This is a genomic window from Marinobacter sp. R17, assembly GCF_003789045.1.
Taxonomy (GTDB): Bacteria; Pseudomonadota; Gammaproteobacteria; order Pseudomonadales; family Oleiphilaceae; genus Marinobacter_A; species Marinobacter_A mangrovi.
The window spans coordinates 57672-114851 of record NZ_RHGZ01000002.1 but is presented as its reverse complement, the minus strand read 5'-3'; the positions used below and the strand labels follow the sequence as shown (position 1 = coordinate 114851).

Here is a 57180-nt window from a genome sequence, read left to right as displayed (position 1 = left end):
GAAACGCGGCAAACTCCATTGGCCGCAATGCGTACACACACACCAGCAGGATGACGATGGACAGGGTGATGTTGAACGTGAACAGCACGTCCAGCAGGAACACCGGCATGGGCAGGATCATCATGCCCAGCAGTGCCATCAGCAGGACCGGGATGCCCAGGTTGCCGTTTGTCAGCGATTTGACGTTATTGAGGACCAGCGCTCTGTCCACGACCCGATGTTCTCCAGTAAACAGGGTATCTCACGTGCCGAGATGTCGTTTTTTTGACGGCACGACTGTATCTGGAGGGTATTCCGCAATAAGCGTACCAACCGACGCTCAACCCGCCCGACAAGGGGATTGCGGCCTACCCGGACTGACTGAATCGGGGAAGTAAGGTATCCTTGGTGAGATTTTATGTCCCTATTTTAGAAAAGAAGGTGAGCCATGCCCGTCCTCGAGGTAAAGCACCCCCTGATCCGCCACAAACTCGGCCTGATGCGCCGGGCGGACATCAGCACCAAGAACTTCCGTGAGTTGGCGCAAGAGATCACGGCCCTGCTGACTTACGAAGCCACCAAGGACTTCCAGCTGGAAAAACAGACCATCCAGGGCTGGGCCGGGCCGGTGGAAGTGGATCGCGTGAGCGGCAAGAAAGTGACGATTGTCCCCATCCTGCGTGCCGGCATGGGCATGCTGGAAGGCGTCCTGACCCTGATCCCCGGCGCCCGCGTCAGCGTCGTCGGCCAGGTCCGTAACGAAGAAACCCTGGAAGCCAGCACCTACCTGGAAAAGCTGGTCGGCGAACTGGACCAGCGTATGGCGATGATCGTCGATCCCATGCTGGCCACCGGCGGCTCGCTGATCTCCACCATTGACCTGCTCAAGAAGGCCGGCAGCACGGAAATTCGTGCCCTGGTCCTGGTGGCGGCGCCGGAAGGCATCGACAAGGTCCAGAAGGCCCATCCGGATGTCTCCATCTACACCGCGTCCATCGACGAGCGGCTGAACGAGAAAGGTTACATCCTGCCCGGGCTCGGTGATGCCGGCGACAAGATCTTCGGCACCAAACAGAAGGAAAACTAAACATGCAGACGAGTCCGAACGAGCCGGTATGGCGCCAGGCCCTCGCCGGCGCGCAGATGTTGCTGGTCGCCTTCGGCGCCCTGGTCCTGATGCCGCTGATCACCGGTATGGACCCCAACGTTGCCCTGTTCACCGCCGGTATCGGCACCCTGATCTTCCAGATCATCACCGGCGGCCAGATCCCCATTTTCCTGGCCTCCTCCTTTGCCTTCATTGCGCCGATCATCGCCTCCAAGGCCAAATTCGGCATGGAAGAAACCCTGGGCGGCCTGGTGGCCGCGGGTGTCCTCTACATGATCCTCAGTGGCGCCGTGAAACTGCGGGGCACCGGCTTCCTGAACCGCCTGCTCCCCCCGGTCGTCATCGGTCCGGTCATCATGGTCATCGGGCTGGGTCTGGCTTCCACGGCGGTCAACATGGCGATGGGCAAGGCCGGCGACGGCAGTGCGCAGCTCATCCCCTACAACACCGCGATCTGGATCTCGATGATTTCCCTGCTGACCACGATTCTCTTCGCGGTCTTGGGCAAGGGCATGTTCCGGCTGATCCCCATCATGTTCGGCGTGATCGTGGGCTACATCGCCTCTGCCATCATGGGCATCGTCGACCTGTCACCGGTCAGTGAGGCGGCTTGGCTGCGCATCCCGGATTTCGTCGCACCGGAATTCGGTTGGGGCGCCATTCTGTTCATGGTTCCTGTCGCCATTGCGCCGGCGGTTGAGCACATCGGCGATGTACTGGCGATCGGCACGGTCACGGGCAAGAACTACATCCAGAAGCCGGGTCTGCACCGCACCCTGCTGGGTGACGGCGTGGCCACCAGCGCTGCGGCGATGCTGGGCGGTCCGCCCAACACCACCTATTCCGAAGTCACCGGCGCGGTCATGCTGACCCGCAACTTCAACCCGCGGGTGATGATCTGGGCGGCCATCGTGGCAATCCTGCTGGCCTTCATCGGCAAGTTTGGCGCCGCGCTGCAGACCATTCCGGTACCGGTCATGGGCGGCATCCTGTGCCTGCTGTTCGGCTCCATTGCCGTCGTCGGTCTGAACACGCTGATCCGTCACCACGTCGACCTGTCCGAAGCCCGCAATCTGGTGATTGCCGGTGTCACGCTGGTCTTCGGTATTGGCGGCATGGCCCTGGGTCACGTGGAGGGCATCGCTCTGTGCGCGGTGGTGGCCATCGGGTTGAACCTGATCTTGCCCGGCAGCCAGGCTGCGTGGGGCGATTCGACCATTCCCAACGGCGATTCCCCGGCGGCAGAATAGGTCGGGCCTTGAGCAGGCGCTCCTCTTAGCGGAGCGCCTGTTGTCAGGGCTCGTCCCTGACAACAACAAGGATCGCCCATGCCCCGCCCGATCGACAGCACCGGCATCAGCTTTACCGCCCTCTACACCGGCGCCGTCTGGCAGCACAATGGCCTGTCGGAAGACGGCCTCACTCCACCCGCCGGCCACGCCCTGTACAACCTGATGACGCCTTTTGAGGGGCTCAGTCGCCTGGTTACCGGCGGCAATATCCGCACTTTTCTTCTGCAACGCCACCTGATCATCGACCAGCTGATTCACGAAGCCATCGAACAGCGCGGCATCAGCCAGATACTGGAAATCGCGTGCGGCCTGTCGCCCCGCGGCATCCGCCTGCGCCAGCGCTTCCCTCACCTGCAGATGCTGGAAACCGACCTGCCGGCCATGGCTACCCGCAAGGCAGCGTATCTCGCCACCCACGGTTATCTGGGGGACCATCATCAGGTTCGGCCCATCGATATTTTTGCCGATGGCGGCCCGCTGGCGCTGGAACGGGTGATTGAGGATCAGTTCGACGCCGCTCGCCCGCTGCTGGTGGTAACCGAAGGCCTGACCAGCTACTTCTCGCTCGACGACATCAGCCAGTTCTGGCGCCGGCTCGCGCGCTGTCTGGCGGCAAGACCGGGCTCGGCCTACCTGACGGAAACCTATCTCAAGCCCGAAGGGAAAATTCTGGGCCGTGGCCTGGATGTGCTGCGCGGCGCGCTGGGCCAGATGACCCGGGCCCAGGTCAGTTTTCATTTCCGCGATGGCGAATCCGGTGCCCGGCACCTGGCCGGCCTGGGGTTCGATGACGTTCGGGCGATTGATCCTGAGGAATACTACGGGCGATTGCCGATTCCGGAAAGCCGCGGGACGCCGCTGGTTCGAATTCTGGACGCGCGGAGTTAGCGGCTGGACACGGGCGCCTGGCGGCACCTCGATGGGTAGGTTGGGCTGACGAAGGAAGCCCAACAATGTCACGCCTAAACATGGAATGTTGGGCTTCCTTCGTCAGCCCAACCTACGCCACCATGATTACGCGGGGCACTCAAGAGGCTTGAGAGAGACTTAATCGAAACCAATGGATGCCATCGCTGGAGAAAAGGACACGGATGTCCTTGGCCGCAATAGCGGGCCAGGGATGGCCCTCTAGGGCGGCGGAAGCGATGGCATCCATTGGTTTCAGCCCCCAAGATCTGCTGAAGTCCCCCAACTCAGCTATCCCGCCGCAAATCACCGGGAATCGGGAAGTCCGGCATACCCGGCCGCTGCCCTTGCCCACGACGATAACGCCGCAACTGGTACAGGTAGGCCAATACCTGGGCAATCGCCACATAAAGGCCCTGGGGAATCTCGCCGCCCACGTCGGTGTTGTGATAGACCGCCCGGGTCAGCGGCGGCGTGCGCAAGACGTCCACCTTGTGCTCCCGGGCGATTTCCATGATCTTGAAGGCCACCTGATCGGCGCCCTTGGCCACGACGACCGGCGCCGCCATTTTCTTCTGGTCGTACTTGAGCGCTACCGCATAATGGGTCGGGTTGGTAATGACCACGTCGGCCGTCGGCACATCCTGCATCATCCGGCGCTGGGCCATCTCCCGCTGGAGCTGACGGACCTTGCTCTTGACCTCCGGCTTGCCCTCGGTGTCCTTGAACTCGTCCTTGACCTCCTGCTTGGTCATGCGCAGCTTTTTCTGGTGGTCGTAGATCTGGAACGGCACATCGATGGCCGCAATGATGATGGTGGCGCAGGACAGCAGGAAAAAGCTCCAGCCCAACGTCCACAACACGTGCTCCATGGCCGGAATCGGTGCTTCCTCGGCGATTGCCAATAAGTCGTCGGTGCGCTGGTCGAGGATCACCAACGCGATAACCATCACCAGCGCCACTTTCGCCACCGCCTTGACCAACTCGATCAGCGCCCGTAGCGAGAACATCCGCTTGAGCCCCTTGAGGGGATCCATACGACTGAGCTTGGGGGCAATGGCCTTGCCACTGAACAGAATACCGCCGATGCCTATCGGCCCGAAGATGGACGCCACCAGCAGCAACAGCAGAATGGGCGACAACGCGACGGCGGCATCCTGGGCGGCGGCTCCCAGCATGGTGGTCATATAGTTCGTGTCAAACGCCACCATACGCTCGAAGGAAAAGCTGTAGCGCATGATGCGCTCGAGGGATGCCCCCAATGTGGAACCGAACATCAGCAGGCCACTGGCGCCCGCCAGCAGGACGGCCATGGTTGCCAGTTCACGGGAACGGGCCGTCTGCCCCTCTTCACGGGCCTTTTCAAGCCTTCGGGGGGTGGCCTCTTCGGTTTTTTCCTGACTGTTGTCGTCTTCTTCAGCCATCGCCGTCAACCCGTCGGATCAGGGGATTCGCTCTATGGAGCGCATGAAATCAAAGGTTTGCCGGGTGTAGTCGTCAAAGTGTGGCAGAAAATTGGCGTGCAGCACCCAGATGGCAAACAATCCAAAAATCAGGCCAATCGGGAAGCCGAGGGAGAAGATGTTCATCTGGGGCGCGGCCCGGGTCATGACCCCGAACGAGATATTCACGATCAGCACCGCCGTCACCGCCGGTAGGGCCAGCAGCATGGCGGAGACAAACATCCAGGTGATCCGGTGTGCCAGCTCCCAGTAGGCATCCGGTCCCAGTCCGCCAGTCCCGATGGGAATGGTCCGGAAGCTCTCCAGGAAGACTTCGAACGCCACCAGATGGCCGTTCATGGCCAGAAACAGCAGCGTGACCGTAATGGTGTAAATCTGCGACAGCACCGGTACGTTTACACCATTGGCCGGATCCACCATCGAAGCGAAGCCCAGCCCCATCTGCATCGCAATCATCTGGCCGGCAATCACGAACAGCTGGAACAATGCCGTGAGCACGAAGCCCAGGCCGGCACCAATCAACACCTGCTGGATGGTAATCACCACCGCGTTGGCATTCAGCGCGTCGACTTTCGGCACATCGCCGATCATCGGGACCACCAGGATCGTCATCAGCAAGGCCAGTCCCAGGCGAATCCGGGCCGGCACCAGAGCGGCGCCGACGAACGGAATCGTCATCATGAAGCTGGCAATGCGAAACAGCGGCCAGACGTGTTGCCCGACCCACTGCCCCACGCCGTCGGCGGCGATCTCCAGTGCCATCGTCAACCGATCAGGTAGGGAATATTGGTGATCAGCCGTTCAGCGTGATCCATGAGCTGATGCAGCATCCAGGGACCGAACACGATGATCGACAGCAAGGTAACCAGCAGGCGCGGCAGGAAACTCAGCGTCTGCTCGTTGATCTGCGTGGCCGCCTGGAAGGTACTGACAATCAGACCGACAATCAGGCCTGGCCCGATGATGATCGCCGACAGCAGGACAATCAGCCAGAGGGCCTGGCGCATGATGTCGATCACGGTTTCCGGGGTCATGGCCGACCTCCCCTACAGTCCGTAGCTGGCCGCCAGCGTTCCCATGATCAGGGACCAGCCGTCAACCAGCACAAAGAGCATGATCTTGAATGGCAGCGAGATAATGATGGGTGACAGCATCATCATCCCCATCGCCATCAGCACACTGGCCACCACCATATCGATGACCAGGAAGGGTATGAACAGGATGAAACCGATCTGGAAGGCGGTCTTCAACTCACTGGTGACGAAGGCCGGCATCAACACCCAGAACGACACATCGTCGGGGCTGGCCGCCTTTTCGCCGGAAATGCGCATGAACAGCCCCAGGTCGTCTTCCCGGGTCTGGGCCAGCATGAACTTGCGGAACGGTTCAGAGGCGGCCTCGACCGCTTCCAGGGGCGCCATCTGTTCAGCCAGGTAGGGCTGTAACGCCGTCTCGTTCACCTGCTCGAACACCGGCCGCATGATGAAGATGGTCAGGAACAGCGCCAGCCCCAGCAGGATCTGGTTGGACGGTGTGGACTGCAACCCCAGCGCCTGACGCAGGATGGAAAAGACGATGATGATGCGGGTGAACGACGTCATCATCATCAGCATGGCCGGCAGGAACGTCAGCGCCGTCATCAGCGCCAGGACCTGCAGGGTGACCGAATACTCCTGGGTATTGCCATCCGGACCCGGCGTTACGGTGATCGCCGGGATTCCGGGGATATCGGCCGCCTGGGCCGGGAGAACAAACAGGAACAGGGGAAGGCACGTCAGGCACAGTTTAAGGCTTCGGGCCAACAGGGTCACGCATCACCTCCCTGGTCATTGCGGGAGGCCGAGCGATCACCCCAGCTGCGCCCGAGCATGGTCTGCAGTCGCTTGGCAAACTCACTGTCGCCGCCCACGCTGCCACTGACCACTGGCTCGTCAAAGACATGCAGCGTCCGGATCGCGGTGGCGGTAATGCCCACCAGGATCTGGGTGCCGCCCACTTCAATCAGGGCAATGCGCTCGCGGGCGCCCACCGGCATGACGCTGACCACTTTGATCGCCTGGTTGTTCATGCCGGACAGGCCGTTCATCCGCTTGACCAGCCAGGCACAGCCAAAAATCAGGGCAATGACGACAATCAGGCCAAGCCCCAGGCTCATCAGTGATGTGAGGTTATCAGCGCCGCGAGTGACCGCACCAGCGCCATTTTTTTCTTCGGCCAGCAACGGGGCGCTGAGCAGCAGAAGCCATCCGCAGAACAGGATGCGATACAAGGGAATACCTCCACCCACCCGTCAGGCCCGGGCCATCGGCCGGGCCGGGGGTCAGGCTTTCTTATTTTGACAGTCGCTTGATGCGCTCGCCCGGGCTGATGACGTCCGTCAGGCGAATACCGAATTTCTCGTTCACCATGACCACCTCACCATGGGCGATCAGGGTGCCGTTGACCAACACGTCCAGCGGTTCGCCCGCCAACCGGTCCAGCTCGATCACCGACCCCTGGTTGAGCTGCAGCAGGTTACGAATGGGAATCTGGGTGTTCCCGACCTCCATGGAGATGGTCACCGGAATATCCAGGATGACATCCAGATCCGGAGCCGGACCCGTGCCGGTTTCCGAGATCGCACTTTCCTGGCCGAACTCTTCCATCGGTGCGGCTTTCACATCCTCTTCACTGGCACCGGCCTCCGCCATGGCGGCCGCCCATTCGTCATCACGTTCACCGCCGTCTTCGGCAGCGGTTTCGCCGTCAGCCGCATCATCGCCGGATTCGGACATGGCGGCTTCCCACTCGGCAGCGAGCTTTTCGTCTTCGCTCATCTCCTGCCCCTCTTTCTTTTTGTCGTCTTCAGCCATGCCTGTTCACCTTCAGTTGCTTCTTCACTTTGGGCCGGTTCATGCGACGGGTGACCCGCAGCGCCAGATTCCCGTCGCGGGTGCCCATTTGGGCCTGATAGATTGGAATGCCGTTAGCCGTTACCGTCAGCTCTTCTTCCAGCTCCACCGGAATCACATCGCCGGCCTTGAGCTTGGCGATTTCCCGCAACGACATCCGGCGTCGGCAGACCGTGGCATTGACCGGAACATTCACGGCCTTGATGTCTTCCTGGAGGGCATTGACCCAGCGTTCATCGACTTCGTCGATATCACTCTGGACACCCGCGTCCAGCACATCCCGGATCGGTTCGATCATGGAATACGGCAAGGCCATGTGAAGCTCGCCACCGCCGCCGTCCAGCTCAATATGGAACGTGCTGATCACCACCACTTCACTGGGGCTGACGATGTTGGCCATCGCCGGATTGACCTCGGAGCTGAGGTACTCGAAATCCATTTTCAGGACGGCATTCCAGGCCTCGCGCATGTCCTTGAAGACCTGATCGAGCATCATCTGCACGATGCGGGTCTCGGTGGGCGTGAACTCGCGGCCCTCGATCTTGGCGTGCCGACCTTCCCCGCCAAAGAAGTTATCCACTAACTTGAAGACCAGCTTGGCGTCGAGAATAAACAACGCGGTGCCGCGCAGCGGGCGCATCTTGACCAGGTTGAGGCTGGTGGGCACGTACAGCGTGTGGATGTATTCGCCAAATTTCATGATCTGCACGCCGCCGGTGGAAACGTCGGCGTTGCGGCGCAGCATGTTGAACAGACTGATGCGGGTGTAACGGGCAAATCGCTCGTTGATCATCTCGAGCGTCGGCATCCGGCCGCGCACGATCCGATCCTGGCTGGCCAGGTCGTAATTCTTGACGCCGGTATCGTCGACGTCGTCATAGGTGTCGACATCGCCGTCATCAACGCCGTGCAGGAGCGCGTCGATCTCGTCTTGTGAGAGTAAGTCCTGCATAGTCCCTATCCGACCTCGAGATTAGTCAATCGGCCACAATCTGTCATAGCTACTGCAACACAAAATTTTCGAAAAGGACATGGTCGATCGGCTCGCCGCCTTCCTCCGCCAGGATGCCGTTGATCGTGTCCAGTGTCTCCTGCAACAGCTTTTCCTTGCCTTCAGGCGTCTGCATGGCCTGGAAATCCTGCCCGCCAAACAGGGTCAGCAACCGGCTTCGGATCAGCGGCATGTTGGCCTGCGCGACGTCCAGCGCCCCCTGGTTGCGGCTTTGCAGCGCCAGGAAGATCTGCATGTAACGCTGGCGCCCGTCCGTGGACAGTGTGACCACAAACGGTTTGGTGATGGCGTAGTAGTGGCTGGACTGGAATGCTGGCTCGGCCGTCTCGTCGGCGGCCGCTTCATCGGCGGCAGCACCGTCATCGGATTTCAGGAACCAGAGGGTGCCGGCCACCGACAGCCCCACCGCCAGAATAATGATCAGGACAAGGCCGATGATCAGCTTCAGCTTGCCTTTACCCCCGCCCGCAGGGGCCTGCTCGGTATTTTCCGCCATAAGTCCTACAGTCAGATTATTGTCATATCACGCTGTCTGGAGATGTTAGCAGCAAGGAACAGGCCAATCCTGCTCCAGATAGCCGCTTCCAGTCAGATCTTTTGGAAAACAGAAGTTTAGCGTTTGGACGCGGAGACATAAACCACGAACGCACGTTCCGTGCATTCTGACGGGGTCTGACGGAAAATTCGTCGCGAAGAGCGGGAGGGGAAAGCCAGCCTGACCGGGCGGTCAGGCGTACAGATCCACTTCGCCACGCCAGCTCAGATCAAGCTGACCGCTGGCGAGCGTGCCGGATTCGTCGGTCGAAAGTTCCTCGCCCTCTCCGGCCAGGCTGCCACTGCCATTGCCACCATTCTCATCCTCCTGCTGCAGTTGCTGCTGGGCGCCCTGGTCTGCCGTGTCAGCGGACACTTCAAAACGATCCAGGTTCAACCCGTTCTCCTGCAGCATGTCACGCAGACGGTGGCCGTTCAGTTCCAACTGGTCCCGGACGGCGGCATGGGTGGCGTGGACCGTCACCTGGGCCTGGTCGTGATGCACCTGAACCCGGACTTCCAGCGGTCCCATGTCCGGCGGGGTCACGTGGATTTCCGCGGCGGACATGCGCTGACTGGTGAGCCAGGCCAGCTTGCCGGCGATCTTGTCGCCCCACTCGGCGTGCTGAACCGGCAGATCAATGCTGGTGGAATAGCTTTTCAGGGGCGCCATGGTTTCGCGACCTTCAAGCCCCCGTTGCAGACTGGTGGCGTTATTCTGCACCGACGTTTGGGTGCTGCTGTCTCCCTGCAAGCGACCCAGTTGGGCAGAGAAATCCAGGGCTTTGCCTTCGGCGGCAGCGCCCTTGCCAAGCAGCGTGCTGACGGCGTCCGACTTACCGGCCCCCAGGCCGTCACTGTTCCCGTCCTGGGCACTGTTGCCCGATGCCCCCTGACCTAGCGATTTGAGAGAAAGCCCCTGCAGCGGATTCTGTGCGGCAGAAGACGAGGTCGATGGACCGTCGGTTGCGGATGTTTTGGCGCCTTCCACCGGCACATTGGTTGGCATGGAGAAGAGCATCGGCGCAGCGGCATCGTCTTTCCGCTTGTCGTCTTTCTGATCCTTGCCGTCCTTTTCCTCATTAGACACCGTTTTCTCGCTCTTGTCGGCCTGGCTCTCCGCGACCGACTTGTCATCGTCGGCGGCATCGGCCTCTTTGCCCTTGGCATCCTTGGCCTTGGCGTCATCGGAACGCCGCTGTTCTTCGGCCTTGTCCGCCCGGGCGCTTTCTTCCTGGCGCTCGTTGGCATCGGCCCGCTCAGCCCGTTTTTCCTGCAGACGCTCATCTTCCGCCCGGCGCTGGGCCCGGTCCTGCTGCGCCTCCTTTTGCTCCAGGCGAGACTGTTCGCGGTTGGACACTTCCTGGAACGCTTCTCCGGAACGTTCCGAGTCTCCAGCCGACGAGGATCGGTCCAACATTTTATCGGGTGTGGGTGATGCAGGGTTAAGCACCAGTCCGGACATGGCAACCTCTTGCCGCTAGGCATCAATCAATCAGTGTTGCAGGGACTGGAGCAATTAAGATGCCAGATTCCATCCGGCGGGCGGGTGCTCGCTGAGCGGGCACCCGCCCGCGCTGACCTGTCGGACCACCGGCACAAGGGCCGGCCCGACAGGCCGACTCCGGCTTCAAGGCATCAGGGTGCGTTCAAGCAGCTCGCGGACGGTAGCAAATTCGCTCTGGATATCGTCCAGAACGTGGCGGGCATCTTCAATGCGATTTTCCTTGCCCGCCATTTCCGCATCGGCACACAAAGCGCCAAGTCGTGGCGCACCAATGTTGATGCAACTTCCCTTGAAGCTGTGGGCGGATCGGGTGAAGGCGTCGGCGTCACGATCACTGATTGCCGATCTCAGTGTATCCAGCCGTTCCGACGAGTCGCTCAGGTAGGTCCTGATCAACACGTCGAACTCACCTTCCATAACCTCCTGAAGTTCCGCAAGCGCGTCATCGTCCAGATGTGGCTTGTCGTTCATGATTGTCTCCTTGTCATCCGGCCGGCCTGCGGCTTGGCCGGCGGATCACCTTGTCCAGCTTGGATCAGCGGGCATCCCTCAACGATGCCCCGGACGTGCCCCCTCGGGAACGCGCCGCCAACGGAGGTCGGCTACACTGCCTGCTCCGTCATCCCGGTTCAACCCGTGTGTTGTTCCGATTCGTCGGGATCGAACGTCCAGCGATAGACCGCCTCGACTTCATTGCCCGTGCCATGGTGCGTCAGCGAGTCACACAGCTGTCGCAGCAACGCCAGCCCGCGGCCGGCGTACCCGGCCTCAGGGACGGTCCTTTGTGTCTGCTCAGTATAGTTGAAGCCCACGCCACTATCCCGGCACACCACCCGCAACTCACCGCCGTTCCGGCCGGTCTTGTGTTCGAGGCGGAACAGCACCGCATGATCGCCCACGGTTCGCAGTCGGCGTTCCCGCTCGGCATAGTACTGGCCGAACCCTTCCGGTGAATTCTTCCAGACAGACGGCAGTCCCAACACCCCATGTTCCAGGGCGTTGGTGTAAAGCTCCGCGAGCACAGTGTACACTTCGCCACCCCGCCGGCGCAGACCGGGCACCTCCATACAGATGTGGAGCAACAGCGGCAGCGGGTTGAACTGGGCCAGCGTTTCGCCAGTTACCTCATACTCACAGGACCAGGTAGCCGGCCCGCTCAGGGCCGACTGGGTGACCCGCAATGGCAGCTCTTCAACCTCGGCCGGCGGTACCACGTCGACGGTCAACACCGTCAGATCATCGCTGGATTCCTCGGCGCCAGTAAACCGGGCTACCGCCCGCAGCACCGCATCCAGCACCGACTGGTCGTCGGGCGTACCGGCAACGGCGGCTTCCAGCCGGGTCTCGCCGAACATCTCGCCCTCGGCGTTCATGGCTTCGGGAACACCATCGGTGGCAAACAGCACCGTGTCCCCTTCTTCGACCTTGTAACGGGCCACATCCACACTGAAGCGTTCCGCCGCGACGACCCCCAATGGCAGGTGGGCCGAGGTCAGTCGTTCAACGGCCTCTCCCCGGCGCAGCAGGAAGCCACAAGGTAATCCGCCATTCCAGATACTGAGGTTGCCCAGATGAAGGTCAAGCTCGATAAAGGCGGCGCAACAGAACATGTCCTTGGGCATGATGCGCCACAGCTTCTGGTTGATCTCGCGCAGGATATCGCCGCTCAGGAAGCCCTTGCTGGTCATGCCGTAGAAAATCTCGGCCACCGGCATGGCCCCAATGGCCGCCGGCAGACCGTGGCCGGTGAAATCGCCGATCAGTATATTCATGCCACCCGACGGACGCGGACAGGCATACAGGATGTCGCCGTTAAACACCGACATGGGCGAGGCATGGTAGCGGATATTCGGCGCATCCAGGCAGCCAGTGTGGGCGACATTGTCGAAAACCCGTTTGGCAATATTCTGCTCGTTGACCAGTCGCTGGTTGTGGGCACGAATCACGTCCCGCTGCTGGCTCAGGGTCCGGTGCATCACCCGCATGCGATTAAAGGCGTTGATCTTCGCTTCGATGATGATGCGGTTGTAGGGCTTGGAGAGAAAGTCATCGCCGCCGGCTTCCAGACAGCGGGCCAAGGCGTCGGCGTCGGACAGGGACGTCAGAAAAATGACGGGCACCAGCGATTCGCCCGCCAGCGCCTTGATATGGCGTGCCGCATCCATACCGTCCATGCGCGGCATCATCACGTCCAGCAACACGATCTGGGGCTGGAAACGCCGAAAGCATTCCACCGCTTCGATACCGTCAGCAGCCGTCATGACATCATGGCCCTGACGCCGGACCATGGTACTGAGAATCAGGCGGTCGCTTTCGCTGTCATCGGCAATCAGGATGCGCAACGTCTGCGCGTCCTTTTGCACATCGTCCAACGTAACGTCTCTTCCCGTTTACTGGATGGAGAACAGCTGCTCGAAATTGGAAATGCTGAGAATCCGTCTCACATCGCTATTGCAGTTCTCGATGCGGACGCGGCCGGCATCACCGCCGGCGTAATCCCGCAGCAACAGGAGCATGCCCAACGCGGAGCTGTCCAGATAGGTGGTCTCAGACATATCAATGACGTAATCGCTGACGTCCTGATCATCGTGTTCGTAGGCATCGCGGAAGCTTTGATGGGAACTGAAGTCGAAGCGTCCATCAATACTGATAACCAGCGTGCGACCATCTTCGCTTCGCCGCGTATGAATTGCCATGCGGTGTCCTCCGTCAATGCTTGAGCCAGCGGTTCTGAATCGGGCGCGGCACCTTTGAATGGCGTCTGCGGCCCTGCCCCGGGTATGTCCTTTACGCCGAGTGTCCGGGATGTCTCCGAACTCATTTTTGATTATTCCACGGCATTGAGGATAGACAAAACTCGGCGAAATGCATGCGTAAATTTAAAGTGGATTCCCCGACGGATCACGTCAAACGGCGTCGGGCGTGCATTCGATTGGCGGCTTCGTCAGCCTGTTTCTGGTCCCGCAGGTCCTGCTGGCGCTGCTCCTGGGCCCGGCAGGCTTCAATGTGACGCGCCATGCCCTTGCGACGTTCATAAGCCTCGCGCCAGACATCCCGGGCCTTTTCAAACGCTTCAACCGCTTTGCGGACCTGTTGTTCCTGGGACACGATGGCCTGATCGAGCTGGGCAATGAAGGCCTGCCAGCCCTGCAGCTTGGTCACCGACACCACCCCTTGCTGACCGCGGCGCATCTGGTCCCGGTAGTCGGCCTGGTAGCGGCGCAGCTCATCCAGCTGGTGTTGTTGTTGCTGCATGTGCTGGCGCGCACGGTTAAGCCCATCCAGCGCCTGGTCCTCGCGGCGCTGCTCCAGCGACAGGACCACTTCTAGCCGTTCGGACCGCGGTTTCATACGTTACCCTGCTGCGGCGGTTCCGGCGCCCGGTTCTTGCGATTGGGCAGCACCTCCTGTAACCGGTCAACGCTGGCCTGGTAGGGCGCGCTCTCTTTCAGCCCCTGGCGCAGGAAGGCACGCATGTCGTCGATGCGTTCGATGGCGTAATCGGTCTCCGGATCGGACCCTTTGACGTACGCGCCGACGCTGATCAGATCCCGCGCCTGCTGGTAGCGGGCGAAAACCTGTTTGAATTCCTGGGCTTTGCGGAAATGCTCGTTGGCCGTCACCTGGGGCATGACCCGGCTGACCGAGGCTTCCACATCAATGGCCGGATAATGCCCCTCTTCCGCCAGCGAGCGGGACAGCACAATGTGGCCGTCCAGGATCGCCCGGGCCGCGTCGGCTATCGGATCTTGCTGGTCATCGCCTTCGGTCAGGACCGTGTAGAACGCGGTAATCGACCCGCCACCGGGCTTGCCGTTACCCGTACGTTCCACCAACTGGGGCAGCTTGGCAAAGACCGACGGCGGATAGCCCTTGGTCGCTGGTGGCTCGCCGACTGCCAGCGCAATCTCCCGCTGGGCCTGGGCGTAACGGGTCAGCGAGTCCATCAACAGCAGGACGCGTTTGCCCCGGTCACGGAAATACTCGGCGATGCGCGTGGTGAGCATGGCGGCGCGCAAGCGCATCAGGGGCGAATCGTCCGCCGGTGAGGCCACGACCACGGAACGGGCCAGACCCTCATCGCCGAGGATGTCTTCGATGAATTCCTTCACCTCTCGGCCCCGTTCGCCGATCAGGCCGACGACGGTGATGTCCGCGTCGGTGAACCGGGTCATCATGCCCAACAGCATACTCTTGCCCACACCACTACCGGCGAACAGCCCCAGGCGCTGGCCCTGGCCGACCGTCAGCAGCGAATTGATGGCTCGAATCCCGACGTCCAGGCTCTGCCGGACCGGGGCTCGGTGCAGGGGGTTGATGATTTCGCCGGCCAGGCCCACCTGGGCTTCGGCCCGCAGGGGGCCACCGCCGTCCAGCGGCACACCGGAACCGTTGATCACCCGGCCCAGTAGCTCAGGTCCCACCGGCACCCGGCTCGCCGAAGACAGCGGCACAACACGGGCGCCGGGTCGCAGCCCCTCGATGGCGGTCAACGGCATCAGGTAGACGCGGTCATCCTCGAAACCGACCACTTCCGCCTCAACACTGCCAATACCCTGCCCCTGGATCACGCAGCGATCGCCCACCACCATCGGGCAGCCGACGCACTCCAGCGTCAGCCCGACCATACGAGTCAGGCGCCCGGACAGCTCCGGTTCGATCTGTGGTGGCAAGTAATCCTGGAGTCGGTTGAGGCGGTCAGCCAGAGTGCTCGTCACGGTCATCCTCCCCGCGGTCGGTCTCGGTGTCCGTGTCGGTCGGGCCGGACGCTGTCTGGTCGTCGGCGTTGCCGGTTTCCAGCACGTCGCGATGGAAATCCGTCAGGTCGCCCATCATGGCATCCAGCTCGACGCTGTCGCCGGGCTCGTCACTGTCCAGTTGCTGATCCAGCATGCGCTGGACGGCTTTCTGGAAGCGTTTCTCCACCGTGAAATCCACCAGGCTGTGGCGGGTTTCCACCTTGCAGCCGCCGGCCAGGATGGTCTCGTCTTCGACGACACTGGCTTCGGCTTCCAGACGGCCGGCCACATCCCGGACCCATTCCAGGTCCGACGGATTGACGCGGATGCGTACGTTATCCTGGGTGGACGGCAGGCTGGCTATGGCTTCACGGACCACGGTGCGGATCTGGGACGAATCGGTTTGCAACTCCCGATAGACCACCGCACGGGCCAGAACGGTGCTCAGATTGAACAGGGCCGTTTCCAGCTCGTCCTCATGGCGATGGATGGGATCCACCAGATCGGCCATGATGGCTTCGAGCTGCTTCAGCCGGGCCTCGACCTCTTCACGGGTCTGTTGCAGCGCTTCTTCCCGGCCCTGGGTACGGCCCTCTTCCAGCCCCTGCTGGAACCCTTCCTGGTGGCCGGCTTCCCGACCGCGGGTCAGACCTTCCTCGTGGCCGGCTTCCTGCCCCTCCTTCTGACCGTCTTCCCAGGCTTCCTTGCGAATGGCTTCCAGATCGGCAGCCGTCAGCGGTTTGACGTTGCGATCTTCCTCCCGGGAATGCGCCACCATGTTGCCTTTTTCATCAAGCAGCGGGAGCTCCCAACGCTCGTAGGCAGTCAGCTCTTCGGAAGGAATTCGATCACGATGGCCCTTGTGTTTCATTACATCATTTCTTCGCCGGAACCGCCGAGGGTGATTTCACCCGCTTCAGCCATTCGGCGGGCAATGGTGATAATGTCTTTCTGCGCCGTTTCCACTTCGCTGACGCGGACCGGCCCCTTGGCCTCCAGGTCATCCGCCAGCAGCTCGGACGCGCGTTTGGACATGTTCTTGAAGATCTTGTCCTTGACCTCGTCATCGGCACCCTTGAGTGCCACGACCAGGACTTCGGAAGAGACTTCGCGAAGCAGGGCCTGAATGCCCCGGTCATCGATGTCCTTGAGGTTGTCAAAGACGAACATCAGGTCTTCGATGGTCGATGCCAGATCCGGATCCATGTCCTTGATGGAATCCATCAGGTTGCCTTCGACGCTGCGGTCCATGAAGTTCATGATATCAGCCGCCCGCTTGACCCCGCCAATCCGGCTGGTTTGGGTGGTAGAGCCGCCGGAGAACTGTTTCTCAAGGATGTCGTTGAGTTCCTGCAGGGCCTGGGGCTGGACGCTCTCCAGCGAGGCTACCCGCATCAGGACATCCAGCCGGACCTTGTCGTCCAGGGTAGCGAGGATTTCGGCGGCCTGATCCGGGTCCAGGTAGGACACGACAATGGCCTGGATCTGGGGGTGTTCGTAGCGAATGATGTCCGCCACCGCCCGTGGCTCCATCCACTTCAGGGTATCCAGACCGGTGGTGTTACCGCCAATCAGGATCCGGTCAATCAGGCTGGAGGCTTTGTCGTCACCCAGTGCCTGGGTCAGCATCGCCCGGATGTAGTCGTCGTTACCCACGCCCAGACCGGTTTGCCCGCCCACGGCGTCGACGAACTGATCCAGCACATACTTGACCTCTTCGCGGCTGACGTCCTTCATCTGGGCCATGGCGACCCCCACGCGCTGGACCTCCTTCGGCCCCATGTGCTTGAGGATCTGCGCAGCATCCGCTTCACCCAGGCTCATCAGCAGGATAGCAGCCTGCTCCACCCGGGGAATCTTGCGCATCGGCTTGGCCTGCTCCTTGGCCGGCTGGTTTTGCGCTGCGTTGTCGTCAGTCATCCACGTTTACCCACTGGCGCATGACCTGGGCGACCCGAGCCGGGTCTTCCGAAATCACGCCTTTCAATGCGTTCAGTTGCTTATCATAGCTATCTGTCGCACCAGGCAAAAGGAGGTCGTCGCTGCGATCCATGGCGCTGCGCAGGGCGTCGTCACCTTCGATGCCCTGCAGGCTGTCGTAATCGTCCGAACCCAGTGACCGGTCGCGCTCGCTGCGACCGGCGCCGGACAGGCTCTTCAGGGTCGGGCGCAGCAGACCAAGGACCAGGATCAGGATCACCAGACCCGCCAGCACCTGCTTCATCAGATCCCAGAACCAGGGCTGCTCCCAGAAGCCCGGTTTTTCAAAGGCCACCTGCTGCTCCGGCGCAAACGCCGTATTCATGACGGTCACACTGTCGCCACGGGCTGCCGAGTAACCTACCGCATCCCGCACCAGCAGGGTCAGGCGCTGCAACTCCTGCTCCGACCAGGGCTGGTAACTGACTTCGCCGGTGTCGGGATTGACCACCCGCTTGTCGTCCACGGCCACGGCAACGGTCAGACGCTGGACCGTGCCCTGCTCCTGACGAATGTAGCTGACGGAACGGTCCATCTCATAGTTCTTGGTCGACTCGGTGCGGACGTTAACCGGCGTACTTTGCTGCTGGTTCTGTTGCCCCTGCTGACCCTGACCGTTCTGCTGATTCTGCTGGGCCTGGTTGTTGTTGGCCACTTCCGGTGCCGTCGCATTGCCTGGCGGCTGATTGCTGAGCGCACCCGGAATCCCGCCCTGAGCCCCCGCAGTCCGCTGCTCGCTCATCTTCCGCTCGGACCGGATGGCCCGCTGTTCGGGGTTGTAGAGTTCCTGGGCTTTCTCCACGTTGGAGAAATCCAGATCCGCCGAGACTTCGGCGCGGAAGCGGTCGTCACCGACCACCGGCGCCAGAATACTGGCGACCCGCTTGTTGAGCTTGTCCTCGATGCGGGACGCGTATTCATACTGGTCCTGCATCTGCTTGGCGTCGCTGTCCTCGTCATCATTGGTCAGCAGGTTGCCGTTCTGATCCACAACGGTGACGTGCTCCCGCTTCATTTCCGGCACGCTGCCGGCCACGAGATTGACGACGGCGGAAATTTGTTCGTCCGAAAGGCGCCGACCGGAGTAGACCTCCAGGAAGACAGACGCCGACGGTTCACGGGCATCCCGGACAAATACGGAACGCTTGGGAATCGCCAGGTGGACACGCGCCCCGTGGACGTTGCTCATACTGGAAATGGTACGCGCCAGCTCCCCTTCCAGGCCGCGGCGGTAGCTGATGTTTTCCATGAACTGGGACGTGCCCAGCCCCTGCTCCTTGTCGAGCAGTTCATAACCAACGGTTTTCTCGTCGGTGACGCCAGCGGTGGCCAGCTTGAGGCGGGCGTTATAGACGTCATCCGAGGCAACCAGGAGCGCACCGGTACGGGGCTCCATGTGATAGTCGATACCGGACTGATCCAGGATATTGGTGACTTCCTGGGTGTTGTAACTGGACAGATCCCCCAATACCGGTTGGTAGTTGGGCTCCTGGGCCCAGAGTACCACCGCGACGCCCAGCGCGACGCTGGCTGCCAGCCCTACCATCAGGCCAATCTGGCGCAGCAGGGTCAGGCGATTGAAGCCGAACAGGAGATCGCTCTGGCTTTCATTGCCGGCGTCGGTCGTTGCCGGTGTATTGGATGTTGTTGCTTCGGCGGCTGCACTGGCCATGGTTCTGCTCCGCTATCAGACCGGCATGTTCATGATGTCTTCATAGGCCTGCACCACACGGTTGCGGACCTGAGTCAGGGCTTCGAAAGAGACCGAGGCTTTCTGCGAGGCAATCATAACCCGGGCAATATCCACATTGGGATCGCCTTTCTCGTAGGCCGTGGCCAGTTGCGTGGAGTTGGACTGCAGCTCGTTCACGCCATCTACGGCCTGCTTGAGCATGTCACCAAACCCCGGGGCTTCCTGGGTTTCGCTGGGACCATTGGGCTTGCGGACGCTGTCGAGGGAACCCTTGAGCTGGTTCTCCTGCTCGACCCGCTGATTCTGCATCATCTGCGAGCGCAGAGAACGAATCTCGGAAAGGACGTTGTTGATGTCGGCCCGTTGAACCATGGTGCTCTCTCCTCGCCGGTTGCGCCTGACAGCAAACCGGCTCGCGTTGATCAGTCATTGCTGGAGGATTTAAAGCAAAGTCCGGGCCAAACCATAAATAACGTTAATTTTCATAAGGATAAGTAGAGTTTTCGATATTGTTACCGGAACCTTGCCAAATAATTGACTGGCGCCAGGCAGCAGCGCCGAAGGACCAACGGGCCGGTAACAAAAAAGTGGCACCCGAAGGTGCCAGACGAAGGAGTTAACGCAGGAGTCAATCAGGGGTTCACAATGCGGATCAGGCTGTGGCCAGCTCCGCGTCGAGGTCGATACCGAAATCACGCATTTGGGCCAGTTTGTAGCGCAGCGTGCGGGGACTGATGCCCAACTGCTCGGCGGCGCGATTCCGGCGGCCGCGCTCACGCTTGAGGGCATCGATGATGATGCGGAATTCACGTTGTTTGAGGTCCTGCCCCAATGAACCGGACTCGGCCTCTTCTTCGGTCATTTCCGTCTGGAGCGGCTCACTGACCGGCAGCGTCGGTTCTTCAACCACCGGTTGCGGCGGGGTTGGCACGGTGCGGGGACTCAGTCCGGTAATGCCCATGTCCAGACACAGATCGTCGGCGACGATGTCCTGACCCTGGAGCAGCACCAACGCCCGCTGGATGGCATTGTCCAGCTCACGAACGTTGCCCGGCCAGCTGTGATGGCGCAGGGCCTGCTCGGCATCGCGGCTGAAGCTGATGCCAGTCAGCTTCATCTTGCGACTGTGGGACTTCAGCAGGTGGCGCGCCAGGGGCATAATGTCCCGCGGGCGCTCGCGCAACGGCTGCCACTGCATCGGGAAGACGCTCAGGCGATAGTAAAGGTCTTCCCGGAATTTGCCTTCGCGGACATAATCCGCCAGGTCACGGTTGGTGGTGGCCAGCACGCGCACATCCAGCCGGATCGGCTTGCGACCGCCGACGCGCTCCACCTCTCTTTCCTGAAGGACCCGCAGCAGCTTGGCCTGCAAGCCCATGTCCATTTCGGAAATCTCGTCCAGCAGCAACGTGCCGCCGTTGGCCTGCTCGAATTTGCCCGGCGATGAGGCGTGGGCGCCTGTAAAGGCCCCTTTCTCGTGACCAAACAGGATCGCTTCCAGCATGTTTTCGGGAATCGCCGCGCAGTTGATCGCCACGAACGGCTGATCCGCCCGCGAGGAATACTGATGGATATAGCGAGCCAGCACTTCCTTACCCGTCCCGCTCTCGCCGGAGATCATCACCGTCGAATCACTGGCGGCTACCTTGCGGGCCAGTTGGAACATACGCTGGCTGACCGGATCTTCCGCTACCGGCTCGTCCTTGCGGCGGGAGCCATCGCCGCCCACAACGCGACCAACCGCCTCTACCAGCACCTGCGGCTCGAACGGCTTGACCAGGTAATCGATGGCGCCGGCCTGCATCGCGGCCACCGCGTCGCTGATCTGGCCGTAGGCGGTAATCAGCATCATCGGCAGCCCCGGATGCAGTCGCTGGACGTCCGACAGCAGGTCATGACCGGACTTACCGGGCATGTTGACGTCGCTCACCACAATATCGACGGGGCCGTCCGCCAGCCGCTGCAGCGCCTGCTCGGCGGAGTCGGCTTCACGTACCTTGAATTTCGCCAGCTCCAGGGTCGTCACCAACGCCTCGCGCAGGTCACGATCATCCTCGACGATCAGAACGGTTGATTTGGCCATGATTGCCTCCGCCTTGTCCTTACTCTTGTACTCAGTTTCTTGAGTTCAGTGTTAAACCGCGTCCTGGGCCAGAGGCAGGCGTAGAATCGCTTGCGCACCTGAGCCCTCGGACGTCAGATCAAACTCGCCCTTGTGCGCTTTCACCACCGCCTGGACCACAGCCAGACCCAGCCCGGTGCCCTGGGATTTGGTGGTGTAAAACGCTTCGAGCAGTTGCTCACGCTCTTCCGGCGCAAAGCCCGGCCCGTTGTCGGCCACAATGATTTCCGCCTGCCCTTCGCTCACGCTGACCCGCACCGTCACATGATTGGCACCGGCTTCCAGGCTGTTGTTCACCAGGTTCAAACAGGCACCGACCAGCGCGTCACGATTACAATGGATCGACGCGGTAGACGGTGTCAGCGCCCACTCCAACGTCGTTTCCGGACGCAGCGCCAGACCATCGGCCGCGCCCTGCAGGGCCTCACCCAGGGACGCCAGGGACAGCTGTTCCGCCAGGCGCGTTTCGCCCCGGGCAAAGATGAGCATGTCGCGGACCTGTTGTTCCAAATGAGTCAGTCGGGACATCAGCCGATCGGCACAACGCTGGCGCAGTTCCGGCTCCAGGTCCGGCTGGGACAGGTGCCCGCCGTAGAGAATGGCAGCGGACAACGGTGTACGGATCTGGTGGGCCAGCGACGCCACCATCCGGCCCATGGCCGACAGGCGCTGGGCGTGGGACAGCTGGGCCTGGAGGCGACGGGTTTCTGTCAGGTCGTTCAGCAGGATCAACTGGCCCGGCTCGTTTTCCATGGAGCGGATTTCAATGCTGACCCGCCGGCCATCCCGCAGAGAGACTTCATGACCGTCGTCCCGACGCGGTGCGAAACAGCGCCGGATCACCTCAAGCCAGGCCTCCCCTTCCAGCGGCTCGCCGAGCAGCGACACCGCCGCCGGGTTGCACTGGCTGACGACGCCCTTGCTGTCGAGAACCACCACGCCCGCAGGCATGACGGAGAGCAGTGTGGACAGTCGGTCGGCCAGGCGCTCCTTCTCTTCCAGCTCCTGCTGGCGCTGTCGGGTCTCAGCGGTCAGTTCACCAGACAGCTGGTTCACCCGGGACTCCAACGTGCGGTAGGAATCGGTAATCTGCCGGGACATGCGGTTGAACAGGTCCAGGGCGGAATCCACCGCAGCATCGTCGGTGGCTTCCGGAAACAGCGCCGTCACCTTCTGATTGGCGTCGGCGGCGGCGTTGGACCCACCGGCCGTCGCGGATGACTTGGCGGAAAACTGCAGCTGGCTCATGCCTGACCTCCCGGCTGCGGGCTCACGACGAAAGGTCGCGACGCCCGCAATATAATTAGCGTTGCAGGTCTTAAAGCTATTGCTGTGCCAGTTTTTATTTTTTCTTACTTTTCAGTAAGTTTCCGGAAAACAGAAAGCGGAGATGCCAGATATTTGTCGGAATATGAAGGCGTTAGACAAGGCGGGAACGGGATTTTGACAGTGGAAGGAATCAGGCATTCGGGCCGGCCACGAACAGCCGGCCCGGAACATTCAGGCGTTTTCGGAGGTCTCTTCGCGCAGGCCGTATTTGCGGACTTTTTCCACCAGCGTGGTCCGGCGAATGCGCAGTTTTTCCGCCGCACGGGCCACAACGCCGCCGGCTTCATCCAACGCCTGTTGGATCAGCTGCTTCTCAAGATTGCCCAGGTAATCTTTCAGGTCGATGCCGTTGACGGGCAGTAGCGCCGGCGCATCCAGCCCCACCAGGCCCGGCACGGCACCCGGCATGCCCTGATCTTCCATCGGCCGATTCTCATCGAAATCGTCCACATAGCGGAACTTCTTGGGCAACTCCTGGACACCGATCACGCCGTAGGGGTGCATGATGGCCAGGCGCTCCACCAAGTTGGCCAGTTCGCGCACATTGCCCGGCCAGTCATGGCGGCACAGGCTCATGATGGCGGCGGAATTCAGGCGCAGTGAGCCGCGCTTTTCCTTCTCCATGCGGGCGATCAGCTCGTTCACCAGCAGCGGAATGTCCTCGACACGCTCGCGCAAGGCCGGCATCTCGATGGGAAAGACGTTAAGGCGGTAGTAGAGGTCTTCCCGGAAGTCGCCGCCCTCGATCATGTCTTCGAGGTTCTTGTGGGTGGCGGCGATGACCCGAACGTCGGCGCTCTGGGTGCGGTTACTGCCCACCCGTTCAAAGGTTTTCTCCTGCAGGACCCGCAGGATCTTGACCTGCATGTTGAGCGGCATATCGCCGATCTCGTCGAGGAACAGGGTGCCGCCTTCGGCCATCTCGAAACGCCCAATCCGGGCGGTGATCGCCCCGGTGAATGCGCCCTTCTCATGGCCGAACAGTTCGCTTTCCAGCAGTTCGCCGGGAATGGCGCCGCAGTTGACCGGTACGAAGGGCTTGTCGCGACGCGGCGAATGGTAGTGCAGGTTGCGCGCCACCACTTCCTTGCCGGTTCCGGATTCGCCGGTGATCAACACGCTGACTTCCTTATCGGCCACCTGGCTCATCAACTGGCGCACGTGCTGTACGCTCCGACTCGTGCCCACCAGACTGCGGAACAACTGAACGCTACGCTGCTGTCCCCGCTCTTTGGAACGGGCGTACTGATCGCGGAAGACCTGGCCGCGATAAAGGGAGTCGACAAATTTGGTGTAGTTGAGGGGCCATTCCATGCGGGCGATCACCCGCTTCGCGATTTCCTCGCTGGCATCGGCCAGATCGGGATCCCCCACTACCAGGACAGGAAGCCCGGGATCGCGTTCGTCCAACTGCTTGAGCAGGTCGACCAGCCCCGGCTCGGCGCTGTCCACCATCACCGACGTCGCGTCGGCCAGATCGGTCGTCTCAATACTCGCCAAAGCCTCCGGGGCGACCACCTGAGAGACCTCTCCGATAAAATCCAGGATCGTTGTCAGATCACGACGGACTGCGTCATTACTAATCAGGACCAGAATTTTATTGTGTTCGCTGGACATGCGGGATTTGTCTCCGGGTTATCAGGAAGGCACCGACCAGCCAGCTGTCAGATCGCCCCGGGGACGGGTCTGCGAAAGATGTGCTGCATTGGATGCCGGAGCCCCTCGGCAATGCTCTGGAAAGGCCACAGTTTGCCTGAATTCTGACGCGTAGTTAAGACTCCGGAAAGGTTTGAGTCAATTTTATGACGCAAAATTTTACCAAAAATCACGGCCGGCGCCCGCGGGCTCGGACATTGGCGTAGGTCTGCAGCGCATTACGGTTCTGGTTCATTCCCCGCAGCTCCCTCGCCGCCGTATCCCGGGATTCGGTCGCCCGCCGGGCAGCGTCATCCATCAGTTGCTGGAGGGTTTGCAGTCGCTGCTCCAGCTCGTCGCGATCGTTCCTCTCATCCGCAACCACCGCTGAAACCGTCGGCTGAACGGACTGACTGACCTGCCCCAGTGTCTCCCAGTCATCCTGCGAGAGCGCTTCGCGAAAGGCGTTGATCAGGCGATCCAGCGATTCCAGTGCATTCGGCATTCGGTCTTCCCCTTCCCGGCGTTCAGTGGATGATTCACGCAGTATAACCGCGATATCGCCTGCCGCCGACCGGTACGCCACCAGGCTTGCGTCCCAACAAAAAACCCGATCCACAGGGATCGGGTTTTATCGGCGTCGATATTCATCAGCGGCGGGCTGAGCGACGTACCGCAGAGGCAGTGAACTCGTTGCCACGGAAGCCCGGATGGAAATCATACGGGCCCTGGCCATCATCGAGCCCGTCCACATAATAGCGGTCGGACTTGAGATCGTAGGTCAGTTCCAGCGTGGTCCAGAACACCGGTACCGTGTAGTAGCTGATGTTGTGAGCCTCTGAAACCCGCCAGAGGTTGCCGTCCTCGTCGTACTCTTCAGACACCAGGATCTGCCAACTGTCTTCGTCGATGTAGAACACACGACGATGATAAATGTGCTCGATGCCGGTCCGCAGGGTAGCTTCCACAACCCAGACCCGGTGCAGTTCGTAACGGGTCAGTTCCTGATTGATGTGGCGCGCCTGGACGATCCTGTCGGCCGTCGCGGACGGCTGATGCAGGCGATAGGCGTTGTAGGGCACGTAGATTTCACGCTTGCCCTTGAGCACCCAGTCGTACTGGTTGGGCGCACCGTTATACATATCCTTCTGATCCACCGAGCGCAGCGACGAGCTGTTGGGCAGATCCGTGGTATAGGCCAGGTTCGGGGACCGACGCAGGCGACGCTCTCCGGATTCATAACGCCACGCCAGACGCGGCGACCGCACCTGGTCCAGCGTCTCGTGAACCAGATTCAGTGTCCCGGCCAGACTGGAGGGCGCCATAATCCGGGTCTTCAGATAGAAGATCTTGTTGTCGATATCCGCGAGGGTAGCGCCCGGCTCGCTGTAGGCGAAGAAGTAGTCGTACTCGGTCAGCACCGGCGTGAACGATCCATCCACCGTCGGTGTGGCGAAGGCGGAACGGTAGGACACTTCTTCCCCGCGGTAGCGCAGGATGTGATTCCAGATCGCTTCCAGGCCGCTCTTCGGTATCGGGAACGGGCTGGTGGCAATGGTATCGCGCACGCCATTACCGTTATCCAGCAGGGTTGCAGAAACGGCGTTATCACGCAGGCGATCATAGATTCGCTCGGGGTAAGCCGCCGTGCGCCGGGTCCGGTAGACCGGCATCACATAATCGGAGCCGTACTGCTCCAGCAGTTTTCGATGGCCGGCGGTCAGCTTGTCCTTGTAGAGATCGGCATTGCGGGCCGTAATGACGAACAGCGGCTTGTCATCGGTAAACGGATCCGTCTCGATCTTGCCCTTCTGGTAACTCGCGGGCGGCGTTGACAGCCCGCCGTCCCAGGCCGGGATCGTGCCTGACGGGTTTCCGGCGCGCTCGGCGCCAACCGGTGTCAGGTCCTGATCCAGGCGGGCGGCCTCAGCGTCGGATACCTTGGCCTGGGCGATACTGCCCATCCCGGCCAATGACAACACTGCCATCAGTGCAAGCGTCTGCTTCCCCATAGTCCGTTCTCCAACCAGCATGGACGCATTCCGCCACGGACGACCTTTCGTCGAACGTGTTGCGAACACGTCGTTATATTTTTCGAATGCGCGCGCTTTTTGCCTGATTGGCGAGCGGATGACAAGCATTGAATTGTAGGAAGTTGTTAATTGGTAGCTTGCGAGGCGCCCATCATCGACACACAACGACAGCGAAACACAGGCAACAATCTGGTAGAATCACAACCAGTAGCGATCAATGGAGTCACGGGGTTCCGACATGGCGTCACAATGGCCGTCATTCACCAGACAGAAGCTGTTTCTGGCCAGCACCCTGTTCCGGCTTGCCGAGCAGCAGGAACACGCCGTTGAGCGGGAAGCCAGCATTCAGGGCGGGATTGCCCTGTTGGCCGAATCACGCCAGGCCCTGCTGCGAGTCATTGCCGACATCTACCAGGCGCGCCAGCAGGCACCACAAAGCCTGGACGCCCTCGCAGACAGCATTGGCGGTGATCGTGCCGAGGTGGAAGAACTGAAACGCCTGGCTATGGAACACGGCTCCTGGTGGCAACAGATCGAACAGTTGCTCAGTGAGCAACAGAGACCGACAGAGCGCAAGGCGCCAACCGAGCAGGAAAACATGATTGCGATTGCGTCCCAGAATGGGCCGGATCGCGCGCTGCCGGCACTGCAGGAAACCGCCGCCGGCATGAAAACGTATCTGGAAATGGTCGTGGAGCGTCATGACGAGTGGTGACCAATCACTCTCCCCATGCCATGACGCGGCGACAACGAACACACTGATTTGAAAAGGCCAATGGCCTTCAGGATAAGGCAGTCTATATGTCCACATCGATTCTGGAAATTGTCGAACTTCCCGATGGTGACTTTGCCCTGCGCCGGGCGGACGACGAAACCACACCGCTGGTGCGTATTTCTTTCTCCCAGGAAGCACGGGACATGATGGAAGATCGCGACCTGTCTGTCGCCAAGGCGATGATGACCGCCGGTATCGAGGCGGTGGGCAATATTGCAGATGCCATCGATTGGGATGATGAAGACGCCGAGGCCGAGGTCGCCAAACCGGTTACCCCCAGAACACTTCACTGACAGGGCCGGATCTTCCAGGCCCTGCTTCTCATCGTGGCGAGTTCAGCGCGGCTGCTCGCCGCACACCACCTCCCCCGCTCCAACTAACCTGAAAAACGACCCATCCAGAGCATCGGCGACCCGACCACGACGACCGACTAACCGGAACAACAGCGCCTACCATGCTCGACCTGAATGTGCGCGATTCGATTTGCCCACAAGTCGCCAGTAGGCCGGGATCATCCCATCCGAGCGAACCATGATATCCGAATGCCCCTGCGCTCAACGGCCACGCCCGCGAAAGCTTACCTCTGGCGCAGTACGACGCCATGACTGTTGCCCTGCGCTGAAGCCGACTGCAGGCGCTCGAACGCCGGCGCGCCCATAACACCACCGGTCCACATCACGACCGCATGGCACGTTCCGGCCCGCAGAGCACGCTCGGCCAGTGACGACGCATCGTGCTGATCGCTGGAACGCAGCACCAGGATTTCCCCGGCAACGATACCGTGCATCTGCTGCCATTTCTGCATCAGTGCCTGGGGCGGATCAATCCACGCCAGCCAGCGGCGCTCCTGGTTGAGCTGGGTCAGCATGGGCAGGAGCAACTGCATGTTTTCCACCTGCGCTTCCGGCAGGATAATCTCCGTCACATTACCTTGGGGTACCTGAGGCGCCGATGCTCCGCGGGACGACGCGCTCCTCGCGAAATCAACGGATCCGGTCGGGCGGCCCGTCTCCTGGCGACGACTCTGTCGTTCCAGGGCCGGCTCCACAACAGGCGCCGGCATCGGATGACGGGAAAGTGACGGGTTAAAACTGAGCTGCTCCATGGGACACCTCCGAATGCTCGCGTGCCGGGTGGTCAGTGCATATCCGAACGACGGATCACACCCACCCCCAGGCCTTCGATAAACAGTTCCTGCTCTGTGAGATCAACCTCGATGGGGTCGAATTCCTCATTCTCGGCAATCAGGTAGACACGGGAGCCGTCGCGCTTGTAGCGCTTGACCGTGACTTCCTCGCCAACCCGGGCCACGACCACCTGACCGTTATGCACGTCCTGGGTCCGGTGAACCGCCAGCAAATCGCCGTCGAGGATACCGATGTCCTTCATACTCATGCCGCGAACGCGCAGCAGGTAATCAGCGGATGGGGAGAAAAAGGTTGGCTGCAGGGCACAATAGTCGTCAATGTGTTCCTGCGCGAGAATGGGACTGCCGGCAGCGACCTGGCCGACAATCGGCAGGCCCGGATCCTCTTCCGCTTCCGGCAACCGGATGCCACGACTGGCGCCCGGCACCATTTCGATCGCACCCTTGCGGGCCAGCGCCCGCAGGTGTTCTTCCGCGGCGTTTGCGGACTTGAAGCCCAACTCCTGGGCGATTTCCGCACGCGTGGGGGGATAACCCGTCTCGTCGATCGACCGACGGATCACATCCAGTACCTGGGTTTGTCTTGGTGTCAGCTTCATGCCGTTGACCTGTCTTTATATACAGTATCAGCGACTATATACAGTATTTCATCCAGTGTAAAGACGGTATACAGAAATCGGATCCAAGCCCTGAATACAACTATTTGATGCGGAAACCCTGATGGCTCCGGAAGCCGACCGCCTCAACATCCACGTGATCCACCCGAGCCCGCTCAGGGCCCTTGTGAAGCCACTCCACCAGACGATCCAGGGCATCGCCGTCACCGCAGGCAACGACCTCGACACGCCCGTCCGGCAGATTCTTGGCATACCCGGAGAGGCCTTTCGCCTGTGCCTGTTCCTGCGTACTGGCACGAAAAAAGACGCCCTGAACCTGTCCGGAGATCCGGACCCTGATGCATTGCTCGTCCATAGCCACCTCCTGATAACGGCGTGACGCCGCGGGCAAAATGCTGACCCACTGCATCGCCGGCGCCACATTCTTTCCATCGTCCTTACTCTAACGCGGTGCCGGCGCACTGAAAATGCCGCCAAAGAGGACCGAACGCCCACTTCATACAGGATCAGGTCGGCGCGCTCCCGCTTGATGACGGGCTACCAGCGGTATTTGCCCCAATTCTCGGGGTTGGCCCAGAAACGGGGATTGTTCCAGTCCCGGGGTCGGTTGTAGGTGGCGATGTCGTAGGTAAACAGTTCGATGCCGTCGTCCAGAGTCGCATAGCGGGTGAAGGCCAGGCTGATCATATCGTTGAACGACCAGTCATCGTCCGGATGCACGCTGACCGCAACCCGGCGGGCACCCGCGTTGCGCAGCCAACCCAGCAGCTGCCGGGCGTCTTCATGGGAAAGCGTCCCCAGCACGTCGGTCACCAGCGCCAGGTCGACCACTTCAGTCTGACGGGACAGGCCCGTAACAGACTCGCCGCTCAGATCCAGCAATTGCGAGCCGGCATGATCGGCCCAGATCCGACCGATACGGGCTGCCGTATCCCCTGCAACGATCAGGCTCTCGGGTCGGTATTGGCCGATTAGCTGTTTCAGGGTCTGCTCGAGCATGTCGATGTTTACTCCAGTGGTCATCATAGGGTGCGGGGTCATCCCGTCCCGATCGCGCACTACCGGCTCCCGACGCAGGGTAACCCCCTCGCCAGAGCCTCCTTCAGTCTAACAGCCAGCCACTAGCGGCGTCGCACGCTCGGACCGGCAATGACGGTCTGTTAAGCGGCACTCGCCTGAGAGGCTGTGATAGAGTCACCCACAGCGAGTAGTGGCCTGCCTGGCAGGCCTGTAGACGATCGATCGGAGGGTGCGGCAAACGCTGCGACACCCTCGTCCGGCTTTCAGACAAGGAGTGAACATGAGCTCGGATCAGGTAATCCGGATGCCCAGCATCCGCAACAACCGGGACGGCGATGAACGCCGTGTCGGTGTCGAAGTGGAGATATCCGGCCTGTCCTATGACGGTCTTGTCAATCTCTGCGCGGGTTTGCTGGAGGCAGAGCCCCGCCTGGAGTCCCGGTACGTGAGCCGGCTCGACTCGCCGCTCGGCGATTTCACCATCGAGCTGGATTCCGATCCGATCAAGGACCTGGACCTGCAGGACGATCGCCTGCCCGAATCCATCCGGGAGCTGGGCAGTCATGCCATGGAGGTGATCGACGCCGCCGCCGAGCGCATCGTGCCCCTGGAGATCGTCAGCCCGCCGCTGGCCCTCTCCGACCTGAAAACCATGGAGACACTTTGCGACAAGCTGCGTGAAGCCGGTGCCGAAGGCAGCCGGGAAGCCCTGATCTACGCCTTCGGCCTGCAGCTCAACCCGGAACTGCCCGATCTGGAACCGGCGACGATCCTGGCCTACCTGCGGGCCTTCGCCGCGCTCTACGACTGGCTCAAGTCCCGTCACCAGCTGGATATCAGCCGCAAGTTCACCACCTACATCGAGCCCTGGGACACCGATTACGTCGACCTGATCATGCAGCCGGACTACACCCCGGATCAGGCGACGCTGATGAAGGACTACCTGCACTACAACCCGACGCGCAACCGCGCTCTGGATCTGTTGCCGCTGTTCTCTCACCTCGACGATGCCCTCCTGCGTCAATACGTCGACGATGAAAGGGTCAAAGCCCGTCCCACCCTGCACTACCGGCTGCCGGACTGCGATATCGACAACCCGCAGTGGCACTTTTCCACCGTCTGGAACGACTGGGTCCTGGTGGAAAACCTCGCGGCCGATGCCGAACGGCTCCAGTCGCTGATGGCGCTCTACCGTGAGAGCCGCAAGATCAGCTTCAAGAACCTCACCACCAGCTGGAAGGACCGCTGCGACGAATGGCTTACGCAGAACCCGGGCTGACCATCGGGATCAGTGGACCGTCACGACAACGGCTGACACACCGTCTGATGCGCCTTGGGCTGGCGCTTTACGGCGCCCGTAGCGTCTTTATTCGCCCGGGCGCCCGGGTGGACGTCAGCCTGCTCGACGGCCTGATCCTTTCCGGGGGGACACACGTCCATCCGGAACGATACGGCCGCAAGCCGGAAGTGACCGCCCGCTTTGACCGAATGCGCGATACAACCGACTGGCACCTGCTGGAAGAATGTCAGCGCCTGCACTTGCCGGTGCTGGGTATCTGCCGAGGCGCCCAGTTGATCAACGTGTTCCGGGGCGGCTCTCTGTGCCAGAACGTCACACCGCTTCGCGTCAACACGCGACACCGACCCTTGCTGCTGCCCCTGCAGACCGTCCGCCTGGTGCGTGACAGCCTCCTCGGCCAGATCATGCGCGCCACCACCATCGGCGCCAACCGCATCCACAGCCAGGCGATCAAGCGGCTGGGACAGGGGTTGCGGGTGGTCGCGATCGACAACGACTATTTCGTGCAGGCGGTTGAGAGCGAGGAAGGGCAATGGCTTCTGGGGGTACAGTGGCATCCGGAATACCTGCTCTATCATCCGATGCACCGGCGTATTTTCGAATGTTTTGTCGAGCAGGCCAGGGAATACAAGTTACAGCGACTGGGGCGGAGTGAGGGGCCGGTCCTTTAGCTCACAGAGCCAACAGGTATTTACTGAGGACGGACTTGAGCCGACGTAACGTGTCGACATCATGCTCTTCCGCGGCCAGGTTGGCCTCGGCGTAGCGGCGCAGATCGTCGCGGGTGCGGATCGCCGACGGATCGCGGCCGGTGAGCTCCAGCAGGACCTGTTGCTCTCTGCGCGTGAGGCGCACCTGCTGTTCATGAACCAGCATGAAGGAACCTCTGATACTGACTTTGGTCCATTCTCACTCGTGCCGGAAGGCGGAATCAAGGCTTCCGGCTTGACGGCCACGGCAGAAAACGACAACGCCCGATGTCCCAGGACATCCGCTTCTTCGGGGGCCTGAAGCCCCCGATCCGACAACACAAGGAACCATCTATGGTGTTCAATCAACTCGGTATCCACAAGGTCATCCCTCGCCCGCTGTTGCTGGCCCTGGCATTCACTCCGGGTCTGGCCCTGGCCGGCGAAGTCAACGTGACCGGCGAAGGTAAGGTGTCCTATACCCCTGATAGCGTCCGCCTGCAGTTTACCGCACGGGCGGAAAATCCCGACGCCCAGGCGGCGACCCGGGCCGTCAAGACCACCATCGCCCAGTGGGAGGACAATGTCAGCGCCTACCGCAACCAGTTGGACGATTACGACAGCGCGGCCCTGAATCTCTATACACAACGCCTGCCGCCACAAAAGGACGGCGACAAACCGCAGACCCAGAGCGTGGCCGCCCAGTCCGTCAGCTTTACCCTGTCGGCCCTGGACAGCCTCAACCCGGTGCTGCAGGCTGCCCAGGACGCGGGCATGGAATACCATGTCGGCGAGGGCAACTTCTTCCACTCCAACGAGAAATCGCTGGAACGGGAGGCCCTCGGCAAGGCGATCGATGATGCCAGGGACCAGTGCCAGTTCATCGCCAAGCGCCTGAACCAGAGCTGTGGTGAGGTCAAATCGCTGTCCACCAGCTACGGCGGTCGCCCGGTTCCCATGATGATGGCGGAAGCCCGCGGCAAGAGCGGCCCGGTGACCGCCGTTGGCGACCGGGAAGTCACGGTGACGGTCAACGCCACCTTTGAATTGGACTGAAGCCTGCCCACCCGCTGGCGCTAGAAATCGCGGGTGTAGAACAGGTCCAGGGAGGCCGCCAGCCCGCTGGCGGCCTCCAGATAGAAATAGCGCCCCAGATCGTAACGCAGCGCCACGGTCGTAATCGGCTCGAACACCCCGACGCCATAACGCACGGACAGGTCGTCGGTGATATAACCACTGGCCACCACGCTGGCTTCCTCGCCCGAACCCTCGGCCTCCAGCGTCAGATCCCGGATGCCGAACTCCTCGCCCAACCCCCGGGTCAGCTCGTTGGTCTGCGCCAGCCCCAGGCTGAGGGCGGCCTGGCCCACCTGGCTCTGGTCGCCACTGGAGCGGAGCGGACGCCCGAGAATAACGTAGGACAGCGCCTCGGCCTGCGGCATGGACGGCTCCGAGAACACCTCGGCTTCCGGTTCGTCCGCCGGCCCACTCAGTCGCACCCCGGCCACCACGTTGTCGACGGTTCGCACCGCCTCCACGTCGATATAGGGTTCACTGATCGGTCCGACAAACACCAACCGGGCGCGGCGAATCTCCAGTTCCTGCCCATAAGCCTTATAGGTCCCGTCAACCAGCTGCAGCGTGCCCCGGGTATCGAGATTGTTGCCGATGTGCAGCTCCCCTTTGAGGTTGCCCGTCACCCCGAATCCCTTGAAGGTGACCTTGTCCTCACCCACAACGACGGTCACGTCCATCGCGATTTCCTTAACCGCGGACGACTGTTTCTCCTGGCCAACGATCACTTCGTCATCGGAGACAGAGACCGCGGAGGGCGGCAGTTCGCGCACCTCGATGTCGCCCCGGGGAACGCCAACCCGACCGCTGACCGAGACTTTCTGGTCCTTGAAGCTGAACTGGATGTCCGGCGACAGCTCGAGCCGGGCATAAGGCTCATACACCAGCGGCAGGCGATCACCCTTCAGGTTCAGGGCAATGGACGGCTTGCCGCCACGCCAATCGATGTACCCATCGAGGCTGCCCTTGCTGCGTTCGTTGCTGCGCCAGCTGCCATCGACTTCAGCTCGCTGCCCCTTGAAGGCCATATCAAGCGACACGTCCCGGAACGGGATGGGGATCGAGGGATCCAGCACCTTGCCGTTCTGCAGGCTCAGGTTGCCGTTCACCTGGGGGTTGAGCAGCGGACCCGACAGATCCCCCTCCCCGCCAATCTGACCCTCGATGGATTGCAACCCCACGAAGGGCTCAACAATGGCCAGCTGTAAGCCAGACAGGGCGTAATGCCCCTCGATCTCCCGGTTGCGGCTGTTGGGGTCGACGCTCAGGTCCAGGGTGAAGCGTCCCAGTTGGTCGCCGCTGAAGTCGAGGTTCAGGTCGGCTTTGCGTGGCTTCAGCTTTGCGTTCAGTTTCAGGGTGTTGTATCCAATGGACCGCCATTCATCCTGCTGCTGGATGCCAAATTCGCCGGGGCCCGCATCCAGGCTGATTGAGCCATCGGGCCCTTTGTCCGTCATCGTCAGGTCAATCTCGCCATTCATTTTGGCCTGCCAGCGGAAATCGTCCGGCCACAGCGCGGCGAGGCTCTCCATCGGGAAATTCTGCAGCTGGTAGTGGATGCTCTGATCCGGCAGCAGCACCTGATCGTCCGCACACAGGCTGCTGGACTGCCAGCGCCAGCAATGGGCCGCCAGCGTCAGCCGTCCCTTGTCGGTGTACTCGATCGCCGCAGGCTGCTCCAGGCGCCAGGTCTGGTCGGACGTTTTGACACTTGCCTCGGCCAGCGCGCCGGACCACAGCTGGTCCAGGCGGCCCTCGAACACCGTCCTGACGGTGGCCTCGGGATGGGTGAGGTCCAGTGTCACGCGATGTTTCTCTTCCGTCCCCTTCAGCTGCACATCCAGGTCACCAATCACCTGTTCGCCCATGTGCAGTTTGTCGACGGACAGGCTGGCGTCCACCTGTTTGCCGCCCAGCACCGAACCGTTGAGATCCAGGGTAGCCAGCTCCAGATCCTGCCAGGCCAGCTGATGGCCTTTGAGCGTCACTTTGCCCGACGGCGCCTGCGGCGAGCCGGACACTTGCGCTTCACCTTCGACACGCCCGGCCAGCCCCGGCCAGAGCTGGTCCAGTTTGGGCAGGGCCAGCTGCACATCCGCCTGGATCTGATCGGCCCACTGACCGCTCCCGGATACCGTGTTCTCGCCCACCACCAACTTCAGCGGATCCATCCTCCAACGGCCATCGCGACCGTCCAGGTGCCCCCGGGTCGACAGTTTATTCTGGCGCCAGGTCCCATCCAGCTCCCAGTCCGCCTTGGCCTGGAGACCGGACGCCGGGATTGAGCCGGTAGAAGTCACCGATCCACTCAACTGGCCATTAAGCTCAGCGACCCAGAAGCCCGGATTGAACTGGTCCAGATTGAGGTCCGCGTCCCAGCTCACGATATCGCCGTACTGGACCTGCGCCCGCCCGGCCAGCCCGCCGGCGCCGGTATCCAGACGCAGGTTTGAAAGGGTCACCTGCTGCAGGTCACCCTCCGCATTCGTCGCCAGCGTCATGTCGCCGGCGGGCCCCTCTGCCGACGCCTGCAGTTCCACGTTGTACCGGTCGTCCGCGTAGTTGAACGTGGCCTCTGCAGACCGCAGCTTCACCGGCGGCTCTTCGACTCCCGGCAGCAGCGTGTACCAGGGAAACCGATTGATGGCGAGTTTGCCGCTGGCGCTGAGCGCATCCAGCCATTGCACTTCGCCGGTCAGGCGGGCCTGCTGCTGCGAGGCGTCCGGCAAGGCCAGCTGCAGCTCTATATCCCGTGCCCGATCGGTCAGCGCGTTGCCGGTCAGCGTCAGCGACACCGGACCCTCCGTGCCCGGCAAGGTGGCGGAGGAGGTCACGTCAAACCCGTCGTCCAGATTGCCATCCAGCGCCAGCGTCCACTGGTCCAGTTCCAGGGTGGCCGGCAAGCCCGACCAGGGCATGAACCGTTTGCTGTTGAGCTTCAGCGACGCCGGCAGCCCGGGCTCGAACGGCTGCACGCGGCCGGACAGCTGGGCTGCCAGGTAGCCTTCGCTGCTGCCGGTCAGCCGCAAGTCGCGAGCGCTGCCGGCCAGCTTGAGAGCCAGCTTCCACGCCTTGTCCGGCTCCGGCGAAGGCAGAGCCAGTGCCACGTCCAGATCCAGCGGCCAGTCGCCGCGGGTTTCCAGGCGGCCCTTGGCATTCACCTCGACCGCGTCGGTCACCAGCCCGAAATCCTTGATGGTCCAGGCGGCTCCGGACGCGTCCACGGCCAGCGTAAACGACTGCCAGATGGTGCTGTCGTCCACGGCCAGCGGCCCCAGCCGGACATCACCGACCGACAGTCCGACCGGCAGATTGATCGACGGCAGTGTGAAGGGTACATCGCTGGATTCCTCGCTGGGCGCCAGACGCACATCAATCCGCTCGGCCAACAGCCGGTCAATACACAGCACGCCGGTGAACAGGCAGCTCGGCGACCAGTCCAGATACACCTGATCCAGATCCAGGTTGACGCCATAACCCTGCCAGTGGACATGGCTGGCCTGCCAACGCCCGAGTATGGCGCCCTGCCCGCCGGAGACGTCCAGGCCGGGTACCTGCTCCAGCAGCCATGCCGTGCCGGTCTCCGAGCGCAATACCAGGAACACGGTAAACAGTGCCAGAAGAACCAGGGCCAGCACGCTGCCGGCTGTCCACAACAGGAACCGCTTCATAGCTCCGGCCCCATCGAGAAGTGCAGACGCCAGCTGCCCCCCAGATCGTCGTCGAGACCCTTGGCCAGATCCAGGCGAATCGGCCCGACCGGGCTGACCCAGCGGATACCGGCACCGACACCGGTCGCCAGTGGATCGTTCAGGCTATCGATGGCATTGCCCCGGTCGACAAAGGTCGCCAGGCGCCATTGATCGGACAGCGGATACTGGTATTCGAGGCTGCCCACGATCAAATACCGGCCGCCCACGGTGTCGCCGTCGGAGTCCTTGGGAGACAGGGTCTGGTAGCCGTAACCTCGCACGCTCTGGTCACCACCGGCGAAGAAACGCAGCGAGGGCGGCACGTCGTCAAAATCATTGGTGGCCACCGCCCCGAGCTGCAAACGACCGAGAAATCGATGACCGTTTCCGACCGTCACCAGCCCCTTGGCCACCGCCAGCACATGGGCAATATCCGCATCGGAAAGAAGCTGTCGGTGGGCCCCGGTGACATCCAGCTGCAGACGATACCCCCGTGATGGATCCATCGGCGAATCCGCCACCAGCTTGGAAAAACTGATGCCCGGCAGCAGCAGTTGACTGCTGTTGGGCTCCTGCTGGCCAATGGTGTAGTTTTCCCGCTCCAAACGAAGCGAAAGCACCCGCATCCACTCGTTATCGAGCTGGTGGCGCCACTGCTCACCAAAGGTGAAGCGCTCGGACTTCACATCCTCTATGTTCTCGTTCTGATACCCGGTGGTGAAACGGATGGCATCGGTCATGGGGGGATCGAGCGGCAATTCGTAGTAGGCACTGACACTCTGGCGCGGCGCCGACAGTTCGGCCTCCGCTCCACGGCGGTGGCCCATGGCGTTAATCCAGTGCTCCGTCCAGGTGCCCCGGAAGCGCGGCCCCACATCGGTGGAAAAGCCGATACCCGCGGCCACCGAGCGAGGATCCCTGGTGTTCAGCCGCACATGGATCGGAACCCGTCGGTCGGTTGCCTCTTCGTGACGAGCATCCAAAATCACCCCGGCAAAATAGCCACTGTTGGAAAGATTGTTGTCGAGTTCGGCGATCTTGTCCGCATCGTAGGGATCCCCGGGCTTGATCTCGACAAAGCCGTCAAGCAGCTGCTCCTCGAAAGTCCCGTCGCCTTCAAAGGTGACGTCACCAAAGAGATAACGCGGTCCGCTCTCAAAGACAATCAGGATATCCGCCGTGCGGGCCTCCGGATCCACCTTGAGCTTGCGCTCGGTGAATTTTCCATCGAAGTAACCCAGCTTGCGGGCCCGGTTGCGGATACGCTGGCGAACCGCCTCATAGGCCCCGTGGTTGAGCACCTTGCCCGGCGCAATCGCGGACAGATCGCCCTTACCGAAATCCGGATCAGACGCTGCATCGCCCTCCACCCGCACCTCGCGGTCGCGGATCTTTACCGGTTCACCCGGTTGGACGGTGAGCTGGAGGTGCGGCGCTTCTCCGGAGTCGTCCACCTGCCACTGGACGCTGGGATCGTAATAGCCCAGGGCCCTTAATGCTTCACGCACCTGGGACTCGGCATGGCTGACATAGCGGCGGAGATCTTCGGCGGAACGACCGTCGACGTTACCGATGTAATTGCTGGCGTTTTCCTGGAGGGCAGGAAAATCACCTTCGACGCGAACCTCGACCTGGCCCGCGCCCAGCGCAGAGGCGGCCCAGAACAGACCTGACAGCAGAAAACCGGTGCATGCACCCAGGCGTAATGCGCTGATCGTCAAAAACGTCTCCGTCCCTAAGTGACCTTTCGAACAGCCGTATGCTACCGAAGATCGGCGTTCCCTGCCTGACTTTCCGGATTACAGAATGGGACGATCAGAGGCGCTTCAAATCTTGTCGTAAAGGACGCCGTAATAGATGGCGAAAAAGTGACAGGCCCCGCCACCGACCACGAACAGGTGCCAGATGGCGTGATTGTAGGGAATCTGCTTGATCAGGTAGAACACCACGCCCAGCGTGTAGGTAATGCCGCCGGCCACCACCAGCCATAGCCCCAGGCTGTTCACGCTTGCCGCCAGCTCGGTGGAGGCAAAGACGATCAGCCACCCCATCAGCAAATAGATCACGATCTGCAACGCCTTGAAACGGTGGCCAAACACCAGCTTCAGGGTAATCCCCGCCGCCGCCAGACCCCAGACGATGCCGAACAACAGCCAGCCGGCTCCATCGCGCATATTCACCAGCAGGAACGGTGTGTAGGTCCCCGCAATCAAGAGGAAAATGGCACAGTGATCCAGCATCTTGAAGATGCGGCGCAGATGGGGCTGACGGGCGCTGTGGTACAGCGTCGAGGCCAGGAACAGCAGGGTCATGCTGGCGCCATAAATGCTGAAGCTGACAATTTTCCAGGGGTCCGCTTCCAGGCTGGCCAGTACGATCAGCACCACCATGCCGGCGATACTGCACAGGGCCGCCAGGCCATGGCTGATCCAGTTCAGCCATTCCTCGACGACCGGGTAGTCCTGCACGCTGCCATCAACGTTGACCGTGGGTTGGGTACTCAAGGATGCCTCCGGAATCTCTTCTCGACGCTCAGAATTTCAGCTTACAACTGTAAGCTGAAAAAGAATGATTTCAAAGGGGGATAACCGAATCGTCACAATGTGACAGGCCTATCGCCCGGCTCGATGTCGTCAATACCGGCACAGTCCGGGTCGCGTTGACCGGATTGCCCTGCCCCGAAGCCCCGTTCGCCAATGGCGGAGGGCCAGCCGCACCACATGATCAGGTTCAGCTTCCTGAACCAACAACAACGGAGATCCAGCATGACGCGCGATCCAATTGGTTTCGCCCTGTCCGCCATGAATCGCCTGGCCGGCCTCCCCCTGCTTGATCGCCTGGGCGTGCGCAAGCCGGTCGAGCGACTGGCCTACCAGGGAACTCGTGTCGGCTTTCAGACGTTGACCGTCGCCAACCGTGAATTCAAGCGGGCCCGGGATCTGTTCCCCCGCCAGCGGCTGCCCGCCCGCCGACCGGGCGACCTGTTCGACCTGAACCTGGACGACGACCAGCAGATGATCGTCGACAGCCTGCGGCGCTTTGCCTCCGATGTGCTGAGACCGAATGCGGCCGAGTGCGATGAGAATGCCGCCCTGCCGCAGGACATCGAGCACCAGGCGCAGGCGTTGGGCCTGAGCCTCTATGCCGTGCCCGCCGAGTTTGGCGGGGTTGCCGAGAATCTGTCGCCAGTGACCAGTGTCCTCATCGCCGAACAGCTCGCCTGGGGCGACCTGGGACTGGCCCAGGCCCTGCTGGCGCCGTTCAGCGTGGCCCAGGCCATCACCCGCTGGGGTACGGCCGAGCAGCAGTCCACCTACCTGCCAGCGTTCTGCGAAGACCAGCCGCCGGTCGCCACCATCGCCATCGACGAGCCGGTGCCCCTGTTCGATCCCATGTCACTTTCGACCCGCGCGACACGCCATGGTGACGACTTCACGCTGAACGGTCTGAAAAGCGGCGTTGTCCGCGCTGGCGACAGCGATCTGTATCTGGTGGCTGCCGAACTGGACGGCGAAGGCCCAAGGTTGTTCCTGATTGAGCGCGGGACCGACGGCCTGGCCTTCGAAGCCGAACCCGCCATGGGTCTGCGAGCTGCCGGGACGGGCCGCCTCCGCCTGGATAACGTGAGGCTGCCAGCCTCCGCCCTGCTGGGCGACGAGGACTTCAACTACAGCACCTTCATCGATCGCGGCGTGTTGCTGCGCTGCGGTCTTGCCGTGGGCTGCGCGCAGGCGGTACAGGACTATGTCATCCCCTATGCCAACGAGCGCGAGGCATTCGGTGAACCCATCAGTCACCGCCAGTCGGTTGCCTTCATGATCAGCAACATGGCCATCGAGATCGAAAGCATGCGACTGCTCACCTGGCGCGCCGCCAGTCGGGCGGAGACCGGTCGCACCTATCACCGGGAAGCCTGCCTGGCGCGGCTGCTCTGCAGCGAGAAAGCCATGGAAGTCGGCACCAACGGCGTGCAGTTGCTGGGCGGTCACGGCTTCGTCAAGGAGCACCCGGTGGAACGCTGGTATCGCGACCTGCGCTCGGCCGCCACCCTGTTTGGCGGTACCCACGCCTGATGCCGTTAAGGAGACTTCGATGATGAACCTGGAAATACCGCGTAAGTTCACCCCGCTCATCAATCAGGCCCAGCAGGTGGCCCGGGAAGTGTTTCGCCCCATTTCCCGCAAGTACGACCGTGCCGAGCACGACTATCCCCGTGAGCTGGACATGTTCGCCTCCATCATGGACGGCATGAACGAAGGCGCCGGCGACGGTGGTGCCGGAGCAGGCAGCCTGGCCCGCGCCGGCGATGAAAACGGGTCGGGCAACCGCAACGGCACCAATATGAAAACCGTCCTGGGGTTGACCGAGCTGTGCTGGGGCGATGTCGGGCTGGCCCTGTCCATTCCCCGCCAGGGCCTGGGTAACTCCGCCATCGCCGCGGTCGCCAACGAGGAACAGTTGGCCCGCCTGGGGAACACCTGGGCCGCCATGGCGATCACCGAACCCGGCGCCGGATCGGACAGCGCCTCGATCCGCACCACCGCCACCCGGGACGGTGACGACTACATCATCAATGGCGAGAAAATCTACGTGACCGCCGGCGAAAGAGCCGATGCCGTGGTGGTCTGGGCCTCACTGGACCGCAGCCAGGGCCGCGCCGCCATCAAATCCTTCGTGGTGGAGAAAGGCACCCCGGGCATGAGCGTGGAACGGCTCGAAAAGAAACTGGGCATTCGCGCTTCGGATACCGCCGCCATTCGCTTCGACAACTGTCGGGTACCGGCCGCCAACCTGCTGGGTGATCCGGAGATCAGCGTCGACAAGGGCTTTGCCGGCGCCATGCAGACCTTCGACAACACCCGCCCGGTGGTCGCCGGCATGGCCATCGGTATCGCTCGCGCGGCACTCGACCAGACCTACGCCCTGCTGGAAAAGTGTGGCCAGCCCCTGACCTACCGCGCCCAGACCTGGACCCAGACCGCGGCCGAACGGGAGCTGCAACTGTTGGAGGCCGAGTGGGACGCCGCCCGCCTGCTTACCCTCAAGGCCGCCTGGATGGCGGACAACGGTCTGCCCAACTCCCGCGAGGCGTCCATGGCCAAGGCCAAGGCGGGGCGCGTCGGCAACCAGGTGACCCTGCGCTGCGTGGAGCTCTGCGGCAGCCTTGGCTACAGTGAAGTGGAGTTGCTGGAAAAGTGGGCGCGGGATTCCAAGATCCTGGATATCTTTGAAGGCACGCAGCAGATTCAGCTGCTGATCATCGCCCGCCGCCTGCTCGGCAAAAGCTCGGCGGAACTCAAGTAGCCGGATGCCGGCGGTCGCCACCGTCGGTTTCTCGCTGGCTGTATGCCGGTGGTAGGCTACGGCGTCGAGCAGTCGTTGTCCGCTGCCCTGGATGGGGCGGAAACGCCCCCATTCATCGGCCAGGCGAGGCGCATGTTTACCATCAATCGAGCCAATCTACGTCGCAGTCACCAGCTGTTCTGGTTCATCGTGGATTTCGTGATGCTGGGGCTACTGTTCCTCAACATCACCTGGATCATCTTCGATTCACTGTATGCGGTCGAAGCGGTCAAGGACCTGCTCTTCCAGTACGCCCAGCCGTTTGCGGAATTCTACCGGCCGATCCACCGCAACTTCATTTTCTATGACCTGATCTTCGTCTGGATCTTCCTGACCGAATTCGTCATTCGCTGGATCTACGCCATTCACAGCAAGCTCTACAGCCGTTGGTATTTCTATCCGTTTATCCACTGGTACGACCTGCTGGGTTGTATTCCGATCGGCTCCTACCGTTTCCTGCGGGTGTTGCGGGTCATCTCCATCGTATACCGGCTGCACAAGTACCAGGTCATCGACTTTACCCAGACCCGCGTCTACCAGTTCCTCAAGTTCTACTACGAGGCTTTCATGGAAGAGTTGTCGGACCGCATCGTCATCAAGGTGCTGTCCGGCGCCCAGGAAGAAATGACCCACGGTTCACCGCTGATCCACCGCATCCAGAACGACATCCTCATGCCTCGTCGGGAGCTGCTGACCCAATGGCTGTCGGAAAAGGTCGCGGAAACCGCCCAGACCGGTTACATCCCCAACCGCGGGGCGCTGCGCCATTACCTGGAAAACTGCGTGGACCATGCCCTGACCCAGAACGTTGAGCTGTCCCGCCTGCGTCAGGTGCCGATGCTCGGTCCCCAGATCACGGAAACCCTGGAAGCCGCCGTGGGCGATATCGTGGCGGAAGTCATCCACCGGATCCTGGAAGATCTGGCGTCGGCCAAGAACCACGCCTTCATTGAGGACATCGTCGGCACCTTCCTCCAGGAAACCGCCGCCCCCGGCGAAGGGCCGAGTGAAAGCGAGCGTCAGATCATCCAGGTGGTCAACGAAATTATCGAGGCCTTGAAGAAGCAGATGGCCATCAAACGCTGGCGCCAAGAGCTGTAATGGTCGAATCGGGCCAAAAGAGGATCGCCGGCGGTCCCACTCGCTTCGCCTAAAGCAATTGCTTTACTTGTCGCTACAGCTTGTCTTTAATGGATGATTCAGAACGTCTTTTTCCGAGGAAGTCATCCGGCATGTCTGATCTCCATTACCACAGTGCGGTCGAACTGCTCGCGGCCTTGAAGTCCGGCGAGCTGACCAGTGAGGCACTCACCCAGGCCCTGATCGCCCGCATCAAGTCACGCAATCCCGACGTCAACGCCGTGGTCACTCTGGCCGAAGAGGACGCCCTGCGTCAGGCCACCGAGGCCGATGCACGGCGCGCCCGGGGCGAGCCACTCGGCCCCCTGCACGGCCTGCCGATGACCCTCAAGGACACCTGGGAAGTCGCCGGCCTGCACTGCGTGGCCGGCGCCCCGGCGATGAAGGATTATGTGCCGCGCCAGAACGCCGACCTGGTACAGCGGCTCGTGGATGCCGGCGCCATCATCCTTGGCAAGACCAACGTGCCGCTCTACGCCATGGACATCCAGAGCTACAACAAGGTCTTCGGCACCACCCAGAACCCTTACAACCCCAAGCACACGCCTGGCGGGTCCTCCGGTGGTGCGGCGGCGGCGCTCGCCGCCGGACTCACACCGTTGGAAGTGGGCAGCGACCTGGCGGGCTCCATTCGCACGCCCAGCCACTTCTGTGGCGTGTTTGGCCATAAGCCCACCCGCCACCTGGTGTCCATGCGCGGCCACATCCCCGGACCGCCCGGGACCCTGAGCGAGCCGGATCTGGTGGAAGGTGGCCCCATGGCCCGCAGCGCCGGCGACTTGCGGACGCTGTTGCCGGTGATTGCCGGTCCGCGCCGACTGGAGCAGCGCAGCTGGTCCCTGTCACTGACGGACAGCCGCCTGGAGAGTCTGGAACAGGCCCGGGTCGGCCTCTGGCTCGACGATCCCCTGTGTCCGGTGGCCGACGAACTGACCCAGGCCTATCGCGCGCTGGGCCGACGGCTTGAGGAACAGGGCGCGCTGGTGGCGGATGCCCGACACAACCTGCTGGATATGGAAACCATCCTGCCGGTTTACTTCAACCTGCTCGGCAGCCTGGTGAGCGCCTCCCTGACACCGAAACAGCGACGCCAGATGGCCTGGGTCGGACGCCTGGAAAAATGGCTGCGACTCTTCCTGCCCATGACCCACCACATCGGCGAATACGGCCGTGCCGTGAACCAGCCCATCCACAGTTGGCTGCACTGGAACGAACGACGCGAAAAAATGCGCGCCGAGATCGATACTCTGTTCGAGGAATACGACGTGCTGTTGACGCCAATAACGCCAACCACGGCGATCGAACACGATCAGAAAGGCGAAGCCTTCAACCGCAGGATCACCGTCAACGGCAAGCCCCGTCCCTACCTCGACCAGTTCTGCTGGATCGCCCTGGCCACGACATTGGGATTGCCCGCCACCTCGGTGCCGGTGGGCCGGTCTCGGGACGGCCTGCCCTACAACATCCAGGTCATCGGGGCACCGGGCATGGACCTGACCACGATTGGTTTCGCGGAATTGATGGAAAAGGCGGGACTGGCAGGGTTCGAGATCCCGAAAGGCTTCTGAACCACCGTCACATCAAATGAAAAGCCCGGCCATTGGCGCCGGGCTTTTGGGTTTCGCGGGGATCCGAAACCTATCAGTCGCGTTCCAGAATGGCCGTTACCCCCTGGCCGCCAGCGGCACAGATGGAGATCAGTCCGCGGCCGCTGCCCCGCTCAGCCAACTGCTTGGCGAGCGTCGCAATGATCCGGCCGCCGGTAGCCGCGAACGGGTGCCCGGTCGCCAGGCTGCTGCCCTTGGGATTCATCTTCGAGCGATCGATGCTGCCCAGCGGCTTATCCCGACCTAATCGCTCTTTACAGAACGTGGGGTCTTCCCAGGCCTTGAGGGTCGACAGCACCTGCGCGGCAAACGCTTCGTGGATCTCGTAGATGTCGAAGTCCTGCAGGGTCAGGCCGGCTCTGTCGAGCATCCGCGGCACGGCGTACGCCGGCGCCATCAGCAACCCTTCCTTCTTGTCGACAAAATCCACGGCGGCCACTTCCGAGAAGGTCAGGTAAGCCTGAACCTCCATGTTGTTGGCCTTGGCCCACTCCTCGCTCGCCAAAAGCACGCAGGACGCGCCGTCTGTCAGCGCGGTGCTGTTGGCGGCGGTCATGGTGCCGTTCTCACGATCGAAACACGGCTTGAGAGTCGACAGCTTTTCCAGCGTGGTGTCCGGGCGCAGGACGTTGTCTTTTTCCAGGCCGGCCAGCGGGGTTATCAGGTCCTCGAAGAAGCCGGACTGGTACGCCGCAGCCAGCTTCTGGTGACTCTCGTAGGCCAGTTCGTCCTGGGCGTCCCGCGGGATATTCCACTCATGCGCGGTGATCTGGCAATGGTCACCCATGGACAGGCCCGTACGGGGCTCGCCGTTTTCCGGGATTTCCGGAACCAGGTGACTCGGACGGAACCGGCCCAGGATCTTCAGGCGTTCGGTGTTGGTCTTGGCCCGGTTCAGGTCCAGCAGGATCTCGCGCAGCCCCTCACCGACGCCGATCGGCGCGTCGGAGGTGGTGTCGGTGCCGCCGGCAATGCCACACTCGATCTGACCGAGGGCAATCTTGTTGGCCACCAGGATCGCCGCCTCCAGGCCAGTGCCACAGGCCTGCTGGATATCGTAGGCCGGCGTTTCCGGAGCCAGACCGGAACTCAGCACCGACTCGCGGGTCAGGTTGAAGTCGCGGGAATGCTTGATGACGGCGCCAGCCGCCACCTCACCCAAACGCTGACCTTCCAGGCCGAACCGGTCCACCAGACCGCGCAGGGTCGCGGTGAGCATGTCCTGGTTGCTGAGTTTGCTGTAGGCGCTGTTGGAGCGCGCAAACGGAATGCGGTTGCCGCCAATGACGGCCACCCGGCGGACGGTCTGCGCGGCCTTCGCCGCTTTCTTCTGTCCTGCATTGCTTGTCTGTGCCATGGGAATATCCTGTTCATCAGTATGATGTGTGGCAGTCTATCGAGACGGGCTTCCCGCTCATTGGCAGCCCTGACAACGGCTCGACCGCGTTGAGTCAATCCAAAGCCGGCCAGTTTTCATACCATACGGGAAACGCTGAAGAGCGCGGGGACCCTCTGCAGCGCCGATATCGCAGACGCCCCGTCAGACACCTCATTCGAAAAACGCGCGCAAGACGCAAGGAAACCACTATGTCAGACCTTTACCTCAAGTTCGTCAATACCCCTGTCGGCAAAACCACCGCCTCGACCCTGGGCCTGCCGTCGCCGGTCGTGCTCAAGCGCTGGCAGCGCAGCGATCAGCCGTTCATCGAGGGTGACGTGCTGGTCGGCGCAGCCAACGGCGCGCGGGCCATCGAGACGTTGGGCAGTATTCTCGGGGCCAGACCCGCCAACGTATTTCACGCCTCCGGCACCGAGCGGCTGACCGATTCAGCCAAGGCTGGCAGCAAGGCCAAACCGCTGGACGTCAGCGGCGACATCCAGAAAAAGTTTTCCGCCCTGGTGTTCGATGCCAGCGGCATCAAGGACACAACGGAATTACGGGCGCTGTACGACTTCTTTCACCCGGTGATCCGTAAACTGGCCACCAACGGCCGCGTCCTGGTGATTGGCCAGGATCCGGACACCTGCCGCAAGCCCGCCCACGCTGCCGCCCAGCGCGCCCTGGAAGGCTTCGCTCGCAGTGTCGGCAAGGAAATCGGCAAGAAAGGCGCCACTTCCAACCTGATCTGGATTTCGCCCAATGCCGAGGAACGCATCGACTCCAGCGTGCGCTTCTTCCTGTCGCCCCGCTCGGCGTACGTCGACGGTCAGGTGGTGAAGATTGGCAAGTCGGACACCGGCAACACCGCCACCAACCCGGTGGCTCCGCTGACGGGCAAGGTCGCCCTGGTAACGGGCGCCTCCCGGGGGATTGGTGAGTCCATCGCCCAGACGCTGGCCCGGGACGGCGCCACGGTGATTGCGCTGGATATCCCGGCGGCGATGACCGACCTGGAGCGCGTGGCCAAGGACATCAATGGCAAACCACTGGCCTGCGACATCACCGAAGCCAATGCGCCGACGCTGATTGCCGAGTTCCTGGAAAACATGGGCAGCGGGCTGGACCTGATCGTCCATAACGCCGGTATCACCCGGGACAAGACGCTGGGCAACATGCCTGAGCATTTCTGGGATATGACGATTGCCGTCAACCTGACCGCCGAGGAACGGATCGACGAGGAACTGCTCAAGCGCGGCCTGATCCGTGAGAACGGCCGCATCGTGTGCGTGTCGTCCATCAGCGGTATCGCCGGCAACTTTGGTCAGACCAACTACTCCACGTCCAAGTGTGGCGTCATCGGTTACGTGGAAGCCATGGCCAAAAGCCTCAAGAACGGCATCACCATCAACGCCGTGGCACCGGGCTTTATCGAAACGCAGATGACGGCCGCCATGCCGATCACCATCCGTGAGGCCGGCCGGCGCATGAACAGCCTGTCCCAGGGTGGCTTGCCGGTGGACGTGGCAGAAACCATCGCCTGGTACTGCCACCCACAGTCAGCCGGCGTGTCCGGCAACGTGGTGCGGGTCTGTGGCCAGTCACTGATCGGCAAGTAAGGTTATCCCGCCACGGTAAGGCTCAGTGGGCAGGCGCGGGTTCGGCATCCGGATCTGCCTGCCCCGGCTTCAGCAGCAGTACCAGCGGAATCATCAGTACGAACAGCGCCCCCATGAAATGGAAGGCGTCGATATAGGCCAGCATCTGCGCCTGGCCCTGCACGGTCTGGTTGAGCAGGGCCAGCGCCTGCTCATGGCTGCCGGTCACGCCCTGTAACTGGGACAGGTGCTGCTCCCATTCCGGATCGCCGGGACTGGTATTGGCCACCAGCGGCACCCGGTGATGGGCACCCAGGCGCGAGATCAGCGTCACCAGCACCGATATCCCGACACCCCCACCCAGGTTCCGCATGAACGCAAGCATCGACGCCGCCTGGTTGTTGGCGCTGGCCGGCAGTCCGATGTAGGCCATGGTGTTGATGGGAATGAACAGGAAGGCAATTCCCAGCGTCTGCCACACACGCATCAGCGCCAGGGTTGTACTGTCGACCTGCAACGTGAAGCCGCCCATGAACCAGAGCGAGCTGCCGGCACACAGCAGGCCGAACGAAATCATCAGCCGCAGGTCCACTTTTCCAGCCAGTTTCCCCACCACCGGCATCATCGCCATGATGGCAAAGCCGCCCGGCGAGATCACCAACCCCGCATCCAGGGCCGTGTAGCCCAGCAGCGACTCCATGAACAACGGCAGCAACGCCGTGGAACCCAGCAGGATAAAGCCGAGCACGAACATCAGCAGGTTGGAAATGGCGTAGTTGCGATAGCGATACAGACGCAGGTTGACGATGGGGTTGTCCTGATCGAACGAACGCACGATGTAGGTCAGCAGCGCCACGATCACCACACCGGTAAGAACCTGGATCTCCAGGGAATCCCACCAGTCCTCGTTTTGCCCCCGATCCAGCAGCCACTGCAGGCTGCCGATGCCGACGGCGATCAGACCGAAGCCGACATAATCGATGGGACTGCCGTCGTGGTTGGGTTTCTCGTCCGGCAGGTACATGCGGATCAGCACGATCAGCAGCGCCCCGACCGGTACATTGATCAGGAAGATCCAGTGCCAGCTGAACTGGTCGGTGATCCAGCCGCCCAGCGTCGGCCCGATCGCCGGCGCCGCCACCACGGCGATCCCGTACATGGCAAACGCCATGGCCCGCTGGGCCGGCGGGAAGGCGTCGGCGAGAATCGCCTGGGACACCGGCTGCAACGCACCACCAGCCAGCCCCTGGATCGCCCGGAAGAAGATCAGCATGCCCAGACTGGGCGCCAGGCCACAGGCCAGGGATGCGGCGCTGAAACCGATGATGCAGGCGACGAAGAAACGGGTGCGGCCGAAATATTCGGACAGCCAGCCGGCAATCGGCAGGGCTATGGCGTTGGTCACCAGGTAGGACGTCAGAACCCAGGTGGATTCCTCGGGCCCGGCCCCCAGGCTGCCGGCGATGTTGGAAAGGGAGACGTTGGCAATGGAGATGTCGAGCACCTCCATGAACGCCGCCAGTGCCACCATCGGCGCAATCAACCAGGGATTGATCGCCTTGCGGGCCGAGGACGCCTCGTTGCCGGTTGCGGCATCACTCATGATGGCCCCTTACGGCTGCTTGCCCGCGCTGTCCAGATGCACCGTCGGTACGACGGACATGCCAGGCCACAGCTGCATGTCTTCGGGCGTGTCATCCAGTTCGATACGGATCGGCACACGCTGCACCACCTTCACGAAATTACCGGTGGCGTTTTCCGGCGGCAGCAGCGCAAAACGGGAGCCGGTCCCCGGCTGGAAAGAGGCAACGTGGCCGGTCAGGGTCGTGTTCGGGTAAGCGTCCACGTCGATGTCCACCCGATCGCCCACGTGCATATCGCCGATCTGGGTTTCCTTGTAGTTGGCCTTGATCCAGGGATGGCCGGAGACCAGGATCACCAGCGTCGCTTGCGGTCCCACCATGGCGCCGGTGCGGGCCTGCAGTTCGCTGATCCAGCCATCCACCGGGGCCTTGATGGTGGTCCAGTCCAGGTTCAGTTGGGCCTGGGTCAGGCTGGCCTGGGCCTGTTCCAGATTCGCCCGGGCTTCATCCACGGCAGCCTGCATGACCGGCAGACGCTGATCATCGGCGGCCACCGCCTGCTGCTGTGCGCGTGCCGAGGCAAGCTGGCTCCTGGCCACGGACACCGCGGCGGCTGTCGCCGCATGATCGCTTTCCAGGGTATTCAGGTTGGTTCGTGCATTCTCCAGCGTCTGCTTGGACACCTGACTGCGTTCAACCAGCACGCTGTAGCGCTTCACATCCCGGCGTGCCTGTTCAATCTTGGCGGCCTGTGCGTCCCGCGTTCTTTCCTGCTGAGTGATCTGGGCTTTGGCCACCTCAACACTCGCGGTGGCTTCCGCTTTGCGGGCGGCCAGATTGGCCTGGAAAGCCGTCAGTGAGGCCCGCGCACTCTCAAGCGAGGCCCGGGCATTGGCCACCTTGGCCTGGGCCGCTGACAGTGCCGCCCGATAGGGTTCCGGATCGATCGTCGCCAGCACTTGCCCGGCTTTCACCGGCTGGTTGTCGTGCACAGCCACATCCACCAGCGGGCCATCCACGCGGGGTTTCAGGTACACCACGTCCCGCTGGACAAAGGCATCGTCGGTGGTTTCCTTGCCCAGGCTCCACCACCAGAGGGCGGCAATGACGACGGCAGCAACGGCAAAAACAATGAAGAGGCGTTTCAAACGCGAAGACATGAGTGTCGTTCCATCCCTTAAAGAATCAGATCCCTCGCACCCTTCGAGGGGCACCATGAAGAGAAAGGCCCCGAGAAGATACGGGCGCGGACGCCAACCGGACGTCAGACTGCGAGCCGAGGGCCCAGATCGACGCGATCATCGCCGAACATGACGGGAACGCAGCATAAACCACGAACTGTCCGATTCGCAATTCGTCGACAACGCCTGGATCAGGTTTGGAAGTTGCAGAGGTATGAGGAACGCAAAAACCCGAAACCAGCGAATGCTGTCGGGTACAAATCAATCCACACAGGGAAAGGAAATGGTGGGTGGTGCAGGGATCGAACCTGCGACCCTCGCCTTGTAAGGGCGATGCTCTCCCAGCTGAGCTAACCACCCGGGAATTCGGGAAATGGCGGAGCGGACGGGACTCGAACCCGCGACCCCCGGCGTGACAGGCCGGTATTCTAACCAGCTGAACTACCGCTCCGCGATCATCTTTCTGTCGAAGGGGTAACCCGACAGCGCGCTGAATTGGTGGGTGGTGCAGGGATCGAACCTGCGACCCTCGCCTTGTAAGGGCGATGCTCTCCCAGCTGAGCTAACCACCCAATCAGCGCGGATGAACCAACATTTTGCCGTGTCGGCGTTGCTGTGTCATCCAGATGAGACGCGCATTTTAAGCATTTGAGTGGGCCTGTCAAATACTTTCGTGGGATTTTTTGGAATTAAACTCAAGTGGTTATTTTGCAGCCAGATCAATGCCCCCGGGAGCGATCACGGGGCATCGGTTCCGTTCGTCTTCGATGGCGTACGCTTCTTACTGCCACCGGCTGACTTGGGCGCCGGTTTGGATGTGTCGCCCGATTCGGCCGCACTCGTTCGCCGCCCCGCCCTGACGACCGAGCTGGCCTTACGGGCGGCAGAGGCCGCCTTTTTCTCCAGAGCCAGGTGCCCAACACTCGAACGGCGCTCGTCGGGAATGGCTTCTTCAGCCAGTCGCCGATTGATCTCGTCCAGCTTGGTTTGCAACGCCTGCAGTCGCTCGTCCACCAGGCCCTTCAACGAAGGCCCGAGGTGGTCTACCAGGTGGCGTAACTCATCCAGTCGTTCTTCCCCCAGGTGCTCCGCTTCGTGGATCACCTCCAGATACTGCCGGCGCAAACGATCAAGCCGGCCCCGAGCCCAACGCACGGGTTCTCCCACAGTGTCCTTCAATGACATCTCATCCTCTTTATTCTTGTGTCCAGGCACATGGAAACAGCGCTCATGCTCTCTTCAGTCTAGTCAGACCGCCCCGATGGGCCAAGAAAGATGTGCGCCGCTTCACATTTTATGAAGCTCGTGCCCGACCACATTGGCATCCATTGCCACCAGCCGCGTCATTTCCGCGAGGACGACTCCCTCACCCGCATTCAGAATGGCCACCAGCCACTGTCTTCCGCCTCCTCCGCCCGCTCCCGCTCGGCCTCGAGCGAGGCGTACGCCTTGTCCAGGGCATCGATCTGGCGATCGGTCTCTAACGGCTGGGTAGGTCCGCCGCCGAAAGGCCAGTACCAGGGCGCCTCCTCGTATTGCCCCTTGGCCTTCATGGCCTCGATTTCCTCGTCGCGCGCCGTCTCCAGCTCTTCCCGGCGGCGCTCATAGTCTGCATCCTGATTGGCTTCGACGATGGATGTAGCAGCGTGGTTCGGCGCCAGCATGTCGCTGTTGAGGAACTGGGTCGTCACGATCTCACCCTGGCCCATGGCGTAGTCCCGGGTGACTAGTTGCAGGTCGCCCGAAGCCAACGGATCCTCGGCATCCAGATCCGGATGGGCCTGTTTCGGAGGGGATAACTCGTTGTATCGCAGGTAATAGATCTGGCCGGCTTCGACATGGAGCACCGCATCGGCAATCCGGCTTAAATCAATATCATTGATGCCTTCAAGCCCCAGCAGGGGCCGGCGCATGATGATGTGGCGGGGACCGGGCTCGACTTCGAGCCAGGTGTAGCTGTCATCGCGAATATTGAAGTAGTGCTCGCCGTCGATGTACACACTGGGCGACTCGATCTCGTCGGCCGCCCAGCGGGAATGCGTGCGATAAAAGTAGACGAGGGCGTGATTCTGCTGGTCCCACTGATCGTTGGGAATGTGCACGAAATCCTTGCCCGATACCGGATGCAGGAAGGCTCCGGTACTCTTGCCGATGGACTGGTGAATACTGCAGCCGCTGAGCGTGAAAACCAGGGCCAGGGCGGCAAACCTGGCCATCCGTGTTGCGTTACGCATGATTGTGTCATCCCCCGAACCGTTCGGGCGCCCCGCAGGTGCGTGGCCTGGAGACGCCTCTGGTCCCGGATCATAGCAACAGGCCGGGCGATGAAACCGAGACCTACCGCAAGGGATAGCTACAAACTGTTACACGGCCTGATCAGCCGGGATTACTTGCGCAGGCTGGACACTTCGTCGTCGAGCCGGATCAGACGCGCGTTGAGCTGCGCCCGGGCCGCATCGATGGCATCGATGGCGTTTTCGATCTTGCTCAGGCGCTGGCGGGTATCGGCCAGACTGCCCTTCAACGAGTCGAGGTTGCCGCCGCCTTTTTCCAGGCTATCAAGGCGGGCGAGAACTTCCTGACGCGCCAGATCCTGCTCGCGTCCAAACCGGTCCAGACGCTGCTCGACGGTCGCCGTCATGTTGTCGGACTTGTCTTCCACCGCCTTCAGGCGAGGCGCCAGGTCGTCAAGACTGGATTGCAACGAGGCGATCGATGCCTGGCGTTCGTCGGCGGCCTCCTGCAGGGACTTGATGTCGGCGGCGAGCGTGTCGGCCCGCTTGTTGAGGTCGCTTTTCAGGGTGCTGGTGGTTTCTTCCAGGTAGGCCAGTGCCGCCTTGTTGGCGTTAATGGCGTCCTTGTTCCGCTCGTTGGCCACCGCCCACAGCTTGCGGATTTCACTCTCATTGGTCTTGGCCTGCTTTTGCAGGCTGGCCAGGGACGAGTCCTTTTCCTCCAGGTTCTCCCCGGTTTCGGACAGCTTGCCCTCGAAGCGCGCCAGCGCCAGCTTGCTCTGGCGGGCCCAATAGTCCGCCTCCTGCAGGCGCTCCGACATCTGGTCAATCTGCTGCTTCTGCAAGTACCAGCCCCAGCCACCGGCCGCGACGGCCGCCAATAGAAGGATCACCAGAACGGGAATCGCGCCCCGCCCGGGCTGCCGATTCAGGGACAGCTCCGGCCCGGGCCGGGAGGCCCGCGGCGTCGACTTTTCACGCTTGGGCTTACCCGAGCCCGCTGATCCCCGTACTTCATCCCGTTCAGGACGTATCGGTTCCATAGTTTCCCCAGTTCAGAAGAGTCAATCTGGACGTGATCTTATCGATTCGCTGCTCAAAGCGCCAAAGAGTGTCATAATTTGCATGGCTAACGAGCTCTGCATACAATGCTCGGCTTCTTTTTTAACACACCGGGACCTTGCTTATGCAGCCGCAAGTTGGTCTTATCATGGGCTCCAAGTCGGACTGGCCGACCATGGAGCATGCCGCCAACATGCTTGAGAAGCTGGGCGTCGCCTACGAAACACGGGTCGTGTCGGCCCACCGCACCCCCGATCTGCTCTTCGACTATGCCCGCAACGCCGCCGATCGCGGCCTCCAGGTCATTATCGCCGGTGCTGGCGGGGCGGCCCACTTGCCGGGCATGGTGGCCTCCCAGACGGCTCTGCCCGTGCTGGGCGTCCCCGTACAATCGAAGGCGCTGAACGGCCTGGATTCCCTGTTGTCGATCGTTCAGATGCCGGGCGGCGTGTCCGTGGGCACGCTGGCCATCGGCAAGGCGGGTGCAACCAACGCCGGACTGCTTGCAGCGCAGATCCTCGGGCTCAATAATGCCGATATCCGGGCCGCGGTGGAACAGTTCCGGACGTCCCAGACCGAGGCCGTCCTCGACAACCCCGACCCCCGGGCTGAGTGATTCCAGACGGACCCGCCCGGCCCACACATCGGGCGACTTGATCATCACCGGAGTATCACATGCGAATTGGTGTATTAGGCGCCGGTCAACTCGGGCGAATGCTCGCCCTCGCCGGTTACCCGCTGGCCAACGATTTCGTCTTCTATGACATGTCCGGCAACCCCAGTGCCGGGCTGGGCGAAGTCATCATCGACCGCAACAACGAATTTCTGAAAGACTTTCTGTCCCGCGTGGATCGGGTGACCTACGAGTTTGAGCACCTGCCGGTGGAGGTCGCCCAGATCATTGCGCGTGAAAAACCCGTCTATCCCTCGCCTCGCGCGCTGCAGGTCTGCCAGAACCGGGAAGCGGAAAAAACCCTGTTCGGCAGCCTGGGTATCCCGACTCCGGAATGGCGCATCGCCGAAAATGCCGAGCAGCTGCGCAAGGCCGCCAGCGACCTGGGCTGCCCGGTGGTCGCCAAGTCCAATACCGAAGGTTACGACGGCAAGGGGCAGGCTGTCCTGCGTTCGCCGGAAGACGCCGCAGAAGCCTGGCAGTCCATCAACCATGACAAGCTGATCGTCGAGAAATTCGTCGATTTCCAGCGTGAAGTCTCCATCATTGCCGTGCGCGGCGAAGACGGTGAACTGGCTTTCTACCCGATGGCGGAAAACGTCCATCACGACGGCATCCTGCGCTATTCCATTGCACCGGCACCCGGCCTGCGCCCGGAAGTCCGGGACGATGCCGAGCGCTACATCCGCATGCTCCTGAACGAGCTCGACTATGTCGGCGTGCTGGCACTGGAGCTGTTTGAAACGGCGGATGGGCTGGTGGCCAACGAAATGGCACCACGGGTCCATAATTCCGGGCACTGGACCATGGAAGGGGCTGTCACCAGCCAGTTCGAAAACCACATCCGCGCGGTGACCGGCATGCCGCTGGGCGATACCAGCGCCCGGGGCGTCAGCTGCATGGTGAATATCATCGGCAGCCACGGCGAGATTCGCGATATCCTGCGCCTGCCCTATACCCACCTGCACCTTTACAACAAGCTTGAGCGTTCCGGACGCAAGCTGGGCCACATTAACGTGCTGGCCGACAGCTATGAAGAACTGGTCTGGCGCGTCAAGAACTGCGCCTGCTTCCTGCCGGGTGCGCCCGAGCTGGACTGCTCGCTGACCCGCGGCTGAAGCCTCCTTCCCGGGCGCCTGCTTCGCAGCGCCCGGGTCGGCTTTATTCCCTTCCCCTTGAAAAAACATCCGCGGCCCCAACATCTTGCGACGTGGATTCGCCCCATCCAGGGTGTTAAGCTCTGCATACCCCATGTGACGAGATGTAACGTCATCTGACCGCTGGGGCACGTCCCCAGAGCTGTTCACATCACATCAATACTGTTGAGAGAAGATACAAGGGAGACCTTCCAATGGCATTCGAACTTCCAGCACTGCCTTACGAAAAGAACGCACTTGAACCGCACATCTCTCAGGAAACCCTGGAATACCATTACGGCAAGCACCACCAGACATACGTCACCAAGCTGAACGGCATGGTCGAAGGTACCGACAATGCCAACAAATCCCTGGAAGACATCATCAAGACGGCCGGTCCGGGCGGCCTGTTCAACAACGCAGCCCAGGTCTGGAACCACACGTTCTACTGGAACTGCCTGAGCCCGAACGGCGGTGGCGAACCGACCGGTGCAGCGGCAGACGCCATCAACAAGGCCTTCGGCTCTTTTGACGCCTTCAAGAAAGAATTCAATGAAAAAGCCGCCGGCAACTTCGGTTCTGGCTGGACCTGGCTGGTCAAGAAGACCGATGGCAGCGTTGCCATCGTCAACACCGACGACGCCGGCACACCGCTGACCACCGACGACAAGCCGGTCCTGACCGTCGATGTGTGGGAGCACGCCTACTACATCGATTACCGGAATTCACGTCCGAACTATCTGGAAGCCTTCTGGAATCTGGTCAACTGGGATTTCGTAAACGAAAACCTGGGCTGATCCCAAGAAGGGAACCAGTCTGTATCCGATCCGGACACTGGATCGATCAACGCCCGCTCCTTGAGCGGGCGTTTTTTGTTGCAAACCTTTACCCGTTGAAACTGGACTTTGTCCGCCCATACAGCTATTTAACTAGGGGTGGGACATCGTATGCACGGCGGGATCCAACTCGACGCCCGGCTTTATCCACCCGTCATACCAATGCCCATCATTCGCCGGCCGCCCATAACGATCATAATGCGGCCGCCTGCACAGGACGTAACGCGACAAGCCCCGTGGCGCGACAGGAAGTCGTTCACCCAGGTTCGTCTCATCGCTACCTGACGTCTCGGCACCCGTGCCGATGAGGCAAAAATCGAGGATCACCGGAACATCTGTCCGGGGGGTTCCCTAAGCGCTGGATAATGACTAGACAGTTTCAGTTTGAACACCGACTCGGCTATCGCATTCTTCGCTGGGTACTGCTGATTGCGCTGCTGAGCGGTATCGTGTTGAGCACGACCCAGATCATCGTCGATGCCAATCGCGTATCCGATGAACTGGACCAGCAGGCCCACCAGACCCTGGCACTGGTCCGCGATGCCGCCAGCCAGGCGGTTTACAGCATTGACGAGGACCTGGCCCAGCAAGTAGTCGATGGGCTGTTCGAACAGCAGGCGGTCCGTTTTGCCCAGATCATGCACCCCGACGGTGAAGTGCTGGCCCGTAGCACCCGCGACCTGCTACCGGCGGACTACCGCCCCCTGACCGATCGCATCTTTTCCGCTGAACGTCATTATCGCGTGCCCCTGACCCGCGGTGCCGACGATCCGGTCATCTACGGTTACCTGGAAGTCAGTTACGACACCGCCTACTCCGCGGCCTCCTGGCTCGAACGCGCCACCCTGACCTTCCTGTCCGGCATTGCCCGG

55 protein-coding genes and 3 tRNA genes (2 of these 58 running past the window's edge) are annotated in these 57180 nt (G+C 61.7%); 17 read left to right on the top strand and 41 right to left on the bottom strand.

Annotation, left to right across the window (positions count from 1 at the left end; translation table 11 throughout):
- A protein-coding gene (gene flhA, locus EB809_RS02510; protein WP_123633232.1) for a flagellar biosynthesis protein FlhA crosses the window boundary here: on the bottom strand, positions 1-211 show its 5' portion. 1967 nt of this gene lie to the left of the window's left edge; 211 of the gene's 2178 nt are visible here — the first part of the coding sequence; it begins with the start codon at positions 209-211; the stop codon falls past the left edge of the window.
- Between the two features lie 216 nt (positions 212-427).
- Between flhA and upp the strand changes: the two genes are divergently transcribed.
- The 3 genes from upp (at position 428) to EB809_RS02495 (ending at position 3267) form a co-directional block, all read left to right on the top strand.
- Positions 428-1066, top strand: a complete 639-nt coding sequence (upp, locus tag EB809_RS02505; RefSeq protein WP_123633231.1) for a uracil phosphoribosyltransferase — start codon at positions 428-430, stop codon at positions 1064-1066.
- 2 nt (positions 1067-1068) lie between these two features.
- Entirely contained in the window at positions 1069-2337 is a 1269-nt protein-coding gene (locus tag EB809_RS02500) for a uracil-xanthine permease family protein (protein WP_123633230.1), read from the top strand.
- Between the two features lie 78 nt (positions 2338-2415).
- A complete protein-coding gene (locus EB809_RS02495; RefSeq protein WP_123633229.1) occupies positions 2416-3267 on the top strand; it encodes a class I SAM-dependent methyltransferase in 852 nt (283 codons plus the stop codon).
- A gap of 305 nt (positions 3268-3572) precedes the next feature.
- Here the strand turns inward: EB809_RS02495 and flhB are convergent, their stop codons facing one another.
- From flhB to EB809_RS02380, 23 genes are all read right to left on the bottom strand, one after another.
- On the bottom strand, positions 3573-4709 hold the full coding sequence (flhB, locus tag EB809_RS02490) for a flagellar biosynthesis protein FlhB (RefSeq protein ID WP_123633228.1): 1137 nt from the start codon (positions 4707-4709) through the stop codon (positions 3573-3575).
- A gap of 18 nt (positions 4710-4727) precedes the next feature.
- Complete coding sequence (gene fliR / locus EB809_RS02485; protein ID WP_123633227.1) at positions 4728-5510, bottom strand: flagellar biosynthetic protein FliR; 783 nt, start codon at positions 5508-5510, stop codon at positions 4728-4730.
- A 2-nt stretch (positions 5511-5512) separates the two neighbouring features.
- Positions 5513-5782, bottom strand: a complete 270-nt coding sequence (gene fliQ, locus EB809_RS02480) for a flagellar biosynthesis protein FliQ (RefSeq protein ID WP_123633226.1) — start codon at positions 5780-5782, stop codon at positions 5513-5515.
- Positions 5783-5794: 12 nt separating this feature from the next.
- Positions 5795-6550 carry a flagellar type III secretion system pore protein FliP gene (fliP, locus tag EB809_RS02475; RefSeq protein ID WP_123633378.1) on the bottom strand — a complete coding sequence of 252 codons (756 nt, stop codon included), beginning with the start codon at positions 6548-6550 and terminating at the stop codon, positions 5795-5797.
- 5 nt (positions 6551-6555) lie between these two features.
- Positions 6556-7017, bottom strand: coding sequence for a flagellar biosynthetic protein FliO (gene fliO, locus EB809_RS02470; protein WP_407944032.1), 462 nt, complete (start codon positions 7015-7017; stop codon positions 6556-6558).
- A gap of 61 nt (positions 7018-7078) precedes the next feature.
- Positions 7079-7600 carry a flagellar motor switch protein FliN gene (fliN, locus tag EB809_RS02465; RefSeq protein ID WP_123633225.1) on the bottom strand — a complete coding sequence of 174 codons (522 nt, stop codon included), beginning with the start codon at positions 7598-7600 and terminating at the stop codon, positions 7079-7081.
- Positions 7593-8591, bottom strand: coding sequence for a flagellar motor switch protein FliM (fliM, locus tag EB809_RS02460; RefSeq protein WP_123633223.1), 999 nt, complete (start codon positions 8589-8591; stop codon positions 7593-7595). The genes fliN and fliM overlap by 8 nt, the downstream gene beginning before the upstream one ends.
- A gap of 49 nt (positions 8592-8640) precedes the next feature.
- Positions 8641-9147, bottom strand: coding sequence for a flagellar basal body-associated FliL family protein (locus EB809_RS02455; RefSeq protein WP_123633221.1), 507 nt, complete (start codon positions 9145-9147; stop codon positions 8641-8643).
- Between the two features lie 231 nt (positions 9148-9378).
- On the bottom strand, positions 9379-10545 hold the full coding sequence (locus EB809_RS02450) for a flagellar hook-length control protein FliK (protein ID WP_190294808.1): 1167 nt from the start codon (positions 10543-10545) through the stop codon (positions 9379-9381).
- 270 nt (positions 10546-10815) lie between these two features.
- Entirely contained in the window at positions 10816-11163 is a 348-nt protein-coding gene (locus tag EB809_RS02445; protein WP_123633217.1) for an Hpt domain-containing protein, read from the bottom strand.
- A gap of 158 nt (positions 11164-11321) precedes the next feature.
- Complete coding sequence (locus EB809_RS02440; protein WP_123633215.1) at positions 11322-13064, bottom strand: fused response regulator/phosphatase; 1743 nt, start codon at positions 13062-13064, stop codon at positions 11322-11324.
- An 18-nt stretch (positions 13065-13082) separates the two neighbouring features.
- Entirely contained in the window at positions 13083-13388 is a 306-nt protein-coding gene (locus EB809_RS02435; protein ID WP_123633213.1) for an STAS domain-containing protein, read from the bottom strand.
- Between the two features lie 205 nt (positions 13389-13593).
- Complete coding sequence (gene fliJ, locus EB809_RS02430) at positions 13594-14043, bottom strand: flagellar export protein FliJ (RefSeq protein WP_123633211.1); 450 nt, start codon at positions 14041-14043, stop codon at positions 13594-13596.
- Positions 14040-15410, bottom strand: a complete 1371-nt coding sequence (gene fliI, locus EB809_RS02425; protein ID WP_123633209.1) for a flagellar protein export ATPase FliI — start codon at positions 15408-15410, stop codon at positions 14040-14042. Before fliI ends, fliJ begins: the two co-directional genes overlap by 4 nt.
- A complete protein-coding gene (locus EB809_RS02420; protein ID WP_123633207.1) occupies positions 15391-16302 on the bottom strand; it encodes a flagellar assembly protein FliH in 912 nt (303 codons plus the stop codon). Before EB809_RS02420 ends, fliI begins: the two co-directional genes overlap by 20 nt.
- Positions 16302-17297, bottom strand: a complete 996-nt coding sequence (fliG, locus tag EB809_RS02415; RefSeq protein WP_263316969.1) for a flagellar motor switch protein FliG — start codon at positions 17295-17297, stop codon at positions 16302-16304. Before fliG ends, EB809_RS02420 begins: the two co-directional genes overlap by 1 nt.
- A gap of 46 nt (positions 17298-17343) precedes the next feature.
- Entirely contained in the window at positions 17344-19083 is a 1740-nt protein-coding gene (gene fliF / locus EB809_RS02410; RefSeq protein WP_123633203.1) for a flagellar basal-body MS-ring/collar protein FliF, read from the bottom strand.
- 15 nt (positions 19084-19098) lie between these two features.
- On the bottom strand, positions 19099-19476 hold the full coding sequence (gene fliE / locus EB809_RS02405; protein ID WP_123633200.1) for a flagellar hook-basal body complex protein FliE: 378 nt from the start codon (positions 19474-19476) through the stop codon (positions 19099-19101).
- A 280-nt stretch (positions 19477-19756) separates the two neighbouring features.
- A complete protein-coding gene (locus EB809_RS02400; RefSeq protein ID WP_123633198.1) occupies positions 19757-21187 on the bottom strand; it encodes a sigma-54-dependent transcriptional regulator in 1431 nt (476 codons plus the stop codon).
- 51 nt (positions 21188-21238) lie between these two features.
- On the bottom strand, positions 21239-22474 hold the full coding sequence (locus EB809_RS02395; protein WP_123633196.1) for a sensor histidine kinase: 1236 nt from the start codon (positions 22472-22474) through the stop codon (positions 21239-21241).
- A 252-nt stretch (positions 22475-22726) separates the two neighbouring features.
- Positions 22727-24172, bottom strand: coding sequence for a sigma-54 dependent transcriptional regulator (locus EB809_RS02390; RefSeq protein ID WP_123633194.1), 1446 nt, complete (start codon positions 24170-24172; stop codon positions 22727-22729).
- A gap of 208 nt (positions 24173-24380) precedes the next feature.
- Positions 24381-24695 carry an SOS cell division inhibitor gene (locus tag EB809_RS02385; RefSeq protein ID WP_123633193.1) on the bottom strand — a complete coding sequence of 105 codons (315 nt, stop codon included), beginning with the start codon at positions 24693-24695 and terminating at the stop codon, positions 24381-24383.
- Between the two features lie 145 nt (positions 24696-24840).
- Positions 24841-26202 carry a DUF1329 domain-containing protein gene (locus EB809_RS02380; RefSeq protein ID WP_123633191.1) on the bottom strand — a complete coding sequence of 454 codons (1362 nt, stop codon included), beginning with the start codon at positions 26200-26202 and terminating at the stop codon, positions 24841-24843.
- Positions 26203-26461: 259 nt separating this feature from the next.
- On the opposite strand from EB809_RS02380, the gene EB809_RS02375 reads away from it, so the two are divergent.
- Complete coding sequence (locus EB809_RS02375) at positions 26462-26938, top strand: DUF6586 family protein (RefSeq protein WP_123633189.1); 477 nt, start codon at positions 26462-26464, stop codon at positions 26936-26938.
- A gap of 86 nt (positions 26939-27024) precedes the next feature.
- Positions 27025-27291 carry a hypothetical protein gene (locus EB809_RS02370; protein WP_123633187.1) on the top strand — a complete coding sequence of 89 codons (267 nt, stop codon included), beginning with the start codon at positions 27025-27027 and terminating at the stop codon, positions 27289-27291.
- 284 nt (positions 27292-27575) lie between these two features.
- On the opposite strand, the gene EB809_RS02365 is transcribed toward EB809_RS02370, so the two are convergent.
- From EB809_RS02365 to EB809_RS02350, 4 genes are all read right to left on the bottom strand, one after another.
- Complete coding sequence (locus EB809_RS02365; RefSeq protein ID WP_123633185.1) at positions 27576-28103, bottom strand: cell division inhibitor SulA; 528 nt, start codon at positions 28101-28103, stop codon at positions 27576-27578.
- Between the two features lie 32 nt (positions 28104-28135).
- Positions 28136-28744, bottom strand: a complete 609-nt coding sequence (gene lexA / locus EB809_RS02360; protein WP_123633183.1) for a transcriptional repressor LexA — start codon at positions 28742-28744, stop codon at positions 28136-28138.
- A 100-nt stretch (positions 28745-28844) separates the two neighbouring features.
- Positions 28845-29117: an acylphosphatase gene (locus EB809_RS02355; RefSeq protein WP_123633181.1), complete on the bottom strand. Its 273-nt coding sequence runs from the start codon at positions 29115-29117 to the stop codon at positions 28845-28847.
- A gap of 182 nt (positions 29118-29299) precedes the next feature.
- A complete protein-coding gene (locus tag EB809_RS02350) occupies positions 29300-29788 on the bottom strand; it encodes a DUF6231 family protein (protein WP_123633180.1) in 489 nt (162 codons plus the stop codon).
- 274 nt (positions 29789-30062) lie between these two features.
- Here EB809_RS02350 and EB809_RS02345 point away from each other — a divergent pair, with 274 nt between their 5' ends.
- Positions 30063-31061: an amidoligase family protein gene (locus EB809_RS02345; RefSeq protein ID WP_123633178.1), complete on the top strand. Its 999-nt coding sequence runs from the start codon at positions 30063-30065 to the stop codon at positions 31059-31061.
- A complete protein-coding gene (locus EB809_RS02340; RefSeq protein ID WP_123633176.1) occupies positions 31037-31753 on the top strand; it encodes a gamma-glutamyl-gamma-aminobutyrate hydrolase family protein in 717 nt (238 codons plus the stop codon). The genes EB809_RS02345 and EB809_RS02340 overlap by 25 nt, the downstream gene beginning before the upstream one ends.
- A 1-nt stretch (position 31754) precedes the next feature.
- Here EB809_RS02340 and EB809_RS02335 read toward each other — a convergent pair whose 3' ends face one another.
- Positions 31755-31958: a hypothetical protein gene (locus tag EB809_RS02335; protein ID WP_123633174.1), complete on the bottom strand. Its 204-nt coding sequence runs from the start codon at positions 31956-31958 to the stop codon at positions 31755-31757.
- A gap of 167 nt (positions 31959-32125) precedes the next feature.
- Here EB809_RS02335 and EB809_RS02330 point away from each other — a divergent pair, with 167 nt between their 5' ends.
- Entirely contained in the window at positions 32126-32827 is a 702-nt protein-coding gene (locus EB809_RS02330) for an SIMPL domain-containing protein (RefSeq protein WP_123633172.1), read from the top strand.
- A gap of 20 nt (positions 32828-32847) precedes the next feature.
- Here the strand turns inward: EB809_RS02330 and EB809_RS02325 are convergent, their stop codons facing one another.
- The 3 genes from EB809_RS02325 to trhA form a co-directional block, all read right to left on the bottom strand.
- Positions 32848-36516 carry a translocation/assembly module TamB domain-containing protein gene (locus tag EB809_RS02325; RefSeq protein WP_123633170.1) on the bottom strand — a complete coding sequence of 1223 codons (3669 nt, stop codon included), beginning with the start codon at positions 36514-36516 and terminating at the stop codon, positions 32848-32850.
- Positions 36513-38258 carry an autotransporter assembly complex protein TamA gene (locus EB809_RS02320; protein ID WP_223807779.1) on the bottom strand — a complete coding sequence of 582 codons (1746 nt, stop codon included), beginning with the start codon at positions 38256-38258 and terminating at the stop codon, positions 36513-36515. Before EB809_RS02320 ends, EB809_RS02325 begins: the two co-directional genes overlap by 4 nt.
- 105 nt (positions 38259-38363) lie before the next feature.
- Positions 38364-39041: a PAQR family membrane homeostasis protein TrhA gene (gene trhA, locus EB809_RS02315; protein WP_203140613.1), complete on the bottom strand. Its 678-nt coding sequence runs from the start codon at positions 39039-39041 to the stop codon at positions 38364-38366.
- Between the two features lie 261 nt (positions 39042-39302).
- On the opposite strand from trhA, the gene EB809_RS02310 reads away from it, so the two are divergent.
- From EB809_RS02310 to EB809_RS02295, 4 genes are all read left to right on the top strand, one after another.
- Positions 39303-40610 (top strand): acyl-CoA dehydrogenase family protein, encoded by a 1308-nt coding sequence (locus EB809_RS02310; RefSeq protein ID WP_123633168.1) that lies wholly within the window; start codon positions 39303-39305, stop codon positions 40608-40610.
- Positions 40611-40632: 22 nt separating this feature from the next.
- Positions 40633-41841 carry an acyl-CoA dehydrogenase family protein gene (locus tag EB809_RS02305; protein ID WP_123633374.1) on the top strand — a complete coding sequence of 403 codons (1209 nt, stop codon included), beginning with the start codon at positions 40633-40635 and terminating at the stop codon, positions 41839-41841.
- Positions 41842-41973: 132 nt separating this feature from the next.
- Entirely contained in the window at positions 41974-42981 is a 1008-nt protein-coding gene (locus EB809_RS02300; protein WP_123633373.1) for a hypothetical protein, read from the top strand.
- Between the two features lie 131 nt (positions 42982-43112).
- Complete coding sequence (locus EB809_RS02295) at positions 43113-44588, top strand: amidase (RefSeq protein WP_123633166.1); 1476 nt, start codon at positions 43113-43115, stop codon at positions 44586-44588.
- 73 nt (positions 44589-44661) lie between these two features.
- On the opposite strand, the gene EB809_RS02290 is transcribed toward EB809_RS02295, so the two are convergent.
- Positions 44662-45984 (bottom strand): acetyl-CoA C-acetyltransferase, encoded by a 1323-nt coding sequence (locus EB809_RS02290; RefSeq protein ID WP_123633164.1) that lies wholly within the window; start codon positions 45982-45984, stop codon positions 44662-44664.
- A gap of 230 nt (positions 45985-46214) precedes the next feature.
- Here EB809_RS02290 and EB809_RS02285 point away from each other — a divergent pair, with 230 nt between their 5' ends.
- The gene (locus EB809_RS02285; protein ID WP_123633162.1) at positions 46215-47624 is read left to right on the top strand and encodes a 3-oxoacyl-ACP reductase; all 1410 of its coding nucleotides are present in this window, start codon (positions 46215-46217) and stop codon (positions 47622-47624) included.
- A 22-nt stretch (positions 47625-47646) separates the two neighbouring features.
- Here the strand turns inward: EB809_RS02285 and EB809_RS02280 are convergent, their stop codons facing one another.
- The 8 genes from EB809_RS02280 to EB809_RS02245 all read right to left on the bottom strand — a co-directional run bounded on the left by EB809_RS02280 (position 47647) and on the right by EB809_RS02245 (position 53644).
- On the bottom strand, positions 47647-49206 hold the full coding sequence (locus EB809_RS02280) for a DHA2 family efflux MFS transporter permease subunit (protein ID WP_223807777.1): 1560 nt from the start codon (positions 49204-49206) through the stop codon (positions 47647-47649).
- Positions 49207-49215: 9 nt separating this feature from the next.
- Complete coding sequence (locus EB809_RS02275) at positions 49216-50346, bottom strand: HlyD family secretion protein (RefSeq protein ID WP_190294807.1); 1131 nt, start codon at positions 50344-50346, stop codon at positions 49216-49218.
- Positions 50347-50651: 305 nt separating this feature from the next.
- Positions 50652-50727, bottom strand: a tRNA-Val gene (locus tag EB809_RS02270).
- 14 nt (positions 50728-50741) lie between these two features.
- Positions 50742-50818 (bottom strand) — tRNA-Asp (locus EB809_RS02265).
- Between the two features lie 45 nt (positions 50819-50863).
- A tRNA-Val gene (locus tag EB809_RS02260) sits at positions 50864-50939 on the bottom strand.
- 166 nt (positions 50940-51105) lie between these two features.
- A complete protein-coding gene (locus EB809_RS02255; RefSeq protein WP_123633158.1) occupies positions 51106-51522 on the bottom strand; it encodes a hypothetical protein in 417 nt (138 codons plus the stop codon).
- A gap of 221 nt (positions 51523-51743) precedes the next feature.
- Entirely contained in the window at positions 51744-52601 is an 858-nt protein-coding gene (locus EB809_RS02250) for a DUF2846 domain-containing protein (protein WP_123633155.1), read from the bottom strand.
- 152 nt (positions 52602-52753) lie between these two features.
- Positions 52754-53644, bottom strand: coding sequence for a hypothetical protein (locus tag EB809_RS02245; protein ID WP_123633153.1), 891 nt, complete (start codon positions 53642-53644; stop codon positions 52754-52756).
- A gap of 143 nt (positions 53645-53787) precedes the next feature.
- On the opposite strand from EB809_RS02245, the gene purE reads away from it, so the two are divergent.
- The 4 genes from purE to EB809_RS02225 all read left to right on the top strand — a co-directional run.
- A complete protein-coding gene (gene purE / locus EB809_RS02240) occupies positions 53788-54279 on the top strand; it encodes a 5-(carboxyamino)imidazole ribonucleotide mutase (protein WP_123633151.1) in 492 nt (163 codons plus the stop codon).
- Positions 54280-54338: 59 nt separating this feature from the next.
- Positions 54339-55454, top strand: a complete 1116-nt coding sequence (locus EB809_RS02235; RefSeq protein WP_123633149.1) for a 5-(carboxyamino)imidazole ribonucleotide synthase — start codon at positions 54339-54341, stop codon at positions 55452-55454.
- Positions 55455-55687: 233 nt separating this feature from the next.
- Positions 55688-56269 carry a superoxide dismutase [Fe] gene (gene sodB / locus EB809_RS02230; RefSeq protein ID WP_123633147.1) on the top strand — a complete coding sequence of 194 codons (582 nt, stop codon included), beginning with the start codon at positions 55688-55690 and terminating at the stop codon, positions 56267-56269.
- A gap of 404 nt (positions 56270-56673) precedes the next feature.
- Positions 56674-57180: the 5' end (the start) of a putative bifunctional diguanylate cyclase/phosphodiesterase gene (locus tag EB809_RS02225; protein WP_123633145.1), read on the top strand. Its footprint extends 1560 nt past the window's final position; the window shows 507 of its 2067 coding nt (coding positions 1-507); it begins with the start codon at positions 56674-56676; its stop codon lies beyond the right edge, outside the window.

Bases quoted from the DNA above. Each gene is read 5' to 3' on its own strand.
- upp (WP_123633231.1), top strand. From the start codon at position 428: ATGCCCGTCCTCGAGGTAAAGCACCCCCTGATCCGCCACAAACTCGGC.
- EB809_RS02500 (WP_123633230.1), top strand. From the start codon at position 1,069: ATGCAGACGAGTCCGAACGAGCCGGTATGGCGCCAGGCCCTCGCCGGC.
- EB809_RS02495 (WP_123633229.1), top strand. From the start codon at position 2,416: ATGCCCCGCCCGATCGACAGCACCGGCATCAGCTTTACCGCCCTCTAC.
- flhB (WP_123633228.1), bottom strand. From the start codon at position 4,709: ATGGCTGAAGAAGACGACAACAGTCAGGAAAAAACCGAAGAGGCCACC.
- fliR (WP_123633227.1), bottom strand. From the start codon at position 5,510: ATGGCACTGGAGATCGCCGCCGACGGCGTGGGGCAGTGGGTCGGGCAA.
- fliQ (WP_123633226.1), bottom strand. From the start codon at position 5,782: ATGACCCCGGAAACCGTGATCGACATCATGCGCCAGGCCCTCTGGCTG.
- fliN (WP_123633225.1), bottom strand. From the start codon at position 7,600: ATGGCTGAAGACGACAAAAAGAAAGAGGGGCAGGAGATGAGCGAAGAC.
- fliM (WP_123633223.1), bottom strand. From the start codon at position 8,591: ATGCAGGACTTACTCTCACAAGACGAGATCGACGCGCTCCTGCACGGC.
- EB809_RS02455 (WP_123633221.1), bottom strand. From the start codon at position 9,147: ATGGCGGAAAATACCGAGCAGGCCCCTGCGGGCGGGGGTAAAGGCAAG.
- EB809_RS02445 (WP_123633217.1), bottom strand. From the start codon at position 11,163: ATGAACGACAAGCCACATCTGGACGATGACGCGCTTGCGGAACTTCAG.
- EB809_RS02435 (WP_123633213.1), bottom strand. From the start codon at position 13,388: ATGGCAATTCATACGCGGCGAAGCGAAGATGGTCGCACGCTGGTTATC.
- fliJ (WP_123633211.1), bottom strand. From the start codon at position 14,043: ATGAAACCGCGGTCCGAACGGCTAGAAGTGGTCCTGTCGCTGGAGCAG.
- EB809_RS02420 (WP_123633207.1), bottom strand. From the start codon at position 16,302: ATGAAACACAAGGGCCATCGTGATCGAATTCCTTCCGAAGAGCTGACT.
- fliG (WP_263316969.1), bottom strand. From the start codon at position 17,297: ATGCGCAAGATTCCCCGGGTGGAGCAGGCTGCTATCCTGCTGATGAGC.
- fliF (WP_123633203.1), bottom strand. From the start codon at position 19,083: ATGGCCAGTGCAGCCGCCGAAGCAACAACATCCAATACACCGGCAACG.
- fliE (WP_123633200.1), bottom strand. From the start codon at position 19,476: ATGGTTCAACGGGCCGACATCAACAACGTCCTTTCCGAGATTCGTTCT.
- EB809_RS02400 (WP_123633198.1), bottom strand. From the start codon at position 21,187: ATGGCCAAATCAACCGTTCTGATCGTCGAGGATGATCGTGACCTGCGC.
- EB809_RS02395 (WP_123633196.1), bottom strand. From the start codon at position 22,474: ATGAGCCAGCTGCAGTTTTCCGCCAAGTCATCCGCGACGGCCGGTGGG.
- EB809_RS02390 (WP_123633194.1), bottom strand. From the start codon at position 24,172: ATGTCCAGCGAACACAATAAAATTCTGGTCCTGATTAGTAATGACGCA.
- EB809_RS02385 (WP_123633193.1), bottom strand. From the start codon at position 24,695: ATGCCGAATGCACTGGAATCGCTGGATCGCCTGATCAACGCCTTTCGC.
- EB809_RS02380 (WP_123633191.1), bottom strand. From the start codon at position 26,202: ATGGGGAAGCAGACGCTTGCACTGATGGCAGTGTTGTCATTGGCCGGG.
- EB809_RS02375 (WP_123633189.1), top strand. From the start codon at position 26,462: ATGGCGTCACAATGGCCGTCATTCACCAGACAGAAGCTGTTTCTGGCC.
- EB809_RS02370 (WP_123633187.1), top strand. From the start codon at position 27,025: ATGTCCACATCGATTCTGGAAATTGTCGAACTTCCCGATGGTGACTTT.
- EB809_RS02365 (WP_123633185.1), bottom strand. From the start codon at position 28,103: ATGGAGCAGCTCAGTTTTAACCCGTCACTTTCCCGTCATCCGATGCCG.
- lexA (WP_123633183.1), bottom strand. From the start codon at position 28,744: ATGAAGCTGACACCAAGACAAACCCAGGTACTGGATGTGATCCGTCGG.
- EB809_RS02355 (WP_123633181.1), bottom strand. From the start codon at position 29,117: ATGGACGAGCAATGCATCAGGGTCCGGATCTCCGGACAGGTTCAGGGC.
- EB809_RS02350 (WP_123633180.1), bottom strand. From the start codon at position 29,788: ATGATGACCACTGGAGTAAACATCGACATGCTCGAGCAGACCCTGAAA.
- EB809_RS02345 (WP_123633178.1), top strand. From the start codon at position 30,063: ATGAGCTCGGATCAGGTAATCCGGATGCCCAGCATCCGCAACAACCGG.
- EB809_RS02340 (WP_123633176.1), top strand. From the start codon at position 31,037: ATGGCTTACGCAGAACCCGGGCTGACCATCGGGATCAGTGGACCGTCA.
- EB809_RS02335 (WP_123633174.1), bottom strand. From the start codon at position 31,958: ATGCTGGTTCATGAACAGCAGGTGCGCCTCACGCGCAGAGAGCAACAG.
- EB809_RS02330 (WP_123633172.1), top strand. From the start codon at position 32,126: ATGGTGTTCAATCAACTCGGTATCCACAAGGTCATCCCTCGCCCGCTG.
- EB809_RS02325 (WP_123633170.1), bottom strand. From the start codon at position 36,516: ATGAAGCGGTTCCTGTTGTGGACAGCCGGCAGCGTGCTGGCCCTGGTT.
- EB809_RS02310 (WP_123633168.1), top strand. From the start codon at position 39,303: ATGACGCGCGATCCAATTGGTTTCGCCCTGTCCGCCATGAATCGCCTG.
- EB809_RS02305 (WP_123633374.1), top strand. From the start codon at position 40,633: ATGAACCTGGAAATACCGCGTAAGTTCACCCCGCTCATCAATCAGGCC.
- EB809_RS02300 (WP_123633373.1), top strand. From the start codon at position 41,974: ATGTTTACCATCAATCGAGCCAATCTACGTCGCAGTCACCAGCTGTTC.
- EB809_RS02295 (WP_123633166.1), top strand. From the start codon at position 43,113: ATGTCTGATCTCCATTACCACAGTGCGGTCGAACTGCTCGCGGCCTTG.
- EB809_RS02290 (WP_123633164.1), bottom strand. From the start codon at position 45,984: ATGGCACAGACAAGCAATGCAGGACAGAAGAAAGCGGCGAAGGCCGCG.
- EB809_RS02285 (WP_123633162.1), top strand. From the start codon at position 46,215: ATGTCAGACCTTTACCTCAAGTTCGTCAATACCCCTGTCGGCAAAACC.
- EB809_RS02280 (WP_223807777.1), bottom strand. From the start codon at position 49,206: ATGAGTGATGCCGCAACCGGCAACGAGGCGTCCTCGGCCCGCAAGGCG.
- EB809_RS02275 (WP_190294807.1), bottom strand. From the start codon at position 50,346: ATGTCTTCGCGTTTGAAACGCCTCTTCATTGTTTTTGCCGTTGCTGCC.
- EB809_RS02250 (WP_123633155.1), bottom strand. From the start codon at position 52,601: ATGCGTAACGCAACACGGATGGCCAGGTTTGCCGCCCTGGCCCTGGTT.
- EB809_RS02245 (WP_123633153.1), bottom strand. From the start codon at position 53,644: ATGGAACCGATACGTCCTGAACGGGATGAAGTACGGGGATCAGCGGGC.
- purE (WP_123633151.1), top strand. From the start codon at position 53,788: ATGCAGCCGCAAGTTGGTCTTATCATGGGCTCCAAGTCGGACTGGCCG.
- EB809_RS02235 (WP_123633149.1), top strand. From the start codon at position 54,339: ATGCGAATTGGTGTATTAGGCGCCGGTCAACTCGGGCGAATGCTCGCC.
- sodB (WP_123633147.1), top strand. From the start codon at position 55,688: ATGGCATTCGAACTTCCAGCACTGCCTTACGAAAAGAACGCACTTGAA.